The 57,671-nt window shown below is 58.9% G+C and carries 51 protein-coding genes, 7 tRNA genes and 2 pseudogenes (1 of these 60 only partly in view); 18 read left to right on the top strand and 42 right to left on the bottom strand.

The annotated features are described in order from the left end of the window. Both F4V58_RS05105 and aspS read right to left on the bottom strand, forming a co-directional pair. Positions 1-581 carry the start of a phosphotransferase gene (locus tag F4V58_RS05105; RefSeq protein WP_342743306.1) on the bottom strand. Its footprint begins 655 nt before the window's first position, so only the first 581 of its 1,236 coding nucleotides appear in the window; it begins with the start codon at positions 579-581; its stop codon lies off the left edge, out of view. Between the two features lie 57 nt (positions 582-638). Continuing rightward, on the bottom strand, positions 639-2,432 hold the full coding sequence (gene aspS / locus F4V58_RS05100; protein WP_075733915.1) for an aspartate--tRNA ligase: 1,794 nt from the start codon (positions 2,430-2,432) through the stop codon (positions 639-641). Between the two features lie 177 nt (positions 2,433-2,609). On the opposite strand from aspS, the gene ypfJ reads away from it, so the two are divergent. The 6 genes from ypfJ (at position 2,610) to F4V58_RS05070 (ending at position 9,551) form a co-directional block, all read left to right on the top strand. Continuing rightward, entirely contained in the window at positions 2,610-3,545 is a 936-nt protein-coding gene (ypfJ, locus tag F4V58_RS05095) for a KPN_02809 family neutral zinc metallopeptidase (RefSeq protein WP_075733914.1), read from the top strand. Positions 3,546-3,890: 345 nt separating this feature from the next. Further along, a complete protein-coding gene (locus F4V58_RS05090) occupies positions 3,891-5,483 on the top strand; it encodes an inorganic phosphate transporter (RefSeq protein ID WP_075733913.1) in 1,593 nt (530 codons plus the stop codon). 106 nt (positions 5,484-5,589) lie between these two features. After that, positions 5,590-6,306 (top strand): CBS domain-containing protein, encoded by a 717-nt coding sequence (locus F4V58_RS05085; RefSeq protein ID WP_075733911.1) that lies wholly within the window; start codon positions 5,590-5,592, stop codon positions 6,304-6,306. Continuing rightward, positions 6,307-7,407: an LLM class flavin-dependent oxidoreductase gene (locus F4V58_RS05080; protein WP_075733909.1), complete on the top strand. Its 1,101-nt coding sequence runs from the start codon at positions 6,307-6,309 to the stop codon at positions 7,405-7,407. Beyond that, positions 7,400-8,077 (top strand): CE1759 family FMN reductase, encoded by a 678-nt coding sequence (locus F4V58_RS05075; RefSeq protein WP_075733907.1) that lies wholly within the window; start codon positions 7,400-7,402, stop codon positions 8,075-8,077. The genes F4V58_RS05080 and F4V58_RS05075 overlap by 8 nt, the downstream gene beginning before the upstream one ends. Positions 8,078-8,135: 58 nt before the next feature. Next, entirely contained in the window at positions 8,136-9,551 is a 1,416-nt protein-coding gene (locus F4V58_RS05070) for an L-serine ammonia-lyase (RefSeq protein WP_075733905.1), read from the top strand. Here F4V58_RS05070 and F4V58_RS13050 read toward each other — a convergent pair. The 3 genes and pseudogenes from F4V58_RS13050 to F4V58_RS05060 all read right to left on the bottom strand — a co-directional run. Next, positions 9,548-10,168, bottom strand: a pseudogene (locus F4V58_RS13050) (YhgE/Pip family protein); the annotation flags it as partial. The gene F4V58_RS05070 and the pseudogene F4V58_RS13050 sit on opposite strands and share 4 nt — an antisense overlap. Positions 10,169-10,318: 150 nt before the next feature. Further along, a pseudogene (locus F4V58_RS13045) lies at positions 10,319-11,569 on the bottom strand (YhgE/Pip family protein); the annotation flags it as partial. Continuing rightward, positions 11,566-12,267 carry a hypothetical protein gene (locus tag F4V58_RS05060; protein ID WP_075733903.1) on the bottom strand — a complete coding sequence of 234 codons (702 nt, stop codon included), beginning with the start codon at positions 12,265-12,267 and terminating at the stop codon, positions 11,566-11,568. The gene F4V58_RS05060 and the pseudogene F4V58_RS13045, both read right to left, overlap by 4 nt. A 170-nt stretch (positions 12,268-12,437) precedes the next feature. Between F4V58_RS05060 and F4V58_RS05055 the strand changes: the two genes are divergently transcribed. After that, positions 12,438-13,004, top strand: coding sequence for a TetR/AcrR family transcriptional regulator (locus F4V58_RS05055; RefSeq protein WP_075733901.1), 567 nt, complete (start codon positions 12,438-12,440; stop codon positions 13,002-13,004). Positions 13,005-13,129: 125 nt separating this feature from the next. Here the strand turns inward: F4V58_RS05055 and hisS are convergent, their stop codons facing one another. The 3 genes from hisS to tpx are packed head-to-tail and all read right to left on the bottom strand — an operon-like array spanning position 13,130 to position 15,605. Continuing rightward, entirely contained in the window at positions 13,130-14,401 is a 1,272-nt protein-coding gene (gene hisS / locus F4V58_RS05050; protein ID WP_075736525.1) for a histidine--tRNA ligase, read from the bottom strand. A 6-nt stretch (positions 14,402-14,407) separates the two neighbouring features. After that, positions 14,408-15,052 carry an MBL fold metallo-hydrolase gene (locus F4V58_RS05045; protein WP_075733899.1) on the bottom strand — a complete coding sequence of 215 codons (645 nt, stop codon included), beginning with the start codon at positions 15,050-15,052 and terminating at the stop codon, positions 14,408-14,410. Positions 15,053-15,110: 58 nt separating this feature from the next. Continuing rightward, positions 15,111-15,605, bottom strand: coding sequence for a thiol peroxidase (tpx, locus tag F4V58_RS05040; RefSeq protein WP_075733897.1), 495 nt, complete (start codon positions 15,603-15,605; stop codon positions 15,111-15,113). A gap of 131 nt (positions 15,606-15,736) precedes the next feature. On the opposite strand from tpx, the gene F4V58_RS05035 reads away from it, so the two are divergent. The 3 genes from F4V58_RS05035 (at position 15,737) to F4V58_RS05025 (ending at position 17,504) form a co-directional block, all read left to right on the top strand. Further along, entirely contained in the window at positions 15,737-16,606 is an 870-nt protein-coding gene (locus F4V58_RS05035) for a peptidylprolyl isomerase (protein WP_075733895.1), read from the top strand. A 231-nt stretch (positions 16,607-16,837) separates the two neighbouring features. Further along, positions 16,838-17,149, top strand: coding sequence for a hypothetical protein (locus tag F4V58_RS05030; RefSeq protein ID WP_075733893.1), 312 nt, complete (start codon positions 16,838-16,840; stop codon positions 17,147-17,149). Positions 17,150-17,249: 100 nt separating this feature from the next. After that, positions 17,250-17,504, top strand: a complete 255-nt coding sequence (locus F4V58_RS05025; protein ID WP_075733891.1) for a hypothetical protein — start codon at positions 17,250-17,252, stop codon at positions 17,502-17,504. A gap of 88 nt (positions 17,505-17,592) precedes the next feature. On the opposite strand, the gene F4V58_RS05020 is transcribed toward F4V58_RS05025, so the two are convergent. From F4V58_RS05020 to F4V58_RS04960, 13 genes are all read right to left on the bottom strand, one after another. Beyond that, positions 17,593-18,192 carry a DUF421 domain-containing protein gene (locus F4V58_RS05020; protein WP_245803035.1) on the bottom strand — a complete coding sequence of 200 codons (600 nt, stop codon included), beginning with the start codon at positions 18,190-18,192 and terminating at the stop codon, positions 17,593-17,595. A gap of 115 nt (positions 18,193-18,307) precedes the next feature. Then, the gene (locus F4V58_RS05015; protein WP_075733889.1) at positions 18,308-20,401 is read right to left on the bottom strand and encodes a bifunctional metallophosphatase/5'-nucleotidase; all 2,094 of its coding nucleotides are present in this window, start codon (positions 20,399-20,401) and stop codon (positions 18,308-18,310) included. A 208-nt stretch (positions 20,402-20,609) separates the two neighbouring features. Then, positions 20,610-22,904, bottom strand: a complete 2,295-nt coding sequence (locus tag F4V58_RS05010; RefSeq protein ID WP_075733887.1) for a RelA/SpoT family protein — start codon at positions 22,902-22,904, stop codon at positions 20,610-20,612. A 48-nt stretch (positions 22,905-22,952) separates the two neighbouring features. After that, entirely contained in the window at positions 22,953-23,537 is a 585-nt protein-coding gene (locus F4V58_RS05005) for an adenine phosphoribosyltransferase (RefSeq protein WP_075733885.1), read from the bottom strand. Between the two features lie 13 nt (positions 23,538-23,550). Then, positions 23,551-25,257: an ABC transporter substrate-binding protein gene (locus tag F4V58_RS05000; protein WP_084559691.1), complete on the bottom strand. Its 1,707-nt coding sequence runs from the start codon at positions 25,255-25,257 to the stop codon at positions 23,551-23,553. Between the two features lie 3 nt (positions 25,258-25,260). Next, positions 25,261-26,394, bottom strand: coding sequence for a protein translocase subunit SecF (gene secF / locus F4V58_RS04995; protein ID WP_075733883.1), 1,134 nt, complete (start codon positions 26,392-26,394; stop codon positions 25,261-25,263). Positions 26,395-26,399: 5 nt separating this feature from the next. Further along, the gene (secD, locus tag F4V58_RS04990; RefSeq protein WP_084559690.1) at positions 26,400-28,334 is read right to left on the bottom strand and encodes a protein translocase subunit SecD; all 1,935 of its coding nucleotides are present in this window, start codon (positions 28,332-28,334) and stop codon (positions 26,400-26,402) included. A gap of 227 nt (positions 28,335-28,561) precedes the next feature. Then, a complete protein-coding gene (gene yajC, locus F4V58_RS04985; protein ID WP_075733881.1) occupies positions 28,562-29,011 on the bottom strand; it encodes a preprotein translocase subunit YajC in 450 nt (149 codons plus the stop codon). Between the two features lie 66 nt (positions 29,012-29,077). Continuing rightward, positions 29,078-30,199, bottom strand: coding sequence for a Holliday junction branch migration DNA helicase RuvB (ruvB, locus tag F4V58_RS04980; protein WP_075733879.1), 1,122 nt, complete (start codon positions 30,197-30,199; stop codon positions 29,078-29,080). 12 nt (positions 30,200-30,211) lie between these two features. After that, positions 30,212-30,820 carry a Holliday junction branch migration protein RuvA gene (gene ruvA, locus F4V58_RS04975; RefSeq protein ID WP_075733877.1) on the bottom strand — a complete coding sequence of 203 codons (609 nt, stop codon included), beginning with the start codon at positions 30,818-30,820 and terminating at the stop codon, positions 30,212-30,214. Continuing rightward, positions 30,817-31,332, bottom strand: coding sequence for a crossover junction endodeoxyribonuclease RuvC (gene ruvC / locus F4V58_RS04970; protein WP_075733875.1), 516 nt, complete (start codon positions 31,330-31,332; stop codon positions 30,817-30,819). Before ruvC ends, ruvA begins: the two co-directional genes overlap by 4 nt. A gap of 225 nt (positions 31,333-31,557) precedes the next feature. Further along, positions 31,558-32,313, bottom strand: coding sequence for a YebC/PmpR family DNA-binding transcriptional regulator (locus F4V58_RS04965; RefSeq protein ID WP_075733873.1), 756 nt, complete (start codon positions 32,311-32,313; stop codon positions 31,558-31,560). Between the two features lie 100 nt (positions 32,314-32,413). Continuing rightward, positions 32,414-33,163, bottom strand: a complete 750-nt coding sequence (locus F4V58_RS04960; protein ID WP_075733871.1) for a siderophore-interacting protein — start codon at positions 33,161-33,163, stop codon at positions 32,414-32,416. Between the two features lie 230 nt (positions 33,164-33,393). Between F4V58_RS04960 and F4V58_RS04955 the strand changes: the two genes are divergently transcribed. Then, the gene (locus F4V58_RS04955; protein ID WP_150385712.1) at positions 33,394-34,758 is read left to right on the top strand and encodes a DUF2029 domain-containing protein; all 1,365 of its coding nucleotides are present in this window, start codon (positions 33,394-33,396) and stop codon (positions 34,756-34,758) included. A 38-nt stretch (positions 34,759-34,796) separates the two neighbouring features. Here F4V58_RS04955 and F4V58_RS04950 read toward each other — a convergent pair whose 3' ends face one another. The 15 genes from F4V58_RS04950 to F4V58_RS04880 all read right to left on the bottom strand — a co-directional run bounded on the left by F4V58_RS04950 (position 34,797) and on the right by F4V58_RS04880 (position 44,468). Continuing rightward, the gene (locus F4V58_RS04950; protein WP_075733867.1) at positions 34,797-35,291 is read right to left on the bottom strand and encodes a hypothetical protein; all 495 of its coding nucleotides are present in this window, start codon (positions 35,289-35,291) and stop codon (positions 34,797-34,799) included. 9 nt (positions 35,292-35,300) lie between these two features. Continuing rightward, a complete protein-coding gene (locus F4V58_RS04945; RefSeq protein WP_075733865.1) occupies positions 35,301-36,383 on the bottom strand; it encodes a glycosyltransferase family 4 protein in 1,083 nt (360 codons plus the stop codon). An 8-nt stretch (positions 36,384-36,391) separates the two neighbouring features. Next, the gene (locus F4V58_RS04940; RefSeq protein WP_075733863.1) at positions 36,392-37,351 is read right to left on the bottom strand and encodes a phosphatidylinositol mannoside acyltransferase; all 960 of its coding nucleotides are present in this window, start codon (positions 37,349-37,351) and stop codon (positions 36,392-36,394) included. Then, positions 37,348-37,983 (bottom strand): phosphatidylinositol phosphate synthase, encoded by a 636-nt coding sequence (pgsA, locus tag F4V58_RS04935; protein ID WP_075733861.1) that lies wholly within the window; start codon positions 37,981-37,983, stop codon positions 37,348-37,350. The genes F4V58_RS04940 and pgsA overlap by 4 nt, the downstream gene beginning before the upstream one ends. Positions 37,984-38,020: 37 nt before the next feature. Further along, positions 38,021-38,662: an HIT family protein gene (locus tag F4V58_RS04930; RefSeq protein ID WP_084559689.1), complete on the bottom strand. Its 642-nt coding sequence runs from the start codon at positions 38,660-38,662 to the stop codon at positions 38,021-38,023. Then, complete coding sequence (gene thrS / locus F4V58_RS04925; RefSeq protein ID WP_075733859.1) at positions 38,655-40,718, bottom strand: threonine--tRNA ligase; 2,064 nt, start codon at positions 40,716-40,718, stop codon at positions 38,655-38,657. Before thrS ends, F4V58_RS04930 begins: the two co-directional genes overlap by 8 nt. Positions 40,719-40,802: 84 nt before the next feature. Further along, a complete protein-coding gene (locus tag F4V58_RS04920) occupies positions 40,803-42,035 on the bottom strand; it encodes a Dyp-type peroxidase (protein ID WP_075733857.1) in 1,233 nt (410 codons plus the stop codon). Positions 42,036-42,117: 82 nt separating this feature from the next. Further along, positions 42,118-42,825 carry a copper chaperone PCu(A)C gene (locus F4V58_RS04915; protein ID WP_084559688.1) on the bottom strand — a complete coding sequence of 236 codons (708 nt, stop codon included), beginning with the start codon at positions 42,823-42,825 and terminating at the stop codon, positions 42,118-42,120. Positions 42,826-42,829: 4 nt separating this feature from the next. Further along, positions 42,830-43,393, bottom strand: coding sequence for a copper resistance CopC family protein (locus tag F4V58_RS04910; protein ID WP_075733853.1), 564 nt, complete (start codon positions 43,391-43,393; stop codon positions 42,830-42,832). A gap of 369 nt (positions 43,394-43,762) precedes the next feature. Further along, positions 43,763-43,838 (bottom strand) — tRNA-Gly (locus F4V58_RS04905). 62 nt (positions 43,839-43,900) lie between these two features. Beyond that, a tRNA-Val gene (locus tag F4V58_RS04900) sits at positions 43,901-43,972 on the bottom strand. A 31-nt stretch (positions 43,973-44,003) separates the two neighbouring features. Then, positions 44,004-44,074: transfer RNA gene (locus F4V58_RS04895), tRNA-Cys, on the bottom strand. Between the two features lie 52 nt (positions 44,075-44,126). Then, positions 44,127-44,199: transfer RNA gene (locus F4V58_RS04890), tRNA-Gly, on the bottom strand. Positions 44,200-44,261: 62 nt separating this feature from the next. Continuing rightward, positions 44,262-44,333, bottom strand: a tRNA-Val gene (locus F4V58_RS04885). Positions 44,334-44,392: 59 nt separating this feature from the next. Further along, positions 44,393-44,468, bottom strand: a tRNA-Gly gene (locus F4V58_RS04880). A gap of 375 nt (positions 44,469-44,843) precedes the next feature. On the opposite strand from F4V58_RS04880, the gene F4V58_RS04875 reads away from it, so the two are divergent. The 4 genes from F4V58_RS04875 (at position 44,844) to msrB (ending at position 47,747) form a co-directional block, all read left to right on the top strand. After that, positions 44,844-44,918, top strand: a tRNA-Val gene (locus F4V58_RS04875). A 252-nt stretch (positions 44,919-45,170) separates the two neighbouring features. Then, positions 45,171-45,875, top strand: coding sequence for a pyrimidine reductase family protein (locus F4V58_RS04870; protein ID WP_075733851.1), 705 nt, complete (start codon positions 45,171-45,173; stop codon positions 45,873-45,875). 10 nt (positions 45,876-45,885) lie between these two features. Then, positions 45,886-47,298, top strand: a complete 1,413-nt coding sequence (locus F4V58_RS04865; protein WP_075733849.1) for a glycosyltransferase family 87 protein — start codon at positions 45,886-45,888, stop codon at positions 47,296-47,298. 35 nt (positions 47,299-47,333) lie between these two features. Next, the gene (msrB, locus tag F4V58_RS04860) at positions 47,334-47,747 is read left to right on the top strand and encodes a peptide-methionine (R)-S-oxide reductase MsrB (RefSeq protein WP_075733848.1); all 414 of its coding nucleotides are present in this window, start codon (positions 47,334-47,336) and stop codon (positions 47,745-47,747) included. Between the two features lie 168 nt (positions 47,748-47,915). On the opposite strand, the gene hemQ is transcribed toward msrB, so the two are convergent. Then, positions 47,916-48,617, bottom strand: coding sequence for a hydrogen peroxide-dependent heme synthase (hemQ, locus tag F4V58_RS04855; RefSeq protein WP_075733846.1), 702 nt, complete (start codon positions 48,615-48,617; stop codon positions 47,916-47,918). 138 nt (positions 48,618-48,755) lie between these two features. Here hemQ and F4V58_RS04850 point away from each other — a divergent pair, with 138 nt between their 5' ends. Both F4V58_RS04850 and F4V58_RS04845 read left to right on the top strand, forming a co-directional pair. Further along, entirely contained in the window at positions 48,756-49,442 is a 687-nt protein-coding gene (locus F4V58_RS04850; RefSeq protein ID WP_075733844.1) for a DUF3000 domain-containing protein, read from the top strand. 6 nt (positions 49,443-49,448) lie between these two features. Then, complete coding sequence (locus tag F4V58_RS04845; protein WP_075733842.1) at positions 49,449-50,693, top strand: HRDC domain-containing protein; 1,245 nt, start codon at positions 49,449-49,451, stop codon at positions 50,691-50,693. A 26-nt stretch (positions 50,694-50,719) separates the two neighbouring features. On the opposite strand, the gene dxs is transcribed toward F4V58_RS04845, so the two are convergent. The 5 genes from dxs to dut all read right to left on the bottom strand — a co-directional run bounded on the left by dxs (position 50,720) and on the right by dut (position 56,853). Further along, the gene (dxs, locus tag F4V58_RS04840; protein ID WP_075733840.1) at positions 50,720-52,636 is read right to left on the bottom strand and encodes a 1-deoxy-D-xylulose-5-phosphate synthase; all 1,917 of its coding nucleotides are present in this window, start codon (positions 52,634-52,636) and stop codon (positions 50,720-50,722) included. A gap of 390 nt (positions 52,637-53,026) precedes the next feature. Continuing rightward, on the bottom strand, positions 53,027-54,325 hold the full coding sequence (locus tag F4V58_RS04835; RefSeq protein ID WP_075733838.1) for a class I SAM-dependent RNA methyltransferase: 1,299 nt from the start codon (positions 54,323-54,325) through the stop codon (positions 53,027-53,029). Continuing rightward, entirely contained in the window at positions 54,326-55,216 is an 891-nt protein-coding gene (locus F4V58_RS13040; protein ID WP_425429752.1) for a DUF3159 domain-containing protein, read from the bottom strand. Beyond that, on the bottom strand, positions 55,217-56,128 hold the full coding sequence (locus F4V58_RS04825) for a DUF3710 domain-containing protein (protein ID WP_075733836.1): 912 nt from the start codon (positions 56,126-56,128) through the stop codon (positions 55,217-55,219). Between the two features lie 248 nt (positions 56,129-56,376). After that, complete coding sequence (dut, locus tag F4V58_RS04820) at positions 56,377-56,853, bottom strand: dUTP diphosphatase (RefSeq protein WP_075733834.1); 477 nt, start codon at positions 56,851-56,853, stop codon at positions 56,377-56,379. A gap of 58 nt (positions 56,854-56,911) precedes the next feature. Between dut and F4V58_RS04815 the strand changes: the two genes are divergently transcribed. Next, complete coding sequence (locus tag F4V58_RS04815; protein WP_075733833.1) at positions 56,912-57,424, top strand: DUF3093 domain-containing protein; 513 nt, start codon at positions 56,912-56,914, stop codon at positions 57,422-57,424. The last annotated feature ends 247 nt before the right edge of the window (positions 57,425-57,671 follow it).

The following is a 57,671-nucleotide window of genomic DNA, read 5'->3' as shown; positions in this document are numbered from 1 at the left end:
AGCAGGCCTTGGTCGCGCTCCGCCTGGCGTTCGGCAAAGTCAGGGTTTTTCTTCATCATCCGCGACAAAAGTGCGTCATAGTCGTTTTCACGCGAGGCCGTACCGGCGTGCATTCTTCCTAGCTGCTCCCCTAGCTGGCGCAAGATAGTGATTCGTTGCCTCTCATCTGCGTGGTCGAGGGCGTCAACCAGGGTCTGCGCGTCTCCGATGTCGGTTAACACCAGGACGCGGGACTCCACGTCGTGCGCCAGCAAAAGCGGCCCAGGGCGCACGTCGGACGGCAAGGAGGTGGTGAACTGATACGCCACTACCTCCCGCAGGAAAGCCACGTCATCTCCCTCACTATCGGTGTAAGGCATGTGCTTGACCACCACGGAGCGGTAAGGAAGGAAGGGCGAAGGCGCAAGACGGGCCCGGGCTACTATGCCATTGCCGGAACCTCCCAGATGCTCGACCTCGTCGAGCTCCGGGGAGCCTCCAAACCGCCGCACAAGCAGCTCCCGAGCCACCTCCACGGCAGCGGCAACGTCAAGGTTGTCGCGGTTAGTACTACTGTGCTGGTCTGATTGTTCAACGACCACGTCTTGCGCCTTCCTGACGCGCCCGCTGAGATACGGCGAGCGCGAATTTTTTAGGTGTTACTTGTCCTGCTGCTTCTTCTCCGGCTTGAAGTCCACGCCGGTTTCCTTACGCTGCTGCGCGGGGATCGGTGCGGGGGCATCGGTTAGCGGATCTACTCCGCCGCCGGACTTGGGGAACGCGATGACATCGCGAATGGAGTCAAAGCCACCCAACAGTGAGACAATGCGGTCCCAACCAAAGGCAATTCCGCCGTGAGGTGGTGCGCCGTACTGGAAAGCGTCCAGCAAGAAGCCGAACTTCTCCTGCGCCTCTTCCTCACCGATTCCCATGACGTCAAACACGCGCTTTTGCACGTCCTGGCGGTGGATACGGATGGAACCGCCACCAATTTCGTTTCCGTTGCACACCAGGTCATAGGCGTAGGCCAGGGCCTCACCGGGCGCGGAATCAAAGGAGTCCATATACTCCGCCTTGGGCGAGGTAAACGCGTGGTGGACGGCGGTCCACTTGGAGTTGCCCAAGGCCACGTCACCGGAAGCTGTGGCGTCCGCGGCGGGCTCAAACATAGGAGCGTCTACGACCCAAGTAAAGGCCCAGTCCCCTTCTTTGATGAGATCAAGTTTGCGGGCGATTTCACCACGGGCTGCGCCCAGCAGCGCGCGGGAGGACTTGGTGTCGCCTGCCGCGAAGAAGATGGCGTCCCCTGGCTTAGCGCCCACGTGCGCAGCAATGCCCGCGCGTTCCTCCTCGGTAATGTTTTTGGCCACGGGACCACCGAGCTCGCCGTCTTCACCAACGGTGATGTAGGCCAGGCCCTTGGCACCGCGCTGCTTTGCCCACTCCTGCCAGGCGTCAAACTGGCGGCGGGGCTGGGAAGCGCCACCTTCCATAACCACGGCACCGACGTATTCGTTTTGGAACACGCGGAAAGTGGTGTCCTTGAAAAACTCAGCGCATTCCACGATTTTGATGTCAAAGCGCAGGTCCGGCTTGTCAGAGCCGTAGAGTCGCATGGCTTCGGCGTAGGTCATGCGCGGAATTGGCGTCTTGAGATCATAGCCAATGAGCTTCCACAGCTCCCGCGCTATTTCTTCACCCAGTTCCATGACATCATCCTGGTCCACGAAAGACATCTCAATGTCTAGCTGCGTGAACTCCGGCTGACGGTCCGCACGGAAATCCTCATCGCGGTAGCAGCGCGCAATCTGGTAGTAACGCTCCATGCCGGCCACCATGAGCAGCTGCTTAAACAGCTGTGGGGACTGCGGCAGGGCGTACCAGGAACCGGGCTTCAACCGAGCCGGCACCAGGAAGTCACGCGCGCCCTCTGGGGTGGAGCGGGTGAGCGTTGGGGTCTCAATCTCGGTGAAGTCATGGGAATCAAGCACACGGCGGGCGGCTTTGTTAGCCTCCGAGCGCAGGCGCATAGCGCCGGCCTGGCTCTTGCGGCGCAGGTCCAGGTAGCGGTAGCGCAGGCGGGCTTCTTCTCCTACCTCACCGGAAGTAGAGGGGTCATCGATTTGGAAAGGCAGCGCGGCGGACTCGGATAGCACGTTGAGCTCAGTGACGTTGACCTCAATCTCACCCGAGGCCAGGTTGGGGTTCGCGGAACCCTCCGGACGCTTTTCCACGACGCCGGTGACCTGGACACAGAATTCCGAGCGAAGATCGTGAGCAGCCTCAGCTACCTCAGACTCGCGGAAGACAACCTGAGCGATACCGGAACGGTCACGCAAGTCAATGAAGATGACTCCGCCATGGTCGCGGCGGCGGGAGACCCATCCGGTTAGGGTGACGGTCTGACCGGCCATCTCCGCGCGCAGTTCGCCTGCAAGATTCGTACGCAGCACTGTAGTGATTCCTTTCAATCTTTTGTCGCACCTTAGACAGCACCCGCCACGCGTAGACAGCGCGCGCCGGTGCCAAGGCACATTAACGCCCACCGAGTCTACTCCCCGCACGCAACTTGTGAACTGTTGGGCTACTTCCCGGTGTTTGACCGCCAATATTGTGGAAAGATAAGCCCCATGACTTTTAGATCAGATGCAGACCTCAGCGGCAAGCGCGCCAGCTCGGGGCGCGGCGGCGGCCGCGGAAAGACACTGGCGGCCGGTGGCGGTCTGGGAACCCTGGTGATGGTGGGGCTATTCCTCCTCATGGGCGGCAACCCGGGCGACCTTGGGCAAATCCTGGGGCAACAACCCGGTCAGACCCAGGTGGAGCCGGCCCGCGACCCTGCCGCCGGGCGATCCTCCGGGGGTACGGGGGAAGGCGAAGACGCCTTCGCACACTGCCAAACCCCTGAGGACGGCAACAAATACGACGACTGCCGCGTGATGTACGCGGCCATTTCCGTGGATCGGATGTGGGCGGAGCTGCTCCCACAGCAGGCCGGCATTGACTACGTTGAGCCCGGGCGCGTCATCTTTGACGGTGCCGTCCAGACAGGTTGCGGCACCGCGTCCGCGTCCACCGGCCCTTTTTACTGCCCAGTGGACCAATCCGCGTACTTTGACACCAGCTTCTTTGACCAGCTACGCCGGTTTGGTGCGGACAACGCCCCGCTGGCGCAGATGTATATTGTGGCCCACGAGTTTGGCCACCATGTGCAAAACCTGGAGGGAACCCTGGGCTTGTCTAACTACAACGACCCGGGCGCGGACTCTAACGCTGTGAAAATTGAGCTGCAAGCGGACTGCTACGCCGAAATTTGGGCGCACTACGCCGACAAAGGTGACAACGCCATGCTCCAGACCATCACTAACGAACAGGCTCAAGACGCCATAGACGCCGCCCGCGCCGTGGGTGATGACAACATCCAGCAACGCTCCGGTGGTCAGGTCCGCCCAGATACCTGGACGCACGGCTCCTCCCAGCAGCGCGCGGAGGCCTTCCTGACCGGCTATGGTCACGGCACCATGTCCACATGCGATTTCCTTGAGCGCGGTGTGTACAACAACTAAAGGGGCTCAGTAGACCCCACGCACACTGCCCCGCGCACACTGCCCCGCGCGCGGTGCCGCCGCGCAGAGTTGTGCAGAGTTGTGCGTCCGGGCAACGGCAACCAACGGCCCTGTCCGGTGGCTGCAACGCCCGGCTGAGGCCACCCGCGTAGCGGGTGGCCTTTCCCATGCGTGGAGCGTATTCCCCGCGCCGCCATGAGGGCAGTGGCCCGGTGGCAGCGAGGTTTCCGGAGATACCGTGGTGCTCCCCCATTGCGGACACCCGCCGGTTTTATTTTTCGGGGGTATAGGTAATAGGCTAAAGGCATCACACGCCAGTAACCCACCTCTTTGCAAAGGTTAACGATGATCAATCAGAAGCAGTCCTCGGGAACACTTTCCAACTGGATTTGGCACATAACTTTCGGGCTGCTGTTGTCAGTAACCCTGATCTGGTTCATCTTCTGGTCCTTGGACTACACCTCCGGCAGGCCAGGCCACATCATCTTGGTTACCGCGATTATTTTTGCGGTATTCATGGCCTTCAACATTGGCGGCAATGACGTAGCTAACTCCTTTGGCACCTCGGTGGGTGCGGGGACGTTGACCATGAAGCAGGCGCTGGCCGTGGCCGCCATCTTTGAGGTATCCGGCGCGGTCCTAGCCGGAGGTGACGTTACTGATACCGTCCGCTCCGGAATCGTAGACCTCAACGCGATTGAGGGCCTTGACCCCCTAGAGTTCGTGTACATCATGATGTCCTCACTGCTGGGCGCGGCCATTTGGCTGCTCATTGCCACGCGTAAGGGCTGGCCGGTTTCCACTACGCACTCCATCATCGGCGGCATTGTTGGTGCCTCGCTCACCGTGGGCTTTCTCACGCATAAAGGTGGCCTGGAGATGGTGCAGTGGGGCGGGATTGGCACCATTGCCTTTTCCTGGGTGCTCTCCCCCGTTCTGGGCGGCCTGACCGCCTACCTATTATTCAAGTGGATTAAGACCTCCATCCTGGTTTATAACGAAAAAGCGGACCAGGAAATCCGGGAAATCAAAACCCGCAAGGCGGAGCTGAAAAAAGAACACCAGAACCACCTGCAGCGCCTGACCGAGCTGCAGCAGATCTCCTACACCAACGCCCTAGAACGTGACGCCCGGCGACTGAAGGCGGACGAGGATGTGGCACCGGAGGACTTGGAGTCCGACTACTACCGGCAGCTCCACTCCTTTAAGAAGAATCTAAAGGAGGTGGACTCCCACCGCGCGCTGGAGAATTGGGTGCCGCTGCTGGCAGCTCTGGGTTCGGTAGTAATTTCGGCCATGATGCTATTCAAGGGCCTCAAGCACACCGGCCTGGAGTTGACCCCGCTGCAGAACTTTGTGGTGATGGGCATGATTGGTGCGCTGGTGTGGATGGCGGTATTTATTTTTGCCAAGGCGCTGAAGAAAAAGTCTTTGGACCGCTCAACCTTCCTGCTGTTTAGCTGGATGCAGGTGTTCACCGCGTCCGCCTTCGCGTTCTCGCACGGCTCCAACGATATTGCCAACGCCATTGGCCCCTTCGCGGCCGTTCTCGATGTGTTGAAAAACGGCAGCATTAACTCGGAAGCGGAGGTCCCCTCCTTCGTGATGATTACCATGGGTATCGCGTTGGTCTCGGGCCTGTGGTTTATTGGCCGCTACGTCATCCAGACGGTGGGCACGGACATCACCAAGATGCACCCTTCATCCGGCTTCGCCGCTGAGCTAGCAGCTGCCGGTGTGGTCATGGCGGCCTCCATCATGGGACTTCCTGTCTCCTCCACCCACATTCTCATTGGAGCGGTTCTCGGAGTGGGTATGGTCAACAAGGCTGCCAACTGGTCTTTGATGAAGCCTATCGCCATGGCCTGGGTCATCACCCTTCCGGCCTCCGCTAGTATTGCGGCCGTCACGGTTAGTATCCTGCGCGTGGTCTTCTAAGCGCTCACACCTCACCCAATCAGAACTCCCCCGCTAGACCCCTGGTCTTGCGGAGTCCATTGGTGGCGGGGACCCCACTACCGGTGGGCTAAGTACACTAGGGTGCATGACTGAGCACCGCGCGCGCCCGTTTCTGGTCGCATTCAATGACATAGAAGGCTTCCTCCGCGAGGCCTTGCACGCAGACGCCAAGGACGGTTTTACCTGGATGGCCAAACAGGCCCGCCGCCAGGGGCTAGTAAGCGGTGCCCAGGAGGACATGCTCAAGGACTTCGCTTATTTAAGAAACGCCATTTCACACGGCGAATACTACGGAAACCAACCCATCGCGGAGCCCGCCCAGCAAGTAGTAGAAGACATCCAGTCCTTGCGGGACTTGCTGCTCAACCCGCCGGTGGCGCTGTCTGTCTTAAAGCCACAACACGTGGCTTTACTGGAACCCGGTTCCCCCATTTCAGAGGCTTTGGAGGTCATCGCGGAAAAAGATTATTCCCAGCTTCCTGTCTATTCGGCAGGGAAGTTCCAGCAGCTGCTGACCACCCACGTGATTGCCAAGTGGGTGGCCAGTGAGGCAAGAGGGGATGGCACGCTGGAATCCACTACGGTGGGAGAGGTCCTTAAATATGCCCGCCCGCCTGCACGTACAGTATTCTTACCCCGGCAGGCTAGTGCGCTGGAATTAATTGAAGCTTTAAGCGTTGTATCGGATGATGGCTCCCGTGCCTTCGCGGCAATCATTACTGAGGCGGGCCATCGCGACCAAAAACCCCTGCGGATAGTCACCGCAGCGGACCTATCGGAACTATTTAAGGCGGTTAGTTAGATGCAATTTGGCATATTTTCCATCGGCGACGTCACCCGCGACCCCGTCAACGGCACTATCCCCAGCGAGGGCCAGCGCATTGAGGCCATGACCCGCATAGCGCTCAAAGCCGAGGAAGTGGGGTTGGATGTTTTTGCCACGGGAGAGCACCATAATCCCCCCTTCGTACCTTCCTCCCCCACCACGCACCTAGCCTTCATCGCGGCCCAGACCCAGAACCTGTTGCTTTCTACGGCCACCACCCTCATCACTACCAATGATCCGGTTAAAATCGCGGAGGATTACGCCTTCCTGCAGCACCTTTCTGGGGGCCGCGTGGACCTTATGTTCGGGCGCGGCAACACCGGGCCGGTCTACCCATGGTTTGGGAAAGACATCAGGGAGGCAATCCCCCTAGCCGTGGAAAATTATCACCTGCTGCGCCGCCTGTGGCGCGAGCCTTCCGTTACCTGGCAAGGAAAGTACCGCACGCCCTTGGAGGGCTTTGTCACCACCCCAGCTCCACTCGATGACACCCCTCCCTTTGTCTGGCACGGATCCATCCGCTCCCCGCAAATAGCGGAACAAGCTGCGTACTACGGGGACGGGTTCTTCCACAACAACATTTTCTGGCCCCCCGAGCACACCGAGAAGATGGTTAGCATGTACCGCCGCCGCTATGAGGCCTACGGCCATGGACAGGCAGATCAAGCCATCGTGGGCCTCGGTGGCCAGGTCTTTATTGGGGACACTGAGCAGGGGGCCAAGGACTTTTTCCGCCCCTACTTTGACAACGCCCCGGTCTATGGCCATGGGCCCAGCCTGGAGGAATTTACCGCCCAGACTCCCTTGACGGTGGGCACGGTGGAACAGGTCATTGAACGAACCCTGGGCTTTGCGGACGTAGTGGGTGACTACCAGCGCCAGTTGTTCCTCATTGACCACGCGGGCTTGCCCCTGGAGGTGGTCCTGGATCAGATTGAGCGTCTGGGCACCCAGGTCGTGCCGGAGCTACGCCGCCGCTTTGAACAGCGCCGCCCGGACCACGTGCCCTCTGACCCACCGGTGCACGCCACGCTCCGCGATTACGCGCCACACTGGAAGGTGGAACACAGTGCGTAGTTTGGCTGTGGTTACCGCCGGTCTGTCCACTCCCTCTGCAACGCGCCGCCTGGCCGATGCCATCGCGGCGGCCACGCAGTCTGCCATCACCGCCCGGGGGGAGGCCGTGGAGATTCAGGTCATTGAGTTGCGCGAGCTTGCCCACGAAATGGCGGACGCGATGACGTCTTGGGACACCCCTACTCCGCACTTGGATAGCGCCCGGGCACGGGTGTTAGCCGCAGACGGGATGATTGCTGTCACGCCGGCTTTCCAGGGCAGCTTTTCGGGCATGTTCAAGATGTTTTTTGACACCTTCAAGCCCACGGCCTTGGAAAACAAGCCCACGCTCATTGCCGCTACCGGTGGTTCTACGCGTCACGCGATGATGTTGGACTACGCCATGCGGCCGTTGTTTAACTACCTTCACGCGGTGGTGGTGCCCACCGGGATTTTCCTGGTGGCTGCTGACTGCGACGGCTCCAATGACCCGGGGGAAAGCGAGCGCCGGATCCGCACTGCGGCTACGCAATTGGCCGACGCCATGGTCACTCCCACTGACCGTGTGGGCGGGCTTTCCGGGATAAACGACCGGGACTCCACCCGCACCGGGGAAAAAGCCCGTGGCACCCAGACGCCAAAATTTACCCCTTTGGGGGAAATGCTGAAGGTTACCGACCCCAGGGGCTAGTCTGGGAAACGCATTTGTACAAAGACCCCCATCATTTTGTAGAAAGGCAAAACACCCCATGGCTATTAGTGTTTGCGATATTTTCTCGGTCGGTATTGGCCCTTCTTCCTCCCACACCGTGGGCCCTATGCGCGCCGCCAAACGTTTCGTTGAATCCTTGGAGGAGTTTCCTGCCAAGGTACAAGCCGAATTGCGCGGCTCCCTGTCTGCAACGGGCAAGGGGCACGCTACTGACCGCGCTGTCATTCTGGGGTTGGTGGGCTGGGATCCGCTGACTGTTCCACTAGACGCCAAGCCGGCTGCCGGCCAGGTCATCCCGCCTCGGGGCAAGGCCACGGGGCCGTGGGGTGCCGTGGATTTTGAGATCCGTTTTGACAATACCCCGGTGCCGGAGCACCCCAACTGCGTTATCTTTAGCGCGTGGAATGCCAACGGGGACACGCTAGCGCACGGCGCGGAGTATTTCTCCGTGGGTGGCGGCTTCATTCTTTCCCGTGCGGAGTTTGACGCCCAATCGCGCGCTGGCGACACGGACGATATCCCCCACGGCCCGGCTGTAGCTGCGGTTACAGACGCTATGCCCTATGAGTTCGACTCTGCGGATGACTTGCTAGCTATCTGCGAAAACACCGGAAAACCCATCTGGGAAATCATTTTGTCCAATGAGGAAGCCTTGCACCGGGAGGAGGGCGGCGCAGACTACACGCTAAAACACCTGGACTTGGTGTGGGAAACCATGCAGGAGTGCGTGACCGAGAGCCTGGCTGCCACAGGTATCCTGCCTGGTGGACTCAATGTCACCCGGCGCGCCCCACAGCTGCATAAGAAGCTCCTGGAAAGGTCCCCTGCCGATGACGGGGGTTTGGCTGCCATGGAATGGCTCAACTTGTATGCGCTGGCGGTCAATGAACAAAATGCCGCCGGCGGGCGCGTGGTGACCGCTCCCACCAACGGGGCGTGTGGAATTATCCCCGCGGTCATGCACTATGCGCAGCAGTTTTTGGGCGGGTTCACGCCCGAGTCGGCCCGGCGCTTCCTCCTGACTGCGGGGGCCGTGGGCATTATCATCAAACAAAACGCGTCGATCTCCGGCGCGGAGGTGGGCTGCCAAGGTGAGGTGGGTTCCGCCTCCGCCATGGCCGCGGCAGGCATGGCGGAGCTTTTGGGTGCCAGCCCGGCGCAGGTAGAAAACGCGGCCGAGATCGCGCTTGAGCACAACCTGGGCCTTACGTGTGACCCGGTGGGCGGGCTGGTGCAAATTCCGTGCATTGAGCGCAACGCCATTGGCGCGGTGAAATCCATCAACGCGGCGCGCCTGGCGCGGCTTAGCGATGGCTATCACCACGTCTCCCTAGATCATGTGGTGGAGACCATGGCCGAAACCGGGCGCGACATGATGGATAAATACAAGGAGACTTCCCTGGGAGGCTTGGCTAAAACCATGGGCTTGGCCGTCTCCCAGGTTGCTTGCTAGACCGCTACCTCTGGGTGAAGGTCCTTTAACACCCAGCGCCGGGATTTCCTGGCACCGACTACGGCTAACAGTGCGAATAACGCCAGGACTGCCAGCAGGGCCAGCACTCCGGTTAGCAAACGGTGGTCTGCAGTAGTCCCCGGTGTTCCGATGTGAAAAATCATCTGCCGGATAATCTGCACGGAGTACGTCATGGGATCAAAGGTGTGGAACCAGCGCAGGAAGGCCGGCTGGGTTTCCGGCGGGTAAAGCCCTCCAGATGAGACTATTTGCAAGGACATCAGGCAGATGCAGATAACCCGGCCTACTGTAGCCCCCAGTGCGGAGTTAATCCCTAGGGTCATCATTTGGAACGTGGCGGCGGTAAGGCACATGGCCAGCCACATGCCTAGCTCATGGCTGGCGTGCAAACCGAGCGCCAGCTTTTGGACCAGGAACATGACCGTGGCCTGGGATAGGCCAATGGCCAACGCGGGAAGGTAGGAGGCTAGGACGACGCGCACTGGGGCGGTCCCGGAGTCAACGGCACGGCGCTGCACCGGGCGCAGCAGCATCCACGTCACCGTGGAGCCCATGAACAGGCCCAAGGAGATAAACACCGGTGCCAAACCCTCCCCGAACAACGATAGTGTGTCCGCCTGCTGCTCCTGGTTTACCGGAGTGGACATGACCTCTGCGTACCGGGAACGCTTAGCGTCAGCAAAGCGCGGGACTTTATTTGTTGCTTCGGTGAGTTTAAGCGCGAGTTCCCCGGAGCCTTCATCTAGCTCTACCAAGCCGTCCACCAGCGCGTTGGCCCCCACGGTTAACTGCTGCGCCCCGGCAGTGAGCTTGCTGGTTCCGTCTGCTAATGAGTTGGTGCCCACCACTAGGCGGGAAGTTCCATCTTCGAGCTGGTGTAAGCCTGCAGCCAGCTCTTGGGAGGCACGGGCGGCTCGGTCCACTCCGCCGGCATATTCAGCCGTGGGATCGGAAAGCTGGCGGGATATCTCCGCCGCGCCCTCGCGCAAGCGGGCTAAGTTAGTGGTTATCTCCGCCGCAGGGCCCAAGCCCTCGCGGCGCAGTTGCCAAATGGTGCCATCGACTTGGCGGGCTAGATCTAGCGCCACTGGGATGTTGGTGCGCTTGAGTTCCGTGGAGACGTTGACCAGTGGCACCAGCAGTTGTTCCTGGACGCGCGTGACCTCGTCTGCCAGCGCGCCGATCTGGTCCACGCCACCGGAGATTTGCCCAGCACCCTCACCTAAACGCGCGGTGGCGGCGTCGAGCTGTTCTAAACCTGCGGCCAGCTGGTCCGCGCCGTTGGCGGCGCGCTTGGTGCCGGCGTCGAGCTGCGCTGCGCCGTCGGCAAGTGTGGCCGCGCCGTGGTTGGCGGTGTCCAAGTTTTCCTGCAAACGCTGGGTCCCCGCGGCCACCTTCTTGGCACCGTCTAGCGCGCGATCGCCGCCTTCGCTGAGCCGGCCTGCGCCATCCGCGGCCTTATCCAGGCCGTCGCCAATGGTAGTGAACCCAACCAGGAGGTTGTCCGTGACTTTTTCCCCCAGCTTGGCGTTGACGGTGTCTAACACCACCGTGACCACCTGATTTCCCAGGGTGGTAGCAATGAGCCCGTTGTCATTGTTAAAAGTGGTGTGCACCGTGGCGTGGTGGGGGTTATCGCCCTTAACGCTGGCCACTGCTGCGGAGAAGTCTGAGGGGATTTCCACCGCGAAGTAGTAGGTTCCGTCTGCTACCCCGGCGCGGGCCTGCTCTGCGGTGACCTGGGTGAAGGTCACGCGGTTGGAGGCAAGAAGTTTTTGGGTTATCTGCTCCCCGGCGTTCATGCCTTCCGCGCCCTCATCAGAATTCACGTAGGCCACTGGCAGTTTGTGGATCCGGCCTACTGGATCCCAGTAAGACCACACGAATAGGCCGCCAAAGAGCAGCGGGAGCAAAATAATGACTAGCAGCGCGACCGGTGGCAGCTTTCCACGGCCAAAGCGGCGCAGCTCCGAGCCCACGTGGGTAAGGTTTATCATTTCTCCCCCGCAATCCGGATCACGTTGTCTACGTGGTTGTTTTCCTCGGCGTCGTTGGCAGAGATGGCCAAGACAGGTACCTGGGAACTCAAGTGTTTGAGCGCGTCTAGGAATTTATGGCGCAGGTGGTTTGAACGCAGCTGGTCAATATCATCGACAATAATGAGCGTCGGGTCTGGGCGAGCAATAAGCGCTAAGGCCGTGCGCAGCTTGAGGCGTGCGGAAACGTCAAGGTCGCCCACCTTGGTGGCGCGCAGCGCCGCGTCGTCGAGCTCAAGCCCGACGGCGTCAAATGCGCGGGCAACATCTTCCACGCAGTCCATGTTGCGCGGGGTGGGCTGGTACCAGGGCCGCGACCACGCCACCTGCTCGCGCACGACGGTCCAGGCTGGGACCAGCCGCTCTAGGCGGTCAATCTCCGCAGCTCCGGCCAGCGCGACGTCCCGGAATAGCTCCCGGTGGGTGACTAGCCGCTCATCTAGGGCCACGCCGCCGGAATTGGGCTTCATCCGCCCTGCCAGGGTGAGCGCCAGCACGGTCGCGGAAGTCTCGCGGCTGGCGTGGATAAGGTTTAGTCCGGTGATTACCCTGAAATCGGGGATCTGAAAGCCGGTAGCCAACACCAGGTCGCGGGTTGTAAGCACCACCTGCGCAGGTGGGGCCGCTGGGGCCGGTTCCTTATGCGCGTGGAGATTCATCTTGGTGCTCCTAATCGTCCTGAAGAGTCCCGAGCCGGTAAAGAAAACAAGACTCCCCAAAGGAAAGTGGAGGGTATACTATCACTTGATGGAACTCCCCTGGCGGCCAATTGTCAAGCGCCGCCCATTCGCCTAACACTAAAACCCCGCACTAACTGCGAAAGGATGCCATGCGACAAGACGCACTGCGCCGGCGTAAGGCCATCATCGCAGCCGCCACCACACTCATCCGCGCGCACGGCAGCGCGGTGGCCTTGGAAAAGGTGGCCGAACACGCCGGCGTGGGCATTGCCACCGTCTACCGGAACTTTCCCGACAAGCACTCTCTTATCATCGCGTGCAGCGCACACCTGGCCCACGAGTTCCTGGCATTCCAGGACGCCACCATTGCGGGCATGAACGCGGAAACGGCCGCAGCGAGCGTACGGGCGTATGCGGACAAGCTTCTGGACATGGGGCTGGGCGCACTTGTCCCGGCGCTGGCACCTACCAACCTAGATGATCTCAGTAAAGAACTCCGCGACACCCGCGACGCCCTTCTTGAGCGCGGCGAAGAATTCATCACGCTGGGAAAGAAGTACGGGCAGATAGCCCCCGGCGTAACCCACTGGCAGTTCATCGTGGGCCTTCTAGCCCTTACCCGCCCCCGCAAGGTCAACGTGGATGTCTACGAACCCGACTTGAGCTCCAGCATGGTAAAAATCTACCTCGCCGGCCTCAAAAGCGTGGCCCGCTAAGCAAACGCCCAATTTTAGCCCCGGCGCTGACCTGTGCGCTCCCGGTGGCGCTGAGACTTCGCCTAAAACAAAAGCAAAGACCGCAGCCGGTAAGAACTGCGGTCCTTCTCATATTTTTAAACGGGCTAACCCAAACGCGCTTTGAGGGAAGATACCAAGTCTCCTATAGCGACATCCGTCTGCTCGTGCGCAACCAGGTCCTTGACCGCCACGGTGCCGTTTTCTAGCTCCTGGTCACCCAGCACCAGTGCAAAGCTGGCGCCCGCGCGGTCAGCGCCCTTCATAGCGCCCTTCAGCCCCCGGTCCCCAAAGGACATGTCCGCAGAAATACCCGCCTGGCGCAGATCATTGATAAGCACGGCCATGGCAGACTTTGCGGCAGCACCCATAGCCACGCCGTAGACTGCCACGCGCTGATCCACGCCTTCTAGGGTAATCCCTTCGGCTTCCAGGGCCAGGATGGCGCGGTCCACTCCCAGACCGTAGCCAATACCGCTTAAGTCCTGGCCGCCCAGCTGGGCCATCAGGCCGTCATAGCGGCCACCGCCGCCAATACCGGACTGTGCGCCCAACAGCGGGTGAACAAACTCAAACGTGGTCTTGGTGTAGTAATCCAGCCCTCTGACCATGCGCGGGTTCAAGGTATATTCCACGCCCATGTCATCTAGCAAACCAGTAACGGTCTCAAAATGCTCCTGGCTCTCTGCGCTTAAGTGATCGATCATCAAGGGGGCATCAGCAAGTTGGGCGCGCACCTCCTCCCGCTTGTCATCAAGCACGCGCAAGGGGTTGATTTCCGCGCGCTTGCGGGTTTGCTCATCCAGATCGAGCTTGAACAAAAACTCCTGCAACTTCTCCCGGTAAGCCGGCCTACAGGTGTTATCCCCCAGGCTGGTTAACTCCAAGCGGAACTTGGAAAGGCCCAGGGAACGGAAGGAACGGTCAGCCAAAGCAATGACCTCAGCGTCTAGCGCCGGGTCATCAGAACCAATGGCCTCCACGCCCACCTGCTGCAGCTGGCGGTAGCGGCCGGCCTGCGGGCGCTCGTAGCGGAAGAAGGGACCAAAGTAATTAAGTTTCACCGGCAGCTGACCGCGGTCCAAGTTGTGCTCAATGACCGCGCGCATAACGCCAGCGGTGCCCTCCGGCCGCAGGGTCACAGAACGTCCACCTCGATCTTCGAAGGTGTACATCTCCTTGCTCACCACGTCTGTGGACTCACCCACACCACGGGCAAACAGGCCCGTTTCTTCAAAAATGGGCAGCTCAATGTGCTGGAAACCCGATAGATGAGCTTGGCGGATTAAGTTGTCCCGGACTTGAAAGAACGCGGCTGAAGCCGGAGGCGCGTAATCAGGAACACCCTTGGGCGCTGTGAACTGCTTTTTATCACTCATAGACATCTACATTACCTCCCCGATGCGGATAAGAAACGGATTGGTGGCCCGCTCTGCGCGCATGGTGGTAGTGGCGCCGTGACCCGGCAAAATGGCGGTGGCATCCGGAAGTGACCACACCGGCCCCCGCAGGCTGGCTTGCATAGCCGCGTCATCGGAGCCATAAAAGTCCGTGCGCCCAATGGTGCCCTTGAACAAAACGTCTCCGGTAAACGCGAAGCCTTCACCCACAATCAGCGTGGAGCCTGGGGTATGCCCGGGCGCGTGGAGCAACCCAAATTTCGCGCCAATGAGCTCAAGGCCGTCCCCGCTTAGCTCCCGCAGGTCAGCGATTGGCACCATGCCCTCAATATCGAAGAGGACCTTGGACTGATCCGAAATCCACTTGCCTCCATTCAGATAGGGCGCGTCCAGCGGGTGGATATAGACCGGAACGCTAAACATGGCGGCCAGGTCACCGGCCTCGCGGGTGTGGTCCACGTGACCGTGCGTCAGCACGATAGCCTCAAGGGTCAGCGAGTGCTCCTCCAGCATGGCCACCACCCGCTTAGCTGCGTGAATGCCCGGGTCCACCACAAAAGCGCGGCCCTCATTGGCAACGATATAGGTATTCGACTCATAAGGCCCGGCGGCAAATCCATAAAGTTCCATAGCTCATAGCGTAGCGAAAGGCCCGTACCCAACGTGGGTACGGGCCAAAAAGGCTGGTTTAGAGTGCGTTGATAGCCGCGTCGTAGTCTGGTTCCTCAGTAACCTCACCCACAAGCTGGGTGTAGACCACCTTGTGGTCTGCGTCGGTGACAATGACGCCACGGGCCAGCAGGCCCTCCAGCGGGGAGTCAGAAAGCTCCACACCAAAGTCCTTGCCAAAGCTGGAGCGGAAAGTCGAGCCGGCAACTACGTTGTCAATACCCTCAGCGGAGCAGAAACGCCCCTGCGCGAAGGGGAGGTCAGCGGAGATGACCAGGACAACGGTGTCTTCTTTGCCGGCGGCCTTTTCATTGAAGGTGCGCACCGACTGGGCACACACACCGGTGTCAACGGAAGGGAAGAAGGACAGGACCAGCTTCTTGCCTGCAAAGTCCTTTCCGGTGATGGTGGAGAGATCTCCGCCTACCAGCTCAAAGTGAGGCAGTGGCGCACCAACAGCAGGTAGCTCCCCACAGGTGTTGGCGGGTTCATTTTTAAAAGTGATTTGTGTCATGCGCCCGATTGTAAACCTCCTTGCCCCAACGCGCCACGGCCACCCCGCCAGCCACGCCTATCTAGGTAACAGCAACGCGATTGGTTAGGATGAGTTGGTCAATTTAACCTTCTAAAGAAAGCAGTACTTCAGTGGCTGATAATTCTGCACGTGGCAAAGAGGCGCGAGCAACGCTTGAACGTGAGCTCAAGAACCGCGACCGCAAGGAAAAATCCCGCCCCCTGGGCATAGCTGTCATCTCTCTCCTAGCAATCGTGGCGCTAGTTGGCGGGATTTGGTTCCTATCCACCCGGGACGGCTCCAAGGCTGAGAACTTGGCCGATCCAACTGACACCCCTACTACTTCTACGGAACAAGACGCACCCGAGGACCTGAAGGTCCTCAGTGGAGCCCGCGCTAAGGCTCTTCCAGCAACAGTAAGTTGTGAATACGAAGAAACCGGGCGTGACAACAACGGGGCCAAAGTCCCCGCAGCACAAGACATCCCGGCAGAGGGCACTGTGACCTTAAGCTTTACTACCGGCCAAGGTGACATTGAGATGGAGCTCGACCGCGCTCTAGCCCCTTGTACTGTCAACGCCATCAGCGACCTGGCAAGCCAAGGCTACTACGACGGTTCTGTCTGCCACCGTATGACCGCTGGCGGACTAAACGTCCTGCAGTGTGGCGACCCCACCGGCTCTGGTGCCGGCGGACCTGGTTTCCAGTTTGCCAACGAATACCCCACCGATGAGCTTGAGGAATCAGAATCAGGCAAGCCGGCCATCTACCCCGAAGGCTCCATCGCCATGGCCAACGCCGGCCCGGGCACAAACGGCTCTCAGTTCTTCATCAACTACGCTGATTCCACGTTGACGCCTGACTACACCTACTTTGGCAACCTAACATCTAAGGGCAAAGAGACGATTGCCAAGATTGCCAAAGCAGGCGTTGCAGACGGCGCACCGGATGGTGCTCCTGCCGAAGAAGTCAAGATCACGAAGGCCACCGTTGCCAAGTAGGGGCTCCGACATAGCGTAAAATGCTTAAAAATTCTTAGGCTGCGCCCGGCCGGGCGGACGAAAACCTGCCCGGTAAAACACACTCGAAGGCCCCTCTACGAGCACTCACGCCTAGAGAGATACAGATTAAATGCTCATAATTTCCGCGCGTACTGTTGCACGGGACAGAGTGACCGACTATCATGGTGTGAGTCTGAAACTTCCCAACTTCTAAGAATATTAAGGATCGATATGAAGTTCTTTACCCGCAAGGCTCTCCTTGCTTCTGCAACTGCTGTTACCGTTACCTTCGGTGGCGCCTCCGTTGCTTCCGCTGAGACCACCACCACCCCAGCAGCTACCACCACTCCAGCTGCTACCACCACTCCTATGAAGAAGGATGACTCCTCCACTTCCTCTGACAAGAAGGACAAGAAGGATGACTCTTCTTCCAGCGTTGAGCCTAAGGACATCAAGGACTGGATTGGCGTTGCTACCGCCATCATCTCCGGCCTAGGAATCCTCATGGGCTTCCTGTCCAAGTACTTCAAGCTTCCTTTCTAATCTTCCGGGATTAAAAGAAGCTAGGGTCGCCCCAATGTTCAGCGTTGGAGCGGCCCTTATTCAGCAACAGTCCCCAAAACCTTAAACTAAGGACCACACTATGAAGCTTTCCCTTCGCAAGACCCTGGTTGCCGGCGTAACCGCAACCGCGCTGACGTTCTCCAGCACCGCGTACGCACCGGCTGCAGACAACACCACCGTGACTGCCAACGAGGATGAATCCTCATCCGGATCCAGCAGTGATGATGATTCTGCGGAGATCACTCCAAAGATGATCAAGGAATACATCGAGATCGTTGTTTCCATCATCCGCACGATGGACAGCGTATTCCGTCTATTCCCGCAGCCTAAGTAAGCTAACTTAGACAAACGGAAAAGCCAAAGCCGGTCCCGCGCGATTAAACAATCGCGCGGGACCGGCATTTTGCTGCTCTGAAGAGCCGCTACCCCTCCGTGGGCTCTTCCTCCAGAGCCTGCTTGCGAGCCTCCAAAGCCTCTTTCGCGCCGCGAACGTCGCTGAGAATCTTGGGATCCACTGGCTGGCCGGCGCGGATGATGGATATTTGGCCCGTGGGCTCGAGGATCATTACCTGCACGTCAGAAAGGCGCCCGAGCCCGGCTTTGCGTACGGCCGAAGAAATATCATTTCGGCTAATATGCGCGTAGTTAATGTTTTTCTCAAAGACCTCCCCCGCGAACATCAGCAGAACCGGTGGCCGGTCGATGAAGCGGGACCACCCAATAAACCTCCGAACGGTTCCGAAAGTAGCTTCCAGAACCATCAAGGTGGTAAGCCCGATGATTCCGGCGGCTAGCGTGGGCGGGTTTCCAGCAATGACACGGCCGGATACGGCACCGAACATAATGATGATGACCGCGTCGGAGGCAGTGACGGACGTCAAAACCCGGGAACCAAAGATCTTCACCAGAACCATAAAAGCTAGATAGATGCCCAAGGTGGCAGCCACCACCACGATTATCCGGTGCGGTTGAATTCCAAGTTGGTAGACAAATTCCCTGCCTACAAGATTTAGCCATTCCACGCGTCTTAGCCTACCTGAACCCACCTATCGCGGAGGGGGATTACCCAAGGCTCGTGGCTCAGGCAATCCCCTCTACCCGGATTCTTCTGCGGCTATCCTGTGCTGTCTTAAAGTCCTAGAGACCCATCTTGTGGCACAGATCTTCCACCATCTTGCGTAGCGGCGCAGGAAGCAACTGCGGGGCAAAGTGCAGTAGCCCGGCAATTCCGGCTAGGACGCTGGCAACAACGCCAACGGCAATGCCCACCCCAGGCCCAACCTTATCGGAGCTTCCTTTATCAGTGTCGGGCTTTGTCTGCGTGCTCGAACCGCTGTCAGTGCTAGAACCAGTGTTATCTCCAGGCATGGTGTCAGCGGCAGGCAGGGGCAGCGTAGCTTTCGTGCCGGCGTCGGTAGTGACCTCCAAGACAGGATTTGAGGTATCAAAGTCCGCCGGCAAATCAAAGCTGACCCGCGCCCGGCCGCGCTCACCGAACTGGTCATCACCGTCTTGCTTGGTCATATCAATATCTGCGGTTTGCGAAAGGTCTCCGAGCTTGACGGTCACGGTCTTGGCCATGGGCTCGCCTTCGGTGGTGTAGTTCAGCGAGGAAAGATCGACGCTCACGGTTTCGCCCGGCTTGACCTCACCGGAAACGTGGATACCAATCTGGCCCTGGCCATCGCGGAACTCTTTGTTCTCATTCAAGATATAGGCTTTGAATGCGTCCAAATCGGGAAGACCCACGTTGCTAACCCGCTGGAGGGACCCCTCCTCGAAGTAGCCGTCCCCACCCGCAGCCAGGAACTCCGACAGCGCGATAGTGTAAGTCTGACCAGCTTCCACCGGCTTTCCGTCAATGGTCACGCGGGTGATGCGGCTACCCGGTTTGGCGGTGGGATCATAGATGACCTGTACGTTGTTGGACACACCCATGGCCAGACGAGGGCGGCCCTCAGCTCCGTCCTTCCACTGGTTTTCAAAGGCCTTGACTAGGTGTGCGCCACTAATCTCCGCGTAGGACAGGCCGTTTCCAAAGGGCTGTACGGTAAAGACATCCTGGTTGGTAATTTCTCCCTGCGGGAGGTCGGCGCGCACGCCACCGGCGTTCATCACTGCCAGATCGATGTCCTTGCCGCTGAACTGCTCCATCTGGACCAGCTGGGCTTGGGCGATGAAATTGTTGAGGGTTGACTCCACACCACGGTTAGTGCCGGAGCCCTTGCCTTCATCGGAGCCACGGAAAAGAGGTCGCGGCATCTCACCGATGACAACCTTGCCGGCTGCATCTGCGGAGGCCCGTGCCCTGGCCACGACCGCTTCAACCTGCGGGTTTGGAGAAAGATCTTTACCGTCCTCATAGGTGTACTGCTTGAGGTTCGCTGAGATAATCTTCTTCTCCGCTGTGTCATAGACAATGTCAACGTCATTGAGGATCTTGCCGTATTCGAAGCCCTGCGCCCACACCAGGCTGTGACCACTAGGCCGGTCATCACGGCCGCTAGTGCGCACGTGGGTGTCCCCGCCAAAGACAATATCGACGTCGTCGCTAAACCTAGGTGCCAGCTGGCCTGCGTCCTCGTGCATCAAGGCCACAATAATGTCCGCGGAGCCGGATTCTTTAAGTTTCTTGGCCTCAGCGTTCGTAGCCGCCACTGGGTCGGAGAATTCTACGCCCGGGATGAGCCCCGGGTTTACCTTTCCGGCGGTATTGGTGGTCACGGTCCCCACAAAGCCCACACGGACCCCGTTGACCTCTACTACCTTTGAGGACTCCAACAGGGGTGCTCCATTCTCCGTGACGTTAGCGCCCAGGATGGGATAGTTGGATTCCGGGATAATCCGGTTGATGAGGTCCTTGGTTCCTTTGTCGAACTCGTGGTTGCCTACTGCGGAGGCCTTGATATCAAAAAGATTGAGGGCCTCAAGTGTGTATTTGTCACCATCCACCGCAGAAACATACGCGGAGCCTCCCACGTTGTCCCCTGATGTGGTCATAACGTACTCCTGGCCCTGGTTTACCTGCTTGACCAAGGAGTAGAGCTTGGCTGCACCAAGCTCTTTGTTGTAGTCATCTTCTTCCAGGTGTCCGTGGAAATCGGTGATGTTGGTGACCGAGAATTCCACCTGGTCCGCCTCAGCTGCCATGGCTGACGGTGCCTGCGTGAGCGCGAGAGAGGTAACGGTGGTCGCGGCCAGAAAACGGCCGAAAAGGCGAGATAAACCCATTGGATACTCCTGAGTGTTGAGAAACGGTACGCCTTCGTTTGTAGCCTATTGCCGCAACTCGCGCAGGGTAAGATGAGAAAATTTATGGCTCAGCCACCTGGCGTTTGCCCGGCGTTAATAAGGGGAAAACCCGGGCGGGGAGGACTTCCAGTCCGCCACACCCGGGTTCGCGCCTGTAACCGTTGTGGCTACCCGCCGGAGTTGTTCCCTAGGCAGTCACGCGGTAGACGTCAAAGACGCCTGCGGTGTTGCGCAGGGTGGTCATCAGTTGACCTAGCTGCTTGAGGTCTGAGACGGAGAAGGTAAACCGCATGACGGAAATATTGTCCTCTCCCCTGTTTGAACTCATGTTGAGGACGTTGAGTTTTTGGTCGGAGAAAACCTTAGTGAGCTCGTACAGCAGCCCCTGGTGATCGAGCGCCTCAATTTGAACTGTGGCAGTAAAAGACCCAGACCTATCACTGCCGGTAGCCCAGGCGACGTCAACCATCTTGTCTAGTTCCTGCCGCAACCTCTCCGCATTCGTGCAGTCAGAACGGTGAACTGATATCCCCCCACCGCGGGTGATGAAGCCAAAAATCTCATCGCCGGGCACCGGCTGGCAGCACTTGGCTAATTTAGCCATGACGTCACTCTTGCCATCAACCAAGATTCCCGCCCCTGAGGCGGAATCTGAGGTGGCTGAACTACGGCTTCTCTCCAGCTCGGTCAGGCTGGTGCGCGACGCCAGTGCGTCCAAAGCATCATCTTGGTCACCGAACAAGGCCATGAGTTGATTGGCTACGTGCTTGGAGCTGACGTGTCCCGCACCGATTGCGGTATACATAGCGTCAACGTCGGCGAAATGCAGTTGGCGCGCGACCTGCTTCATGGATTCCGGCGAAAACAGCTTGTGCATGGGCAACCCACCCCGCTGGATTTCGGTTGCCAGGGCATCCCGGCCGCGTTCGAGGTGTTCTTCGCGGCGTTCCTTGGCAAACCACTGGCGGACCTTTGCCCTGGCACGTGGGGATACCAGAAATTCCATCCAGTCGCGGGACGGGCCTGCGCCGGCGTCTTTGGAGGTAAAAATCTCTAACTTATCCCCGGACTTCAGCTCGGTTTCCAGAGCAACAAGCTTGCCGTTGACCTTGGCACCAATGCACCTGTGTCCCACTTCAGTGTGGACCGCGTAGGCAAAGTCGACCGTAGTCGACCCGGCCGGAAGAGTGATCACGTCCCCCTTCGGAGTAAAGGCGAATATTTGCTGGTTCTTTAAGTCGTAGCGCAGGGAGTCAAGGAACTCGTTAGGATCAGCCGCTTCCTTTTGCCAATCCAAAAGTTGGCGCATCCACGACATCTGATCTACTTCCGCGTCACCGGCACCATTTTTACCCCGGGTCTCCTTGTAACGCCAGTGGGCGGCCACGCCGAACTCAGCGTTGTAGTGCATGTCATGCGTACGCACCTGCACTTCTAGTGTGCTGCCGGAGTCGGTCATCACGGTGGTGTGAAGCGATTGATAGACACCAAAGCGCGGAGAGGAAATATAGTCCTTGAACCGTCCGGGCAGGGCGGAGTACAACGAGTGGACGACTCCGATGGCGGCGTAGCAGCTGTTGATGTCGTCGACCAGAATGCGGATCCCCACTAGATCGAAGATCTCATTAAATTCGTGTCCCCGGACAATCATCTTTTGGTAGATAGACCAGTAGTGCTTTGGACGGCCCATAACCTCAGCGGTGATTCCGTTGTCCTTCAAAGCTGCGGAAGTATCACGGGTAATTTCTTTGAGCGCCTTGTCACGCGACGGCGCCCGGTCCGCGACCATGCGCACGATTTCGTCATACTTCTTGGCGTATAAGATGGCAAAGGACAGATCTTCTAGTTCCCACTTCACGCTTGCCATTCCCAAGCGATGAGCGAGCGGGGCGATCACGTCTAGGGTCTGCCGGGCCTTCAACTCCTGCTTCTCCGGGGGTAGGAAGCGCATGGTCCGCATGTTATGCAAGCGGTCAGCCACTTTAATAACCAGGACGCGGGGGTCGGTGGCCATAGCCACAACCATCTTGCGAATGGTCTCCGCCTCTGCGGCCGCACCGAGGGCCACCTTGTCCAACTTGGTGACCCCGTCAACCAGGCGGGCGACCTCCGGGCCGAAGTCATTGGTGAGGTCTTCCAAAGAGTAATCCGTGTCCTCTACCGTGTCATGCAACAGCGAGGAGACAATGGTGGTGGTGTCCATGCCTATCTCTGCGGCGATGGTGGCCACCGCTAGCGGGTGGGTGATATACGGCTCCCCGGACTTGCGGAACACTCCTTCGTGAAGCTTTTCCGCAGTGGTATAAGCACGGTCTAGCAGTTCCACGTCCGCACGCGGGTGAAACTGTTTGTGGATGGACAGAAGTGGATCCAAAACCGGGTTATTCTTGGCCCTGTTACCGGTCAGTGACCTGGCCAGGCGCGCGGACATACTGCGCATGCCTCCACGGTTGGGGCGTTTTACGGGACGTTGGTTACTCATAGGACACCCTCTTTTTCAAAGCCGCAGATTCAGTAGGTTACAAGGATACTAGTCCTTGTTTCCCAGTACTACGAGTGGGGCATCCGAAACGCGCTCGCGCCCGCCTAGGCCGGGTACCTCAATTATGACAACGCTGCCGGCCACGTTCGCTCCTGCCGCTTCCAGCAAAAGCTTGGCACCGTAGAGGGTCCCACCGGTGGCCAGGACGTCATCAACCAGCACGACGTTGGTTCCCTTGATATCGGCGCCGTTCCGGGGGATTTCCAACGCTGCGCTGCCGTATTCCAGTTCATATTCCTGGTGAAAGACCGGTGGAGGCAGTTTCCCCGCCTTGCGGATAGCCAGGATACCCAGCCCCAACTTGTAAGCCACGGCGGAACCCAGGAGGAAACCACGGGCGTCCAACCCGCCGATCATTTCCGCGCCTAGTTTTTCACAAGCCTCCGCCAGACCGTCAACAACGGTAGCGAAAGCCTCCGCATCAGCTAGTACGGGCGTGAGGTCCTCAAACAGGACTCCCTTTTCAGGAAAGTCTTGAACGAGGCGGACCTTGTCTTCTAGAGCTTCTTGGGCGGATGCGTAGCTTTTTTTCACAGCAGGTGCCTTCCTTGAGAGTGAATGTGAAGTATTCATGGGGGTGAGAAAATTATTCTTTAACCGTTTCCTCACGGTCAGAAGAAACGGACAATGTAGCGGGCGTGGAAGCTGTGGCGCGACCGGAATCTCTGTTTCCGGAAACCGTAGGGGCCGGATTCAGGGCCCACCGGTCCATATTCCAGCCTATGCCCACCAGTCCAGTGTATGGAACCACGTTTGCTACGTCTTTGTCGATAACAAAAGTTCGAGGTTGAGCGGCCACCGGGATGGTTGGGACCGTTCGCCACAGTTCCTCCTCTGCGCGTTTTAGGTCTTCCACCCGGCGGATTTGGGAGTCCACGGTGGAGTATTCCGTCATCGGATCCACGGCACCTAAGAAGGCGTCGATGGTGGGCAGCCCGGTTTCCGGATCTACTTCTAAATAGGTGGCGGACATTGATTCGGTAGCGGAATCCACCACGTTAATTCCGGCGGGCTCGCAAGACAATCGGAGCGCCTCTACCATGGCGGCAAAGCGCGGATCAGGCCCAAGATATCCCACCTTCACGGTGGTGCCGGTTAGGGCGCTGGCCGCCGGGATATCCACCCCACGGTGAGGCTCTGCCACGGGTGCGAGCTGTTTGGAGATGGGATCGTTGTGCCGCAAGGAATGGAGGAACACCGGGGTTACCGCCATTCCAGACTTTTCCGAGCTAATAGCGGCCAGCCGGTCTTGATCTACGCAGGCGGCGAAAGCCTGGCGGGCAGCTTCATCACTAAATAGCCCGGAATCGGAAAGAATTAACGTCTCTGTAAGCTCGCCTACTTCGGAAACCACCTCGAAGTTGGCTTCCACGGGTGGCTGAGTTGCCCAGTCAGGGACACCGCCCGTAGTGTCAGCAATCCGCAACGCGCCGTTGGAAATTAGCTCTGCGGTATCCGCGTAGCTGGGCCAAACAACCAGCTTTTCTATGTGCGGTTGGTCGCCGTAATAAGACTTGTTTGGTACCAGGATGACCTCGCCTCCAGGTCCTACATGGTCAATTACGAAGGGACCGTAGGATACCTGCATCTGGGGATCAAATTCTCCGAGCATAAAGCCCCAGCGCCATAGGTGAGCAATGTCTCCGATCTGCGCGGGATCCCACGAAACCAGGCGAGCTACCAGGTCTTCCTGTGACATACCCAAATTGTCCGCAATGACGTGTGAGGGAAGCACACTTCCCGGTCCGAACAGGTAACGCCACCTGTCCCCAAGCCCGGGTTTCAACACAACGTTGAAATCTTTGGCCCCGGCGGCGCAATCGAGATGGTCAATGTCATGTGCGAGAGGAAGATGGGCCCCGAAAAGCGAGGGCATAGACCCGGCCGTGTAGGCCAGCAGGAAGTCTTCGCACGTCACCGGGACGCCGTCTGAGAAGTCGGCGTGAGGCGAAATAGAATAATGGATTTGGCGCAAACCCTCCGGGGTTGGCGGGGTTTCCTCCGCTGTCACCAAGTCGGTGTTGGGAATCAGCTGGCCGTCGGGGCCGGGGAGGAAGGCTGCGGGGTACAGCCTCCCGGAAAGGAACTGGGCATTCGAGGCAGCACCGAAAGCTGAACCAGCATTGGTGGTCACCAGTCCAGAGGGCACCTGGTAGCCGAAGTAGTCGGTCGACTTGGGAGGCGCAGGGGTAGCGGGGATTTCCTCCTCTAAGCCCTGCGTGCCACAGGAGGCAAGTGCTACCGCGCAGCCAACGGCGGCGATAACACCACGTAGACGCCACTCAAATACCATGGTTTACTTTCCCGGCCTCCACGTAGCGCCACCGGTAAATGGATTTTCTGACTCGCCCGTTGTAACGGTTTCAGAAAGCACCGGAGACTCTACGACACGGCGAGCCATTGCGCCCTTCGTGTCCTCCACGGATTCGCCCTCTGTGCGGTAACGTTCCACCTCTGCATTATGCACCTTGATATCCTTCCGGCGCTTGGCGAAGGTTACCAGCAACGGAGTAGCCAGGAAGAGGGAGGAGAAGATACCTTCCACCACGCCAACGAACTGGATAAGCGCCAGGTCGCGAAGAGTACCAATACCCAGTAGCCAGACGGCTACGACCAACAAGGAGATGATGGGCAGCGCGGAGATAATCGTGGTAGATACCGAGCGCATGATGGTTTGGTTGACTGCCACGTTGGCGGCCTCAGCGTAGGTGCGGTGCCGCTGCCCAAGTATTCCTTCAGTGTTTTCGTTGACCTTGTCAAAAACAATCACCGTGTCATAGATGGAGAACGTCAAGGTGGTCAGCAGGCCGATAATAACCGCTGGGGATACTTCAAAACCGAACAGCGCGTAGAAACCGGAGATGACAATACCGTCAACGATAAGTGCCAGGATGCCGGCGAAGGCCATGTTGCGTTGCAGGCGCAGCGCCACGTAAATCAAGGCCGCCACCAGGAATACCAGCATGGCCAAGAGCATGCGTTGGGTGATCGCGGAACCCCAGGACTCAGAAACGGTGGAAGAACCAATAGCGTCCGGGGAAGGCTCCCCTTCTGCGTTGAGGGGTTTGAACTCCTCGTAGATAGCAGACCGCGCCTCGGTGACCTGGTCTTCGCTTAGACGCTCCGAGGTTATTTCCAAAGTTGCGGAGTCACCGCTACCAACAATCTGGACTAACTCCGGGGTAATCCCGGTGGCCTCAACGAAGGTCTCCTCCACCTGCTCTTCCACGAGGGAAGCTGCTGGCATGTTGATTTTGGTGCCTCCCTCAAAATCCAGCGAGAGGTTAAACCCACGCAGAGCGATAGCCAGGAAAGACACAACAATGAGCGCGACCGTAATGGTGTACCACAGCTTGGTGCGGCCAACTACGTCAATTCCGCCTTCGTCTGAATACAGGCGGTCAAAGCGGGAAATTCTATTCTTTGCCATAATTTTTACTTCTTCTCGCCGTCGTTGTTTGCGGTCAGGGAGTCGGATGGTACGGACTGGCTAGCAGCGGCTTGCTCCTCGTAACGGGGTGCTGCAACAGCGGATCCGGCGGGTTCCACCGCGTCAAGCTCAGTGGTGGTGGTAGCGTTGCGCTGCTTATTGGCGTAAAAGCCTTTGGCGCGACGCTCTTCCACCAGGTTGAGGATTCCACCCAGGCCGTTCATGGCGGGCTTGGCCCACGCCGGGTTGCGGGTGGCCAGCTGCATCAGCGGTGCTGTAATAAGGAAGGAAACAACCAGGTCGAACACGGTCGTAAGACCCAGGGTAAAGGCGAATCCCTTGACTTCGCCGATGGCCAGGATATAGATCACAACGGAGCCAATCAGAGTAACTGCGTTACCGGTGACGATGGTCGAGCGCGCACGCTCCCACGCCTTGGCGGTTGCGGAGCGGAAGGTCCTTCCTTCCAAGAGCTCATCTTTGATGCGCTCGTAGTAGACCACAAAGGAGTCAGCAGTTGCGCCCACACCAATGACCAGGCCGGCGATACCGGAAAGGTCAAGGGAGTAGTTGATCCAACGGCCCAGGAGGACCAAGGTTCCGTAGGTCAAGACCAGGGCGCCAGCCAGGGTGATGAGCGAGATAACGCCCATCGCACGGAAGTAGAACAACGAGTACAGGGCAATGAGCAGGAAGCCAACAATACCCGCGATGATTCCGGCCTCCAGAGCGGCGTGACCAAGGGACGGCGGTACCGTCTCACTGGTGCCGCCGCGCTCACCGTCTTCACCAACGAAGGAAAGCGGAAGCGCACCGTACTTAAGGTTATTTGCCAGGCTGCTGGCCTCTTCCTGGGAAAAATCACCAGTGATAGAAGTAGCGGAGCCGTAAGGAGTTTGACCCTGAATGACCGGGGCGGAAATGATGGCTGAGTCGAGCGTGATGGCAATGCGCTTTTGCAAGTTATTGCCAGTCAGGTCCGCCCAGGTTTGGGAGCCAGAAGCACCGTCACCAGTTTTGAACGCGAAGGAGATCTCCATCTGCCCGGTCTGGGAGTTCAGACCACCGGTGATGGGGGAATCTGTATCAATCTCGTTGCCGGTCAGGCGGGTCCCGTCCTCATCGGTAATTCCATTGAGCAGCGGTGCCGGCTCCAGCACGAAGGACACGCCGTTGGCGTAGTCACAGGCCACCAATGGCTTTGCCGGGTCGTCGGCACCAGATAGCAGGTCGGTATCACCGGTGCACTGCAGGAGCGCGGAGGCGGCAACCAGGTCCGTATTGTCCGTGGATTGACGGTCCGCTAGCAACATTTCAGTTACTTCCTCGCGGCGCTTGGCTTCCTCGATGGAGTTGGATGGCTCCGGCTTGGGCTTCGCGGTGATCTTAATTTCCTTGGCCTCAGTACCGCTTTGGGCGAAGGCGTCGTTAACCTGGGTGACCGATGCCTTGGCCTCTTCCGGAGTGATGACGCCGTATTCGACCCAGCGGTTAGCCATATCCTCGATCGCGCCAGGAAGCTTTTCTGTATCGGGGATCGGGGCCTCATTAACCTTACGGAAGAGCAGCTTGGAGGTCTGCCCCACGGCCTGGGCTTGGGCGGTGTCTTCGCCCGGCACGGTAATAACCAGGGTGTCACCGTTGGCCACTACCTCAGCTCCGGATACGCCCATGCCGTTGACACGGCGTTCCAGGATAGCCCGGGCTTGCTTGAGCTGGTCTGGCGTGGGATCTTCACCCAGAGGAACCAGTGTGACTCGCGTTCCGCCTTGTAGGTCAATGCCCAGCTTTGGGGTTGCGGATTGTGAACCGGTGAAAAATACTAGCGCGTAAACGGCAGCCAGGATGAGGACGAACAAGGCTATTGCCTTCTTCGGCCACGTACGACTGCGGTTATCGACCGCACCGCGAGTTTTAGTACTCAAGGAATTGCTCCTCATGGACGTTGATTAAATTGATGTTGACGCTTCTAGGATCCCGTACCGCCGCGCCACGGCGCGGCCCAGGCAAGCCAGAAGTTGAAGAGACAAAAAGTCTCAGGCACGGTCTATCATCGTACCGCCTACTACCACTAAAGCACTAAGCACCCCCAAGCAAACCTAAGAGATTGTGATAATTCCTACCCTTAGGCATGTAGGTTTTTACCGGCGCCGGCCGTGGAAAATGGCTATTTTTGATGCGGGCCGGGGTTGCCGCCCCGGTGGTCTTCTGGGTAGGTCTCTGGGTAGGCATCTGCCTCGGTTTCGGGCAGCGCGTCATTGTGGCCGCCAAAGTCCTCAGCCTTCACCGCGCCACGTGGTTCCTGGTGGGAGGAAGAACCTTGGACCGGAGCAGAAGTGGCCTCCCCGGGGGTGAGTCCGGAGACGGGCTCTGCGCGCATGATAGCCGACTTCTCCAGGGTAACAACGGTGCCGGGGGTTAACTCAGCCTCAATGGTGTCCTCCCCCACGCCTGTCACCGTGACGTGGAAACCGCCGGCGGTAACAACCCGCTGGCCGGGCTCCAAGGACGCCTGGAACTGCAGGATTTGTTGCTGCGCGGCCTTTTGCTTGCGCATCAACAGGAACTGCGGGACAAAGATGATCAGAATAACTGCAAGAAGAAAAATGATTTCCATAGTTGCTTAGTCTGCCAGAAGTTACCCCAAAGGATAATTCCGCCGCCCGGACGCGTGGGCCCGGGGCTAGAAAAGCGTTGCGCCGATGGTGCCTTCCGGGGCCTGCAGGCCAAGGTGTTCCCAGGCCACGGCGGTAGCAACCCGGCCGCGCCCGGTGCGCGCTATCATTCCGGCCCGCACTAGGTAGGGCTCACACACCTCCTCTACCGTGGCGGATTCCTCCCCCACCGCTACGGCCAGCGTTCCCACGCCCACCGGACCACCGCCGTGGCCTTTGACCAGCGCTGATAGCACCGCACGGTCCAGCCGGTCGAGCCCCATGTGGTCAACGTCAAAAACATCCAACGCCCCCCGTGCCGCCGCCAGGTCAATATGGCCGTCCCCGTGGACTTCCGCAAAGTCCCGCACGCGGCGAAGCAAACGGTTGGCAATACGCGGGGTACCGCGGGACCGGGAACCAATCTCCACCGCCGCGTCAGGGTCAATTTCTACTCCCAAAATACGAGCGGCGCGGGTAATCACCCGGGTGAGATCTTCCGTGTCATAGAACTCCATCTGTGCTGTGAAACCGAAGCGGTCGCGCAACGGGCCCGTCAACATACCGGCCCTGGTGGTAGCGCCCACCAGGGTGAAAGGGGGGATCTCCAGCGGGATGGAGGTAGCACCGGGGCCTTTGCCCACAATGACGTCAATCCGGAAGTCCTCCATAGCCATGTAGAGCATTTCCTCCGCCGGGCGGGCTATCCGGTGGATTTCATCAATGAAAAGCACGTCACCTTCCATCAGGTTGGACAGCATGGCGGCAAGGTCACCGGCGCGTTCTAATGCCGGGCCGGAGGTCATGCGCAAAGAGGCCCCCAATTCCTGAGCCACGATCATGGCCATGGTGGTCTTGCCCAGCCCGGGAGGGCCGGAGAGCAGCACATGGTCCGGGGTGACGCCCCGGTTTTTGGCACCGGTAAGAACCAAGGAAAGTTGTTCGCGGACCTTGGGCTGGCCAATAAATTCCTCGATCGACTTTGGCCGCAAGGAGCGGTCAAAATCCTGCTCCCCCTCAAGGGCCTGGCCATCAACATCTTCGTTTCGCTGGGTGACCTTGCTATCGCCTGTGGTGCTTGCGGTAACGCCGGTCCCACCGGCGGTCATGCCCGGGGGCAACGTGAATTCGGTACGTTCTACATCACTCATGGTCTATCAACCCTATTTCTTTGCGCCCAGTTGGCTAAGAGCGCCACGCAGGATTGCGGCGGTGGAGGTGTCTGTGGCCGCAGCTACAGTGCTTTCCACCACGGGGCGGGCCGCCTTTTCGGTAAATCCCAGTCCCACTAGCGCCTCCACCACTTGCTCCACCACGGGGCCCGCGGCCTGCGCGGGGGCGGGTGCCACGCTACCGGCAGTAGCGCTGCTAAAGTTCTGCACCTTGTCCTTGAGTTCGAGGACCATGCGGTCAGCCATCCGCTTTCCCACGCCGGGGATCTTCTGAAGCGATTTAGGATCTTGCCCGGTGATGGAATTAGCAATCTCTTCCGGCCCCATGACCGACAACGCGGCCATGGCCAACTTAGCCCCCATGCCAGAGACTTTCTGCAGGGTGTGGAACATCTGCCTATCATCATCACTGCCAAAGCCGTAGAGGGTCATGGAATCTTCCTTGACCACCATGGCGGTGAGCACCCGCGTTTCACCGCCACGTACCAAAGTTCCCAGCGTGGCTGGTGTGGCTAGGAACTTGTACCCCACCCCGGCGCATTCGATGACCGCGTGATCTAACGCAATGGAAATTACCTCACCGCGAAGGGAAGCTATCATGGTTTTCCTTTCTGCAGGGCAACGTGTGCCTGTTCAGTTCGTGCAATAAGAGGCGCGCGCCAGCAATGGCACACAGCAATGGCTAGCGCGTCCGCCGCGTCTGCGGGTTTGGGCGCTTCACTTAGTCCTAGGATACGAGTAATCATGGAAGTCATCTGCTTCTTGTCCGCGCGGCCGTTGCCAGAAATGGCCTTTTTCACCTCAGAGGGGGTGTACATAAAAACGGGGAGGTCCCTTTCCGCCGCGGCTAAGACCAAGACACCCACCGCGTGCGCGGTATGGATAACAGTGGAGACGTTTCCCCGCTCGAATACCCGCTCCATAGCTACCACATCCGGCCGGTAGTCATCCATCCACTCGCCCACCGCCACGGAGATACGGCGCAGCCGCTGGGGCAACTCCACATCAGGCGGGGTGCGGATAATACCCACGGACACTGGGAGCACCGCCCGGCCCCGGCCAGCCTGCACCACGGAGAGGCCACACCTGGTCAAGCCTGGGTCTATCCCCATGACCCGCAGGCCTTCAAGTGAATGTGGATTGGTCAACGGCTTTCCCCTTTGCGCATGTATGTTCTATTCCACAATAGTACAAAAGGGAGACGCGCTCTAAGCACGCCTCCCGTAAAGGTCACTTCTTTCCGGATAGAACCGGTGTACTAAGGATGTTATGGAAGTGATTACCCGGCCACTACGCCGGGCCCGGCCTGGGGCTTAACCCGGCAGCTAGCCTTAGCCTTAGTCTTGCTCTAGCTCCGCCAGGACTTCCTCGGAAAGATCCATGTTGGTGTAGACGTTTTGGACGTCATCGGATTCCTCGAGTGCGTCGATGAGACGGAAGATCTTCCGGGCATCGGCAGCTTCCAGCGCGACCTCCATAGACGCGCGGAACGCGGACTCGGAGTCCTCTACCTCAATGCCGGCTTCCTCTAGCGCTGAACGCACAGCGGGCAGGTCGGTGGGAGGGCAGATGACCTCAAAACGCTCACCCAGGTCCTCCACCTCTTCTGCGCCCGCGTCTAGCACGGCCATCAAAACGTCATCCTCGGTGAGTTCCCCCTTGGGGACCCACACCAGGCCAGTACGGGAGAACATGTAGGACACGGAGCCGGACTCCCCTAGGTTGCCGCCGTTTTTAGACATTGCGGTGCGCACATCAGTGGCCGCGCGGTTACGGTTATCCGTGAGGCATTCGATGAGCATGGCCACGCCGTTGGGGCCGTAGCCCTCATACATGATGGTCTCCCAATCCGCGCCGCCGGCTTCCTCACCGGAGCCGCGCTTGCGGGCGCGCTCAATGTTGTCGTTAGGAACGGAGGCTTTCTTGGCCTTCTTAATCATGTCATCGAGGGTGGGGTTAGCGGCCGGGTCACCGCCGCCGGTGCGGGCTGCCACCTCAATGTTTTTAATCAGCTTGGCAAATTCCTTACCACGCTTGGCGTCGTTTGCTGCCTTCTTGTGCTTGGTAGTTGCCCATTTAGAGTGGCCGGACATAGTCCCCGTCCCTTCGGTAGATTTTACGTTTGTCTTTACTCAGCTCGCCCTATTATACGGGTTAGCACCGGCACGCCCTGCAACGCGCCCGTAGACAAGGTCACCTTCTCTTCCCAAATGCCCGGCCTTCGTACCAGTATGCCCGCATATGCACGGCCGGCTTGGGCAGGTGAAAATCTTTTTTCAGCAGTGCCCGGAGATGTCCGATAGTTCCGGACTCACAGGCGGCCCAGGCGTGCCAGCCGGACCAGTCTTTCCTCTCGATTGCCGCGGCCAGCGAGCCCTCCCCCGCCCGAGGCACCCAGTGGAGGTTACAGTTGGGAGCAAGGGCCAGGGGGATTTCCCGGTCATCCTCCGAGTGCTGCTCAAGGTACAGCTCAACAGGCATGTCCCCGGGAAGCTGGGTGAGGATAGCGTTGATAGCGGGAATGGACGCGGAATCACCGATGAGCAGATACCCCTTTGGGGCTACTTCCGGGGCGGCGAAGGCCTCCTTGCCGCCTAGGGAACTGACCGTAACTACAGCACCCTCCACCGCCTGGCGTGCCCAGAAGGACCCGGGGCCGGAAGGCTCATGGAGGACCACATCAATGGCAAACGTCCCCTCCTTCTTATTAGCTTCCACGAAAGTATAGGCGCGCTGGTGCTCCACCTCCGGTTCCTTCGGGTCGGGGAACCAAAAACGCACAAACGCCCCCGGATCGGGTGTGGCACACTCCATAAACTCCGGGGCACTAAAATGCAGCCGCACAAAATGCGGTGCCAGATATTCGGTCTTTGTCACCGTGGCTTCAAAGTCCTTGCCCCCATAGACCTTGGTCAAGACACCGTTTAAACCTCTTTTTGCCATGAGTCGACTTCCTTTCTTCCTCGCCGCGCACTAGGACGCGCGGACGGCTAATTATTGACTTAAGCAAGATCCGCACGTGGACTTGGAATGTTCCCGCCGTGGCAGACTCCAGGTGCAGATGCAGGTTACTTTAGTATGGCTAGGCTACCCTAGCCTTCGCTGCCAGGTGAGTCAGGTCTCTACGGCCAGTCGCGTTCGTACCGGGCCTGGGTTTTAGATAGTCTTAGCTGGTGAGCAATTCCCCTTCATTCCCCCACACCCCTCCTCCCACCGCAGGGGGTAGTTCCCCGCACCCAGGGGCACCCACGGTTCCGGGCCCGAACCCCACCGGCCGCCGGCGCAGCCGGGCCCGGCGGACGCCCCTGGGTGCGCTGCGCTCGGTCCCCGCAGTATGGACCGGCTGGGTGATAGCCCGGCTTATCACCGCCTACCTCATCTTCCTAGAGCCCAACCCGTTGGGTGACGTGTACTACTACCACTTTGGTGTCTTTGGAGATGACCCCAGCGCCATGACTGAGTACCCCCACGCGGGCACGTGGCCGGCCTTTATCCTGGCACATTTCATCGGAGAAGACGTCAAGGCCTACTTCTTTGCTTTCCCGCTTATGGTGCTGGTATTCGACGCCCTATTCATGGCGTTGGTTTTGCGCCGGCACCCCACCACCCGCGCGGCCATTGACGCGGCGTGGTTATGGGTTTTCTTTGGCACCGCCGTGGGCCACGTATTCGTCTTGCGCCTGGACATCTTCCCCGCCTTGGCGGTAGCTGCGGCGGCCAGCCTGCTATTCAAGCATCCAGGTTTTTCCGGCGCTCTGCTGGCCTTTGCTACCGCGATGAAACTCTGGCCGGCAGTCCTTGGCGCCGGCCTGGTAGGGGGCTGGAACAAGGCCAAGACGTGGGCCTCGTTGGCGGTATTCGTGGCCACCCTGCTGAGCCTTGGCGCCTTTACCTACGTCACGGAGGGCAAAGACCGGCTGTTTAGCCCCCTTGACTACCAGCAGGTGCGGGGGTTACAGATTGAGTCCGTAGCTGCCACCCCGTTGATGTGGAAATACTTCTTCTATCCCGAAAGGTGGGAGGTGTTCTACGCGCCCTCCAAGAGCTTCGAGATAACAGGCCCCGGCGTGGACACCGCCATAGCCGTGGCCAACGTATTGATGCTATCGACCTTGGCCGTGGCCATCCTGTTCGCCCTCTACCGCTTTGTCCTGGGGGCGTGGACGCCCGAGTCTGCGCTGGCACTTTTTGTCACGCTGATTCTCTTGCTCATCATCTCCAACAAGGTCTTCTCCCCGCAGTACGTCACGTGGCTGGGCCCCACCCTGGTGGTTGCGCTCAGCCGGGGAAATTTGCCGCGCGCGCAACAGGGTTTGGTGTGGGCTTTGGCGGTCATAGCCGTGATATGCGGGGCGCTAGGCGTGGAGGTATTCCCCTTCGGTTATTCGAGTATCTGGAAGTACCCGGGAGAAAACATCCTTCCCACCCTGGCGCTGGTGAGCCGCAACATCCTGGTGGTACTGATGGTGCCCCTGGCCCTGACGTGGCTGGGCTTAAGCTGCCGGCGCCCCCGCATAACGCGAGCCTACCTGGACTAGCTCACCGCGCCTTGGCGGGCGTGCCACCGCCCGCCGGCTCATTCGCCGAGTGTTGGCGTTGAGGTTGACGATGGCGCAAGATCGAAGAACTCCGGCATCCGGGCGGTGCCGCCCAGGCGGCAGGCCTTGACCATGGGGCGCAGCCTCAGCGCCCGGGTGTCTGCCACCGCCTCATTGTAGAACCGGTGGGCAAGCTGCACCCGGGCGTTGGCGTCAACGAGCAGGCCAGGGGTGTCCGCACCGGCAGCTGCTATGGCTAAAGATAGCTCTTGCTCTGCGGCGCGGCGCGCAGCGAAGTTCTCCGGGTCCAGACCGGTTGCCTCAGCTGCCGATGCCGCGGTGGCCAAGCCCGGAACCACCGCCGCGACTACCGCCGCGCGGCGGTCCAACGCGGCGCGCAGCTGCAGCAGCGAAGAGTCCAAGCGGATGTGTAGACGGTGGAGGCGCTGCGCGGTCAACAGCGCCCACATAGCAAAAGCCACGATGATAGCTACCGCCAGTGACGCCAGCGCGGCCGCGAGAAAAGGATCCATGTCTCTAGCTTAGGCCGTCACCCGCGTGCCGTCGCACACCGTCTCGTAGACTTGCATGACCTGGCTGGCCACATGGTCCCAGTCATATAGTTCGGCGCGCGCGGTGCCGTTTCTCACCAGCTCCGCGCGCGAGTCCGGATTATCAATCAAATGCCGCAGCTTCACCGCCAGGTCCGCAGCGTTTCCGGTGGCAAAAAGCAGACCAGCGGGGTCGGGGGAATCAACGTTGCACACCGCCGCGAAGGCTTCCAGATCACTAGCTACCACCGCGCAGCCGGCAGCCATTGCCTCTACTAGGACGATCCCAAAGGACTCCCCGCCCAGGTTTGGGGCCACATAGATATCAGCGCGGCCCAAAACCTCAGCCTTGTGGGCGTCTGTGACCCGCCCCAAAAACTCCACTCCCGGAACTTCCCGGGGTTGGCCACCGCCCATGACCGTGACCTTCACATCACGCTCCAGCACCGCCAAGGCCTGCAAGAGGATGTCCAGGCCCTTGCGGGATTCATCCAGCCTGCCCAAAAACACAATCTCCACCGGGGGTGTGGGGTTTGTGCGGGCGGATTGGTAGACGGAGGTGTCCACCCCGTTGGGGATCAAGACGGGGTCCCCGCCCAGTTGTTCGACTTGCCACCGGCGGGCCATCTCAGACACTGCTATCCCGCCCCGGACTTTTTCCAACATGGGGGTGAGGAACACCTTGGCAACCTTTAGCGCCCGCGAGGAGGCCGCGGAGGCGTGGTAGGTGGCCACAATAGGGCCGTGGGCTAGCAGCAACGCCGCCATGGAAAAAGACGGTGAGTTGGGCTCGTGGATATGAAGGACATCAAAGTTGCCTTCGTTAATAAAATCCCGGGTCTTAGCCAGCACGCCTGGGCGAAGGGACAGGCGCGCGACCGAGCCGTTGTAAGGAACTGGTAGTGAACGCCCGCCTTTGACCACAAAGTCGGGTACGGAAGTCTCCGGCGACGCCGGGCCCAGCACCTGTACGTGGTGACCGCGTTCAATAAAGACCGTGGCCAAATCAATAATGTGGGCCTGCACGCCGCCCGGCTCATCAAAAGAATAAGGGCACACTATTCCAATTCGCATACTAAGAACTACGCCTTCCGTTGTTTAAGGCTGCGGGCTGCCTGCTGGGACCGCAACCGCTTGCGGCGCAAAACGTCACTGTTCCATACCGGCTGCAGCATGTGCCAATCCTGCGGATGCTGCGCGATATTGCGGGCAAAGATATCAGCCATGGCCTGCGTGGTGGTCTGCGGGTCTTCCACCTCCAGTGGCGGGCTGCAAGATAGCCCCCAGCCGTCTTCTGTAAACCACGAGTGGACCACGTGCAGAGCCGCTCCGGTTTCCCGCGCTAATACTGCGGGCCCGGCTGCCATGTTGGCTTCCTCACCGAAGAAATCCACAGTGATACCGGTGCGGGAAAGATCCCGCTCTGCCAGCAGGCAGACCACGCCGCCGTCTTCGAGAGTTTGCTTGAGCACCGCAAAGGGCGCGGTGGCGCCAGATTCTTTAGAAACGTGCGGAATGACGTTGAACCCCAGGCTGTGGCGGTAGTCCACGAACGCGTCGAATAAAGCTTCCGGGCGCAGCCGCTCCGCCACCGTGGTGAACGGTCCCCAGTGATTGACCAGGAAGGTTCCCGCCATGTCCCAATTGCCGGAGTGGGTAAGCGCCAAAATAACGCCTTTGCCGCGCGCGGTGGAGGCATTGAAGTACTCCTCCCCCTCTACCCCGTCCATGAGACGAGCGAAAAGTGCCGGATCCGCGCTCATGGTTGGAAGGCGAAAGGCCTCCTTCCAGTAGCGCATGTATGAGCGCATGGAGCCGCGCACCAACTCGCGGGAGACGTTTTCTGGGCCCACCACCCGGGATAGGTTGCGGCGCAGCTGATCCAGCCCCCGGCCGTGGTCGCTGGCTATATCCGCGATGACATCAAAGAGCCGGGTTGCAAGGCGTTCGGGCAAAAACCGCATGATTTTCCACCCAGCGATATACCCTGCAGCGGCCAGCCGGTCTTTTAGCTTGGCTCTTACCGCCGGCTGACTTGTCACTGCCGCAGCTCCTTTTTAAACCGGGCGTTGCTATCACGCTTTTTGACCAGGGCTATCCTTTGAAGCACGGTGAAAATGGAGCCTATAACCAGCAGCCACAGCGCAACTTCCAGGGCATAGGGCACGCCTAGGCCCTCAAATCCCACGCCCACTAAGCCGATGATAAGGCGCTCGGGGCGCTCTACCAGCCCGCCGCTTACGGAAAAGCCAGTGGCCTCCGCACGAGCCTTGACGTAGGAAGTCACCTGGGAGGAAATCAAAACGATAAGGCACGCGGCCACGGTGGCTGGTCCGGCATGGTCAACGTAGACCAGCCACATGCAGATAGCGGCAAACAGCGCGCCGTCGGTGATCCGGTCGCACGAGGCGTCCAATACCGCGCCAAACTTGGACCCACCCGTGGTCATCCGGGCCATGGCCCCGTCGAGCATGTCAAAAGCAGAAAAGACCCCGGAAAGCACTGCGGCAAGGAAGAGGTGATCCAAGGGAATCAGGATAACCGCAATAGCCACGGTAACCACCGTTCCCAACACGGTAACTCCGTTGGGGGTAAGTCCTAGGGACAGGAAAAACCTGGCTACGGGTTCTACAATGCCGGCGGCTGCCCTGCGCCCCTTCGCACCACTGAGCATGACGTTCCTTCTTCCACTAACAATCTATTCCTACAGGTTAACCTTTATCAATGCCCTCCCAGGCATCAGCAAGCAATTCACGAGTGTCCTCCAGCAACTGCGGAAGCACCTTCGTGTTACCAAACAAGGTCATGAAGTTGCTATCTCCCGCCCAGCGCGGCACCACGTGTAGGTGCAAGTGATCCGCTACCGAACCTCCGGAGGCTTTTCCCAAGTTTAGCCCCACATTGATGGCCTCTGGGCGCGACACAGACTTCAGTACCCTCACCGCCTTCTGGGCAAAGGACATCAGCTCCGCTGACTCCTCCGGGGTGAGATCCTCCAGATTGGATTCCTTCCGGTAGGGAACAATCATCAGGTGCCCGGAATTGTACGGAAAGAGGTTAAGCAACGCGTAGACATACCGGCCGCGCGCGATGATTAACCCGTCTTTGTCGCTACCCTTGGGCGCTTCAACGAAGGGGTCCTTCGAGCGTTTGGTGATATACGACATGCGGTACGGCGCCCACAGGCGCGCGAGCCGGTCTGGCTCACCCGCCCCGGAGTCAACGTAATCACCCGGGCCATCGTATTTTTCTGGGTCACCATGATAACCCGGGCCCGCGCCGGCACCGGGAGCACCCGGGCCCGCGCTGGCACTAGGATCCCGGTGCCCTCCGGGACCGTTGTGATTAGACACGGCCGGCGATATTTTCTTGGTTAGGCTGGGCGTTGTTGCGCTCCCGGATCCATCCCTCGATGATATCGGCAGCCTTGTCCACCGGCACGCCGTTGACCTGGCTACCGTCTAAGAAACGGAAGGAAACGGCGTCAGCCTCCACGTCGCGGGCTCCGGCCAACAGCATGAATGGGACCTTGCCGGTGGTGTGCGTGCGGATCTTCTTTTGCATACGGTCATCCGAGGTATCCACGTCCGCGCGGATACCCCTAGCACGCAGTTGCTTGGCTAGCTTCTCCAAATGCGGCGAAAACTCGTCAGCAACTGGGATGCCTACCACCTGGTGCGGAGCCAACCAGGCCGGGAATGCACCCGCATAGTGCTCGGTCAGCACGCCGAAGAAACGCTCAATGGAGCCAAAGAGTGCGCGGTGGATCATGATGGGTTGCTGCTTAGTGCCGTCGGACGCCGTGTACTCAAGCCCAAAGCGCTCAGGCAAGTTGAAGTCCAGCTGCACCGTGGACATCTGCCAAGTACGCCCAATTGCGTCCCGAGCTTGCACCGAGATCTTGGGGCCATAGAAGGCCGCGCCTTCCGGATCCGGGACCAACTCTAGGCCGGACTTCTGGGCCACTGACTGCAAGATGGTGGTGGAGCGCTCCCAAATCTCATCACTTCCCACATACTTATTGGGGTCTTTGGTAGAAAGCTCCAGGTAGAAGTCATCCAAACCGTAGTCCTGCAGCAAAGAGATGATGAAGTCTAGAACCTTGGTCAGTTCCTCTTCCAGCTGCTCCGGGGTGCAGTAGATGTGGGAGTCGTCCTGGGTAAAGCCACGCGCACGGGTAAGTCCGTGGATAACGCCTGATTTCTCGTAGCGGTAAACGGTACCAAATTCGAACAGTCGCAGCGGCAGCTCGCGGTAGGAGCGCCCGCGGGATGCGAAGATCAAGTTGTGCATGGGGCAGTTCATGGGTTTGGCGTAGTAATCCTGCGGCTGCTTAGTGCAATTGCCGTTCTCGTCATACTCGCCGTCTAGCTGCATGGGTGGGAACATACCGTCAGCGTAGAAGTCCAGGTGCCCGGACTTTTTAAACAAATCACCCTTGGTCAGGTGCGGAGTGGAGACAAAGGAGTAACCATCCTGAATGTGGCGGCGGCGGGAGTGCTCCTCCATCTCCATACGGATGGTGGCGCCGTTGGGGTGGAATACCGGGAAACCGGAACCAATCTCATCGGGGAAAGAGAAAAGGTCAAGCTCCGCGCCTAGACGGCGGTGGTCCCGCTTTTCTGCTTCTTCCAAGATGGTCTGATAGGCCTCCAGCTTCTCCTTTGACTCGAACGCGGTGCCGTAAATACGCTGCAGCCCGGCCTTGGACTGATCCCCGCGCCAGTAGGCAGCAGATGACCGCGTGATCGCAAAAGCTGGAATGTACTTGGTGGTGGGCAGGTGCGGGCCGCGGCAGAGGTCAAACCACTCGACCTCGCCACTGCGGGGATTGACATTGTCGTAATAGGTCAGCTCCCCCGCACCAACTTCAGTTGCTTCATCGGAGTTGGGATCCACGTTGCCCTTATCTTGGATGAGTTCAAGTTTGAAAGGCTCCTGCGCCAAAGCCGCCTCAGCCTCTTCGGTGGAGTTGTAGACGCCGCGGACAAATTTCTGCCCCGTTTTGATGATCTTCTTCATCCGCTTCTCAATAGCTTTGAGCGCTTCCGGGGTAAAAGGCTCATCCGTCTGGAAGTCGTAGTAAAAGCCGTTGTCGATTGCGGGTCCAATGCCTAGCTTGGTGCCCGGAAATTCCGCCTGCACAGCCTGGGCCAGAACGTGAGCTGCCGAGTGGCGAATAACCGCACGGCCATCTTCTTCGCTGGCCGCCACAGGGGTGAAGAAGCTATCCGTATCCGGGGTGTGAGAAAGATCGAATAGGGTGCCATCCTCACCGCGGACTACCACCACAGCGTCCTCACCTTTATTGGGAAGACCAAGTTCGAAAAGCGCCTTTCCCACTGGGGTCCCAGCGGTGACCTTTACTGGTTCATAATTTACTGGGACTGCTGGAATCATTTCCGCCATGCTGCGCTCCTTGTGCGCTCACGCTTTAAGCCGACATACCTGGCCGGCCAAGCTTGTTGTCAAATAGAGTTACAGCGCAACAGTCTACCCCCGGAGCAGCTCTTGACCCCAATAAGCGTCCCCTTTCCCACCGGAGGTTGTCCCCCGGGGAATGAAGTACATTGCCGAACCGATGTGGGTTATCCACGTATTGAGCTGATCTGCCTCATCCAGCCGCGCCTGGATTGGCTCAAACTGCTTCCGCGGATCTTTCTGGAAACAGATAAACACCAGTCCAGAGTCTGCGATAGTTGACGCCGGGTCGTGCGGCGGGACATCGTAATTGTAGGCCCGGCGGAGCAGCTTCTGTTCTGGATGGTGGGACCGCGCGACGTGCGAAGTTGGTGCGATTTTGCGCAACCCGTATTTATCCCGGGCCTCCAAATCGATGGGATCATGCTCTGACCCGCCACTAAGCGGCGCACCCGTGGCCAGATCACGCCCAATCGCAGTTTCCCGTGACGCTCTATCCACCTCATCCCAGGTGTCCATGTTCATAGCAATTCGGCGCACCACCATGGCGCTTCCATCCGCGAAATTCCCACCGTCAATCCAAACTTGGTTGTCATACTCTTTTTCGGTACGAGGATTGACAGTTCCGTCTACCTGACCAAACAGATTGCGGGGCGTCGCACCTTTTTCCAAAGTCCCGTTCGCGTTGACAAACCCCTGCTGCAGCCAGACGAACTCGGTGTAGTCACTGCCCGCGCGGGCTAGGTGGCGCAAGGTGTGCGCTGCCGTGGTGGGATCATCGCAGCAAATCTGCAGAACGATATCGGTTTGCCCCCAACGAGGGTCAAGCTCATCTCGCTCGAAAGGCCGGACATCGCCCAGCCATTCTGGGGCGGTTATGCCCGCTTTATCGAAAAAGCTTTTGCCCCAACCACACGTGATGGTGAGGTTGGCGGGGTTGGTTTCCAGCTCTGGCTCTAGGCTGCCTGCTGGGGCCTCACCTGTACACAGCCGCCGGGAATCTTCGGTCCACAGGCGCATTAAGTTCTGCACGCCTTGGCGGCTGACGCCATCTTTGACGTTGAAAGCCACCAGGTTGAGATGCGCCTGGTGCGGGCTATCGATTCCGGCTTGGTGCTTGCCGTCGAAGGCAATGATCGCAGTGCCCAGGCGTTCGTTTCCGGCAACCTGGGCACCGCCGGGTTTAGCCGGGGGATCCGTGTCAGCGTTCCCTTCCTTAGCCAGGGCATAACCGCTAAAAGCTAGCGATCCTGCGGCGGCTGCCCCACCGGCTAGAAGGCTACGGCGACCAAAGCTGTCCGACACGGATTACTCCTCGAATGTAGGTTGTCCCATTGCGACAATAGGCTGGCGTGGGCGGCGCTGTTAAGCCACCCCTAGCTAGAGTCTAGTTCTTGTCGTCGTGGTCGTGGTCATGATCATCGTGGTCATGATCGTCGTGGTCATGATCGTCATGGTCATGTCCATCATGGTCATCGTGGTCATGGCCATGCATGTCCTCGTAGCCCTCAGCTCCAGCGCCCATGGTACGTACCGGAATGCCCTTCACGTCGATAGTGCTGCCGTCCTTGAGCTCCAGGGTCAGGTCAACGGTCTCACCAGCCATGATCGGCTTAGCAACGCCCATGAGCATGAAGTGGTAGCCGCCTGGCTCAAGGTCAATGTCCTCACCAGCGGCTAGAGTAATCCCGCCTTCTTTTTCTTTCATTACGCCGTCGGTGACCTCGTGGATCTGATTCATCTTCGCGTCAACGCTGGACTTGAAGCCAACAATGGTGACCTCTTTATCGGTGCTGTTGTGGATTTCGCCGAAGATAGCGGTCATGTCGGAGGTCTCATCCATGGCGCGAACAACAGCGTCATGCATATGCAGACCAGAGTGTGCCTCCCCGTCTTCTTTGTCCATGTCATCATGGTCGTGGTCTTTGTCCTTCATTGCCTTGGAAACCTCCGAAGTTGCGGACGCGGCGACGGAGCCGGCAGCTGAGGTGGCGTCAGAAACCGAGTCAGCGGCCTCATCGGTGGAGCAGGCACTAAGTGCTAGTGCGCCAATGGCCAGGGTGGAAATGAAAGTCGTGCGAGTAAAAATCTTCAAAAGATTATCCCTTCTTGTTGGTGCCGCGCATTTTTGCAACGAGCATTATGATCACAGCAAGAGCCGCCAAAATGGCGCCAATGCTGATAACCGTCTTGAGTCCGCCGGACAATTCCGCCGTAGACCCACTGGAAGACCCAGCTTCAGAATTGCTGGTTTCTGTTGGAACAGTAGCCCCCTGTGCACCTGCGACGCTAAAAGGAACCGACCCCATAGTGGAGTGACCGTCCGAGGAAGTAATCCGGAACCCAACCTGGTAGTTGCCAGGACCTGGATTAACGTCTTCGGGGACCTCAATTGTTAAATCGCGGCCGGTAATGTCCGGTTCCGCATCAAATAGAACTTCTTCCGTGTCCGTGTCAGTTACCGCGAAGGTGTTGTAGCCCTCCTGCGGTATGCCGGAGAATTCAAGCGTGATCTCACGCGGGAACTCTTGTAAAACCTCACCACTAGTGACGGAACCACCAATGACAGAATCATGTGCCAACGCCACTGGAGAGGCAAGTACAACACAGGCCGAGGCCAACGGGACCGCCGCAAGGCGGGTAATCCGGTTCCTAAACTTCATTGGGCTCCTTTGCGAACTCTTTATTCTACGGACTACCTATCGTAGTCCCGCGCCGCCGCAGTGTAGAAAACCAGCGACGCCTACAACAGCAGTCGCACCGAAGTGCTTCCAAGTTCCATGAAGTAGAAACAACTTTCATTAAGAAAGATCACACAACTGAAAACAATCCACTTATTACGTCGGGGCGCGGTAGAGTTGGCCGGACTTCGCGATGTGAAGGGCTACCAGCTAGACGGTACGGCCACTGAACCGCCACTAGGTGGGCGCGAAAGCTGCGGCTCGCCGCTTGACGCGAGCCACGCCTTGGCATGCAAAATAACCCCGAGTTAATAAACCAGGGGTTATTTCACAAAGCTCCAAAGGAGAAAATGGAGCGGATGACGAGACTCGAACTCGCGACCCTCACCTTGGCAAGGTGATGCGCTACCAACTGCGCTACATCCGCATCGTGGTACCTAAACCACCGAAACCCTTAAGAAGGGTTTCCCGGAGCAACAAGTACTCCTGTGCGCAATACTGGGATTGAACCAGTGACCTCTTCCGTGTCAGGGAAGCGCTCTCCCGCTGAGCTAATCGCGCAAACTTAGTGCGCCGGATAACCGGCGCATTGAGGTGGAAACGGGAATCGAACCCGTGTGCACGGTTTTGCAGACCGTTGCCTCACCACTCGGCCATTCCACCGTGGCAATGTTCCGCCTCACAGTACAAAAGTACCAGCGGTACAAAGTACCAGAGCGGATGACGAGACTCGAACTCGCGACCCTCACCTTGGCAAGGTGATGCGCTACCAACTGCGCTACATCCGCATTATGAAAACCAGGCCCGGTTTTCAGGGTTCTAGAAAGAACCCAGGACCCGAAGGTCCACGTGCGCAATACTGGGATTGAACCAGTGACCTCTTCCGTGTCAGGGAAGCGCTCTCCCGCTGAGCTAATCGCGCTTGCTACTACTTCACTATTTTGTTCTTTACATATCACTGCCAACTGGCACCGATATGCGTGGAGCGGATGACGAGACTCGAACTCGCGACCCTCACCTTGGCAAGGTGATGCGCTACCAACTGCGCTACATCCGCATGCTACTGTTCCAAGCTTTAAGCCTTGGCTTAAAGTTCTTTCCTGTTGCGTCTAGAAACTCTATAACCTCAAGCCATAGAAACACAAATCGCCAGCTAACAGCGCAGAATCCGGCAACACCCGCCGGGCTGATAGCCGCAGGAAAATTACGCTAGTGTAATCCACCCCCAAGCCCGTTGTAAGGTCAGAGCAACCACCCCAACTCCCCACTCCAACCTCGACCATGGAACCTCGTGGAACCTTTAGCCGCCAAAGCGTACCCAACCCCAGCTGGCAAATTATGGCACGATTGCCAGATCGTGCTAACTTCGAGTCACGGAAAGTTGCGGCAACGTGGCCACCGCTACAACGCAATAGAGATTCCAAATCATAGAGGTTCCATAGCTCAGTGGGAGAGCGTTCCGTTCACACCGGAAAGGTCGCTGGTTCAATCCCAGTTGGAACCACCATCCACCCCGTCTACCGGCTTGATTGCTGGTAGGCGGGGTTTGTCGTCGACGATCACCACAGGGTGGTGCCAAGGGGGGCGTGGCACGAGGGTTCCCACACCACATTTTTGCGCGGAGGCCCTGAAGTGGTTTCGCGCGGAGGGCCTGTAGTGGAGACCCCGTCTTCTGCCTTCCCGGCGCGGGGTCGGGTATCTTCGCAACAGTAGCGGCAATAACGCACTGGCCCTGCTCCCAAGGAGACAAGATACTGACATGAAAACCCATTCTTCGCCTACACCGGAGTTGCTGCTTGGCCCCAAGTCCGGCCCGGGAATACGCGCCATCATGGTCAGCTCCCTCACTGGGTCCGCTGCAATGTCCGGTAATTCCCAAGAATTAGGCAATCAGGCTGACACCGGTTTACTCATGGCTCTACGCCAGTGGGCGGACGTGGTCCTGGTTGGGTCCGCTACCGTGAAAAAAGAAAACTACGGCGGTGTGCAGCCCACCCCGGCGCGTCCCGTACCCCCGCCCATCGCCGTAGCCACCCGCTCACTGGACTTCAACGTAAATTCCCGGTTCTTCCGTGACTGCACTACTCCCCCGCTGTTTTTGTGCCCGGAAAAGTCCCTAAGCCGGGAAGATATTCGCAGCCGTGCAAAGGCAATTGAAAAGGCCGGCGGGAAAGTCCTTACTGCGGGCACGGGAACCATCGAAGACTACCTTCGGGTACTTCAAACCCACGGAATGACGCGCGTGTCCTGCGAAGGGGGCCCGGGAATTCTGGGGCAATGTATCCGCGCTGACCGCCTGGACAAGCTCTACCTCACCTTATCCCCGCACCTGGGCTCTGGGGTAGAACTGCCGCTGTCTTACGACGCGGAGAAACCGGTTTACCGGCGGATGGTTTTGGAAAGCGTCATACCGGATGTGGATGGCACGGTGTTTCTCCGCTATTCACGCACGGCTGGGGAATAAGATTCTAGGGGTGAACTCTCCTCACCAACACTCGCCCCGCTTTTCTTTCCCACCTGCAAAGTCTGGGGATAGCCCGGATTTGGCTACCGCATCTTCGCGGCGTGATGCGCGGGCAGGTAAACCCGGGACCTCCCGGCTAGCTTCATTCTTTGCCACCAATTCCCTGTGCGAGGCTAAACCCCTTGATTGCTCCCCCACTGTTGCAGGCCGGGCGGTTCGTAACGCTGCGTGGCCGGTGGCACTAGTGTTGGTGATACATCGGGTTCTGGTGGTGGCTCTAAACGGCACACCTACCGATGATTTCACTACGGTCTACAGTGCAGTCCGGCGGATGCTGGACGGCCAAGCGGTCTACGAGCAGGCATACAACCACGTGGACCCCCTGTACCTCTACAACCCCGGCGCCACCGCCTTGCTTTCACCGATGGGGCTGATTGATGACTTTGCCACCGCTCGCACCTTGTTTATCGTGTGCAACGCCCTGGCGGTAGTTCTGGCCATGGCTGTGATGACGCGCACGGTGGGTCACAAGCTCGACGGTTGGTTGTGGCCGGCCTCACTGGCAGTGGCTTTTTCTACTGAGTCCGTCACCAACACCCTGGCATTTACCAACATCAACGGACTGCTGCTGCTGGCGCTGTCATTGTTCCTGTGGGCCTTCATCCGCGGCAACGAGGAAAAGTCCACCTCCCTCAGGCTTCTTGCCGGGGTGGTCATTGGCCTGGCGATTGTCATCAAACCTCAGTTCGCACCCCTGCTTGCCCTTGCCGCTGTGAGACTTGACTGGCGCGCATTCTTGGGTGGCTTGGGCATCCCGGTGGGGCTAAACCTACTGGCCGTGGCCTTTATCCCCGCCACAGACGGATATATGGAAAAGTTGGTTCCCTACCTGGCTATCACCCGGGACTACGCCAACTCTTCCTGGGCGGGCGTCCACGCCTACTTTGAGTTTGGGGACGCCTTTTACTGGACGGTGTGGCTTAGTGCGGCCTTCCTGGTGGGTGCCACACTGCTGGGGCTAATCCGCTTTTCCCGCAGTGACTTTAGACTCTGGGCACTGAGCACAAGCGGCGTCATCTTTGTAGGGATCTTCTTCCTGTCCTCGCTGGGCCAGCAGTACTACTCAATGTGGCTATTTCCGCTGATGTTTACCGCAGTGTTTAGCGCTAGCATCTTCAGATCGTGGCCCGCCTGGCTGGCAGCCGTTTTGTACTTGGCCCCTTTGAGCTGGTTTAGCAACCTCCACCCGGATGCCGGGCGGTGGATGTCCTTTTTCGGGGGAACGGTTGGATGGCTGCTTCTCATTGTGGTCGCAGCGGCTACAACGGCCGGCTGGTGGCGCCGGAGCGTCCAACAAGACCGGGCAGCGTCAGCTGGCGGTACGGTTTCCTCATGCGGTGCCGCGCGGAACGACGATGTTTGACCGGGCTCTACCTTGTTGAAGTAAACTCCTAGGGCATGACTGATTTCAAGCTTATTGCAGACACCGAGTGGAAAAAGCGGCTAAGTCCTGAGGAGTACCGTGTACTGCGCGAAGCCGGTACTGAAGCGCCATTTGTGGGGGAATACACCGACACCAAGGCTGAGGGTGTTTATTCCTGCCGCGCCTGCGGGCAAGAACTGTTCCGCTCCACAGAGAAGTTTGATTCCCATTGTGGTTGGCCCTCCTTCTTCTCTCCTTTGGCTGGTGACAAGGTTATTGAGCGCTCCGACAACTCTCACGGGATGGTACGCACTGAGGTTATTTGCGCCAACTGCGAGTCCCATCTTGGCCACGTGTTTACCGGTGAGGGCTATGACACCCCTACTGACCAGCGCTATTGCATCAACTCAATTTCGCTGACGTTGGAAGAAAAGCCGGTCGAAGACTAAGGCCGCAGAACGCGCGGGCCTTTATCAAACCCACCCGCGCAGCCGGCGTTTCTCCTACCCGGATAAGAAAAATCCACACCAGCAAGTAGCAGCCAGAGGCCGGAAGAAACAGGTGTGGATTCGCCAGTATTCGCCGTTAAAGGGTCGTGCTAGTCCGGGCTGGGCGTCCTAGGGAAGGATTGCTAGCAGCTCGCTTACATCCTTGACCCGACGGCCGGTGTGGAAGGGGACCTCCTCGCGGATGAAGTGGCGGGCCTCGGTATAGCGCATGAGGTACATGAGATCCACGATCCGGCCAAGATCTGGGCCCTCGAAGGCCAGGATCCACTCATAGTCGGTCAGCGCGAAGGCCGGTACGGTGTTAGCGCGCACATCCGGGTAGTCGCGAGCCTTCATGCCGTGCTCGGCCAAAATTTTGCGCCGGCGCTTCTCATCCATGGTGTACCAGTCGAAGGAGCGCACGAAGGGGTATACGGCAATCCAGTCACCGGGCTCTTCTCCCATGATGAACGAAGGTAGGTGAGACTTGTTGAACTCAGCGGGCCGGTGTAGGGCGGTGCCTACCCAGGTGACCTCGGATACTTGGCCTAGCGTGGTTTCACGGCGGAAAGCAGCAAAGGCTGCCTGGATATGGGCGAAGTCTTCAGCGTGCCACCAGATCATAAAATCGGCGCTGGCGCGCATGCCAGATAGGTCGTAGATTCCGCGAACGGTGACTTTTTCTTCGGATTCCAGGCCTTGGAAGAATTGCTGGGCCTGCTCCGTTGCCTCCGCACGGTCAACCCCCAAGGCTCCTGGAATTATCCGGAAAACTGCGTGTTGCGAGTACTGCTGGATGCTGTTGAGTTTCTCGAAATCGAGCTTGGCCATGGATCTCAAACCTCCGTATAGGAAAAGTAGTCATTATGTACCATCCATCATAGACCTGTTCTCTAGACGGTATCCACGGCCGCGGCCCACGGCGCGCCTTACTGGCGGAGGGGCAGTTTGCTATTAGGTTTACATGGCGTGAGCACAAACGACTCTTTCTCTCAAACTGCAGGAAAACCGGCAGACCTTCGCGCACATGCCGCGAAGAAGGTTGCTCGGGACAATCCCACCACAGCAGACGAAAAGGCGGCACAGACACCGCCGGCATTTTCCTTTGCGGTGGAATCAATGCATTCTGCACACCTGCGCTCTGATATCTCTCTGGGAACCATCAGGCCTCCACAGCGCCTAGCCCCCTTTAGTCACGCCGTTGGCTTGGAGGTTGACCGCTACCACGACATCGAGGATCTGGAATCTGTCCCTGCCGAGTCCGAGGGTGATGCTTTTGGGCGCCTCATCTTGCTCCACGATCCAGGCGCAGAAGAAGCCTGGGAAGGCAGTATGCGGCTGGTGGCCTATATCCAGGCAGATATGGACTCCGAATTAGCTGGTGATCCCCTACTGCCCGATGTCGCGTGGGAGTGGCTCAAGGAGTCCATGCAACACTGCAACGCTGGTCACACCAATCTGGGCGGAACGGTGACCGCAACGGCGTCGGTTCGTTTTGGCGAAATAGGCGGCCCGCCGCGCTCCCACCAGCTGGAAATGCGCGCCTCGTGGACCGCCGAAGGCACGGACCTGGCCCCGCACGTAGAAGCTTTTGGAAAAGTTCTTGCCAACGTGGCCGGTCTACCGCCCGAGGGCGTTACTAATATCAGAAACTAGTTTTTAATGTCTTCCCTTCATTCCTCGCCATCTGACGGTATCCCCTCAGTGGCAGATTCTCCCTCGGACTTTCTCCAGGTTGCCAAGCAGTTGGCAGCAGGAACCGGCCCTTTTGCCATTGATACTGAACGCGCGTCTGCTTTCCGCTACGACGACCGCGCCTTCTTGCTGCAAATCCGGCGCAACGGTGCCGGTACCTTCCTCATTGACCCGGAGGGCGGGCGAGCTGAGCTTTCGAAGGCCCTTGGCCCAGTCCTCAACGGGGCGAAATGGGTCATCCACGCGGCCCCTAGTGATTTGCCCTGCCTGGCATGGTTGGGCCTTTATCCGGGCACCATTTTTGATACCGAACTTGCAGCCCGCATAGCCGGGTACGACCACCCGAACCTCTCGGCCATGACGGAACTGCTCTTGGGCGTGGAGCTGGAGAAGGGTTACGGAGACGCCGATTGGTCAGCCCGGCCTATTCCCCGCAAGCAACTGGCCTACGCCGCGCTTGATGTGGAGTTCCTGCTCGAGTTGGCGGAAGAATTAGCTGAGATTTTAGCGGAAGATGACAAAACCGAGTGGGCTGAGGCCGAGTTCGCCGAAATTGTCAGACGCCACGCCGATGTAACGGAGCCCCAGCCCGCGAACTGGCGCGACTTGAAGGGCATCTATACGCTAACTAGCCCCGCTCAGCTTAACGTCGCTAAAGCATTGTGGACCAGGCGCGACACCTTGGCTAGAGCCAAAGACCTGGCCCCGGGAAGACTACTTTCCAACCGGACCCTTATTGAGATCGCTCGCGCAGTGCCCACTTCCGAGGCTGGTTTGCGCCGGGTACGGGGATTCCCCAGCCGCCGTAGAGGTGCATCCTCCATGTGGATAAAGGTCTTAGAGGCCGCTTCCCGCACCAAAAAAGGTGAGTGGCCCCGCCTGCCCAAGCCTTCCGCTGGCGTTCCTGCCAAGAGCTCCTGGTCACGGGAATATCCCGAGCTGTGGAGCATGTACCAGACCATTCGCGACGATATCGAGGTCCTCGGGGAAGATCTCTCCATGAATTCTGACACTATAATCCGCACGGCGGAACTACGGGCGGTACTGTGGGCAATTCACGGTGATACCAGCAGCCGCCGGCCGGGAGATAGGGCGGGCTCCGTCGCCCATCCTGGCAAGGTGAAGACGCAACTCATCGAGGAGGGCGCCCGGGAGTGGCAAGCTGATTTGGTCGCCCCAATTATCGTTCGGCACGCCTTCCCTGAAAACTAGCGGATGGCACCCCGTACCACTCCCGCCTAGTCGTTTAGCTCGTTGTGGGCGTTGACAATAGTGCTAACCCACTGGTTGATTTGCTCCGCCATACCATCAGGTGCCAGGCCGACATCTTCCAATAGCTGCCCACGCGAGGCGTGCTTCGGATAGAAGCTAGGGAAGGCCAGACGGCGGTGTGGCGTATCTACCTCGGCAGAACCCAGGGCCTCGCTGATGAGGGATCCCACGCCGCCCCGGATGGTTCCATCTTCGACCGTGACCACCAGGTCATGGTCAGCGGCCAGTGCAACGACCGACTGGGCAACAGGTGCCACCCAACGGGGGTCGATTACAGTGACGTTGAGACCGTCTTCCTCAAGCATCTGCGCCGCCGCAAGGCTGCGTGCAGACATCGCACCAACGGAAACTATGAGGACATCAGCACTGGAGTCATCTTTGTTATCCGAATAATGCAAGATATCTACGCCATCAGCAAGGGTATCCAGGGGTTCCTGATCTTCAAGCAGATCACCTTTAGGGAAGCGCACCACCGTAGGGCCGTGGTCAATAGCAATGGCCTCGCGGAATAGCTCCCGCAGGCGCGTTCCGTCACGCGGCGCGGCCACCTGAATGCCGGGGACGATGGTGGAGATAGCCATATCCCACACACCGTTGTGGCTAGGACCATCAGAGCCAGTAACCCCAGAGCGGTCAAGCACTAGCGTAACCGGAAGGCGCAGGAGCCCAATGTCCATCAGAAGCTGGTCAAACCCACGGTTGAGGAAGGTCGAATAGAGCGCTACCACCGGGTGTAGACCTGCCATGGCCAGACCGGAAGCGGAAGTCAAGGCGTGTTGTTCGGCAATGCCCACGTCAAAGAAGCGGTCCGGGAATCTTTGCGCAAACGGAGTTAAGCCGGTAGGTCCCGCCATGGCGGCTGTAATAGCCACGATGTCTTCCCGGGCTTCGCCCGCTGCAATTATTTCCTCGGAAAAAGCTGCGGTCCAACCGGGTTGGTCCACACCAATGGGCACGCCGGTGACGGGATCGATTGCCCCGGTGGAGTGCATCTGGTCATTGGGCTCGTTAACGGCCGGTTCAAATCCGTGCCCCTTCTCAGTGACCACGTGGACCATAATGGGTCCCTCATAGTCCCGGGCATAGGTCAGAGCGTGGTCAAGGGCCTCCAGGTCGTGTCCGTTGACCGGCCCCACGTACTTCATTCCCAAATCGGGGAACATCTCGGTAGGGATAACGGTGGACTTCACTCCCTCCTTGACTGCGTGGAGGGCGTCGAACGCACGCTCCCCTACCCAGCCCAAGGACTTGAGGCGCTTTTTCCCCTGTTCCATGAGTTCGTCGTAACCATGCTGGGTGCGGATTTTGGAAAGGTTCTCGCTAAAACCACCAATGGTGGGTGAATAGGAACGTCCGTTGTCATTAACAATGACCACGGCGTTTCTTTCCTTATCAGCTGAAAGGTTGTTCAGCGCTTCCCAACACATACCTCCGGTCAACGCGCCGTCACCAACTACCGCAACGGCGTTACGGTGGGATTGACCCTTGAGCGCGAAGGCCTTAGCCAAGCCGTCGACGACCGAGATCGAGGCGGATGCGTGGGAGGACTCAGTCCAGTCATGCTCAGACTCGCCCCGATCGGTGTAACCGGACAAGCCGCCCTTCTGGCGCAGGGTGCCAAACTGGGAGGCGCGTCCGGTCAAAATCTTATGGACATACGATTGGTGCGAGGTATCAAAGACAATCGCATCCCGCGGGGAGTCGAAAACCCGGTGCAGCGCTATGGTTAACTCCACCACGCCCAGGTTGGGCCCCAGGTGGCCACCGGTCACGGAAACCTGGTCAATGAGGAACTGCCGGATCTCCCCTGCCAGTTGCTCTAATTGCTGCTCAGAGAGTTTTTTCAGATCGCTTGGTGACGACACCGTATCTAGAATTGCCATAAAGACCGTTTGAACCTCATCTCACAACGAACGCTGACCGCGATAGTTTTTCTCTGCACCCCGCCAGGGGGGCGCTTTGTAGTATTACCCTACGATACTCGCACGGGAACGTAAATGAGTAAACGTCCCGCGCATGAAATTAATAGTAGTAGCCGTGCCAAATCCACCGCCCGAAAGCCCCAAGCAGCGGCGGCTTTTCAGGCTTTCCGGGGCTTTGTCCCCGGAACCGGGAACACTTGGAACAAGAAACGCTCCAGCAGCCCCAAGCCCGGGCACAATCCCCAGCTCCGCACCCGCTTTTTCCCTAACCCTAGTTAGAGCCCGGTACAACAAGGGAGTTCTGCCAGCTGCGCCAACCCCTTGGAAAGAGGTCAACCCCATGGGGAGAAACTAGGCTTTGTTACTGCGCTCTAGCAGTGCGACCGCCTCAACGTGGTGGGTACCGGGGAAGGCATTGATCACCGCGAGATTGGTGGGAAAGAAACCTGATTCTTGCCAGTATTGGAGGTCCCGGGCGAAGGTAGCCGGGTCACAGCCCACGTGGATGACCTGCTGAGGCGCTGCTGCGGCCACGGTGGCAACCACCTTTGCGCCCGCACCCGTGCGCGGGGGATCTAAGACCACTGCTGCGGGGCTAGGTAGTTGATCCGCTACCTTTTCCACCTTGTCACTGACCACGTGGACATCAAATTCTTCCAAGGAAGGCTGGGAGGCCACTGTTGCCGCCGGGGAGAAATCAACGGAATACACCGCCGCCTGGGCACCGTTAGCACCCAGTGACTGCGCGATAGCGGGTACGAACACGCCTACGCCGCCGTAGAGGTCCCATCCCACTGCTTGCCCGTCTTCTTCCTCGGCCGGCCGCAGCCACTCGCGAACCAGCTGTGCGTAGCGGTCTGGTGCCCCCGCGTGCGCCTGCCAGAAGGCGGCCACCGGAAAGCGGAATTCATAGCCGTCAGCGCGCTCCACTACCTGTTTGTTGCCCTCGATGATGTCGGTGATTTTCTCCACCCGCTTGCCCCGCGGGGCCTTGCGCGTTTGAGCAACATGCCGGTTGCCCTCAGCATCAATGACAGCAATGACCTCAGCGCCGGGGCTAAACCGGCGAACATCATCAGAGGCTCCCACCAGACCATCGACCAAGCCGGGCGCCAGCTGGGTACACACCTGGTCAGTGACCAGCTCGTGGGAGCCACGCTTGCGCAGGCCAGCGCGGCCCTTGTCATCTACTCCCAGGCGAACGCGGGTGCGCCACCCGCGGCGCGGCGTCAACTCGATGAGCTCTGGAACCGGGAGGTCGGAGAGTTTGCCAATACGGCGCAGCTGCCCAAGAAGGACCTCCGACTTTATATCCAGCTCCTTATCCGGGTCCAGGGTGTCAAAGTCACAGCAGCCCGCACCAGCCTCAGCGGCCGGGCAATAACTATCCACGCGCAGCGGGCCTTTTTCCTCCACGGATTGAAGTTCCGCGCGGCCAAAGTTCTTCTTCACCTTAGTCACTTTTGCTTTCACCACGTCCCCGGGGAAAGCGCCGGCTACGAAAAATACCCGGCCGTCACCGTCTAGCTCCGCAATTCCTTCACCGCCGTGGGCCATGCGTTTTACGCTCAGCGTTACTTCATCGCCTACACGGATAACGTTTCCGGAAGCAGAGGTATCAGGTGAAGCAGAGGTATCAGATGCAGTCATTTAGGAGTCTTTCTTTGGATTTTCATCGGTTGTGCCCGGCGCAGATGACCGAGGCGTGCTTGGCTGGGGGTTGGTTGACTGGGCCGTGGTTGACCGGGGCGCAGCCGGGTGGTGATTATCTAGCGGTTGCTCTACACCCTTGGATTCCTGGGCGGCAACAGACCGTGCGGATGAGGGGGCATCGGTAGTCTCTGCAGGCAAGCTAACCTTTCCCTGCGCTACTGCCTCATCTACCGCGGCGTTGGCGCGCTTGACCATCAACACAGTCAGTACCATGACCAGGCCGGTCAAAGGCCAGCCCATCAGCACCCGCGTGAGCCCCAGCGAGGTAGTACCCTCCGCAGAATTATAGATGTGGTTTTGCACCAAGAAGCGAGCCAAGAAAATGGTGGCCCACCCCGCGGTAGCAAAGGTATAAGACCACAAGGCCTTGGGTACCTGCCGCCAGATCATTGACTCACCGTTAACGCCCTTCCACACCACGCCCACAGCCGGCCAGCGCACAAGCATAGAAATAGTGGTGAGAACAAACAATACAAAGGAGGCCCAGATCCCGTAAAGGAAATACCCCTTAGCGTCACCGGTCAACCAAGCAATACCGGCGCAGATAGCAACACCAATGAGCCCAGATACGGCCGGTTGTAGAGTTTCTTTGCGGGCTAGCCGCCAGGCCATAATCGCCGCAGCTACTAAAAGTGCGGAGATAAGCGCGGGCCCCATTCCCCACTGGGAATTCACAGGTATTAAGACCAGGACTGGCAAGGTTGCGGACACTAACCCGGTCACCCCACCCATCTGCTCCAGTAACGTCTGGTCCTCGATGGGCTTTTTGACTTTCTTGGTCGCCTTAGTCGGTGAAGCTTGGCGCTTGCCGAGCGGTGATACGGACAACTACTTTTCCCCTTGGGCGTCAGCGGAGCCGTTAGGGGCAGCGGAGTCGTCAGTCCGCAGGCTGCGCATGTGGTTAATGGCGTCTTGTTCGGCGGCGTTTTCCGGGGTGTTTTGTTGCTGGGCGGCGCGTTCATTCATGGCTTTTTGCACCTGCTCCACCAGCGGTTGCGGCATGGATATAGGAAGGGAGTTTCCTGCCAGGATGGGTTCTTCCCCGCGGTAGACGAAGGTGCGGGCCGCGACCTCGCGGGCGAGGGTTGCTAGATCATCTTCTTTGCCTGTGGGCGCGGCGGTAGTCAGCCGCAGTAGCCAGCGAGGGCCTTCAATGCCGATGATGCGGATGGTGCCGTTTTCATTGACACCCACGATTTCACTTCCCCACGGGCCTTGCTCAACGTGCGTTGCCAGGCCGTCGTTGGCCACACCTTTGATCAGGTCCTTGCCGGATTCCGCCCACTGCCCAGGGGAACGCGGTGCGGCGAAGGCAACCGGCGTAATGCGCCCATAGTGGGTGACAATGTGGAGCATCCGTGGCCCGGAGGCCCCCATCTCCACCTGCACCTGGGAATTTTTGGGCAGGGGAATCCGCAGTGAGCCAAGCTCTAGCAAACCTAGGGAAAAATCGGAGAAGTCAAAGTCCTCGATTTTGACCTTATCCCCGTCGAACGGCCCCATGGTACCGCCCACAGGATCGTGGGGGATCGAGGTAATCTCCACGTCTGGGCGCTCCGGAGAGGTGCTGCCGGTAGCGTCTTCGGAAGGATCCGGCTGGCCACTGCCAGCGGCCGCACCACTGCTATCCACGCCAGCTACATCTTGCTGGGCGGCCCCGGGTTTAGCGCCGGGTGCACCAGCAGGAGCATCCTTTAGACTATCTTCTTCTTTATTTTTTCCAAACGGCCACAAAGCCATAATAGGTATTCCTCTCAGCGGTAAAAATCCGCTCATCTAATCAGGTTAAACACTTGCTCTCCCGGCGGGCCTTGCACTGCGCCTTACTGGCACTGCGAAAACCAACGAAGGGTCTAAACAGGGAAAGAAGTAGTAATTGCCCTCCAGAGTACGGGTTTTCACCAAGATTCTAAATTTTTACTTAAGAATTGATGCCACCTTCACACTCAAACCCCTGGTCACCGGGGATGCCCGCACGTGGCCCAAGGCTAATTCACTCCGGTAGATCCGTACCCGCCCTCTCCCCTAGCGGTGTCCTCCAGGCCATCTACCTCAACGAAGTCCACAAGCTCGACTCTCTGCACTACCAACTGAGCAATCCGCGTCCCCCGCTCAACCGTGTAGGCCTTCTCCGGGTCCAGGTTAATAAGGCACACCTTGATTTCACCGCGGTATTCCGCGTCGATGGTGCCGGGGGTATTGACAATGGACAGCCCGTGCTTGGCAGCTAGTCCTGAGCGCGGATGGATAAGCCCCACCGTCCCTAGCGGAAGCGCGATGGCTATACCCGTACCCACTAAAGCCCGCTGGCCGGGGTCAATGGTCACCGTCTCAGCGGAATAGAGGTCCGCGCCGGCGTCCCCGTGATGGGCGCGACGGGGCAGGGGAAGTTCCTTGTCTAGTCTCTTGACCCTGATTGCTCCTGGGGTTTCGGCAGATTCTTGGTCACTACTGAATTTACTCACGCGGCCTAGCTTACCGTGGACCCAATAACTAGTACTAGGCAGCGTAGAATACTAACTCGTGACTACTCATCGGAATAACTCTGCCTCTGTTCGCTATTCGGAACGCCAGTGGGTGCCGTGGTACTTCTGGTTCAACGGTGCGGTGGTGATTGTGATTGCTGCGGCCACCTTCGGACTAAACCGCGGTCTTACTGCAGGCCTCATAGCCGCCGCCATCCTGGCAGCACTGGGTACGTGGATTCTGATTTCCTGGTCTTCGACGGTACTTACCGTGGAGCAAGACCAAGAGGGCACGCGCTGGTTGACGGTGGCAGGTGCCCAACTGCCCGATGACGTAGTCTCACGCAGCCTAGCCGTCCCGAAATCCGCGCGGCGAAACGCCCTGGGCCCCCAGCTGGACCCGGCGGCCTTCCTAGTCACCCATCCCTGGATTGAGACTCATGCCATGTTTATCCTTGATGACCCGGAGGATCCCACCCCTTACTGGATGGTAGCCACCAAAGACCCGCAGAAGCTCATTGCCGCCTTTGTTCCCGACCAGGCCGCACAAGCAACTAAGGGACTTAAATAACCCCGACCTGGTTCCAAGGCCCGCCGCCAGGGCCTCTACCTACCGCTTTAACCCCCGTGCCGGCCGCGGTAGCCCCCGTGTACCAACCGCTACGATCCCGCGGCCCGGCACCTGCCGGCACCTGCTGGCAGCGCTTGCAGCGCCAATTTTCCACTCCAGCCGCTGGTGCTCGCCATTACCCCTGGAAACCGCCGCAAGCGGGTAAAACGCCAAAAGCCCGCGCCCTGTGCACAGGTGGCAGAGGTCG

It is taken from the genome of Corynebacterium phocae (genome assembly GCF_008693075.1).
Taxonomy (GTDB): Bacteria; Actinomycetota; Actinomycetes; order Mycobacteriales; family Mycobacteriaceae; genus Corynebacterium; species Corynebacterium phocae.
The sequence above is the reverse complement of the archived record's forward strand: the minus strand, read 5'-3'. Positions and strand labels throughout refer to the sequence as shown.

Bases quoted from the DNA above. Each gene is read 5' to 3' on its own strand.
- ypfJ (WP_075733914.1), top strand. From the start codon at position 2,610: ATGACTTTTAGATCAGATGCAGACCTCAGCGGCAAGCGCGCCAGCTCG.
- F4V58_RS05090 (WP_075733913.1), top strand. From the start codon at position 3,891: ATGATCAATCAGAAGCAGTCCTCGGGAACACTTTCCAACTGGATTTGG.
- F4V58_RS05085 (WP_075733911.1), top strand. From the start codon at position 5,590: ATGACTGAGCACCGCGCGCGCCCGTTTCTGGTCGCATTCAATGACATA.
- F4V58_RS05080 (WP_075733909.1), top strand. From the start codon at position 6,307: ATGCAATTTGGCATATTTTCCATCGGCGACGTCACCCGCGACCCCGTC.
- F4V58_RS05070 (WP_075733905.1), top strand. From the start codon at position 8,136: ATGGCTATTAGTGTTTGCGATATTTTCTCGGTCGGTATTGGCCCTTCT.
- F4V58_RS05060 (WP_075733903.1), bottom strand. From the start codon at position 12,267: ATGAATCTCCACGCGCATAAGGAACCGGCCCCAGCGGCCCCACCTGCG.
- F4V58_RS05055 (WP_075733901.1), top strand. From the start codon at position 12,438: ATGCGACAAGACGCACTGCGCCGGCGTAAGGCCATCATCGCAGCCGCC.
- hisS (WP_075736525.1), bottom strand. From the start codon at position 14,401: ATGAGTGATAAAAAGCAGTTCACAGCGCCCAAGGGTGTTCCTGATTAC.
- F4V58_RS05045 (WP_075733899.1), bottom strand. From the start codon at position 15,052: ATGGAACTTTATGGATTTGCCGCCGGGCCTTATGAGTCGAATACCTAT.
- tpx (WP_075733897.1), bottom strand. From the start codon at position 15,605: ATGACACAAATCACTTTTAAAAATGAACCCGCCAACACCTGTGGGGAG.
- F4V58_RS05030 (WP_075733893.1), top strand. From the start codon at position 16,838: ATGAAGTTCTTTACCCGCAAGGCTCTCCTTGCTTCTGCAACTGCTGTT.
- F4V58_RS05025 (WP_075733891.1), top strand. From the start codon at position 17,250: ATGAAGCTTTCCCTTCGCAAGACCCTGGTTGCCGGCGTAACCGCAACC.
- F4V58_RS05015 (WP_075733889.1), bottom strand. From the start codon at position 20,401: ATGGGTTTATCTCGCCTTTTCGGCCGTTTTCTGGCCGCGACCACCGTT.
- F4V58_RS05010 (WP_075733887.1), bottom strand. From the start codon at position 22,904: ATGAGTAACCAACGTCCCGTAAAACGCCCCAACCGTGGAGGCATGCGC.
- F4V58_RS05005 (WP_075733885.1), bottom strand. From the start codon at position 23,537: ATGAATACTTCACATTCACTCTCAAGGAAGGCACCTGCTGTGAAAAAA.
- F4V58_RS05000 (WP_084559691.1), bottom strand. From the start codon at position 25,257: ATGGTATTTGAGTGGCGTCTACGTGGTGTTATCGCCGCCGTTGGCTGC.
- secF (WP_075733883.1), bottom strand. From the start codon at position 26,394: ATGGCAAAGAATAGAATTTCCCGCTTTGACCGCCTGTATTCAGACGAA.
- secD (WP_084559690.1), bottom strand. From the start codon at position 28,334: ATGAGGAGCAATTCCTTGAGTACTAAAACTCGCGGTGCGGTCGATAAC.
- yajC (WP_075733881.1), bottom strand. From the start codon at position 29,011: ATGGAAATCATTTTTCTTCTTGCAGTTATTCTGATCATCTTTGTCCCG.
- ruvB (WP_075733879.1), bottom strand. From the start codon at position 30,199: ATGAGTGATGTAGAACGTACCGAATTCACGTTGCCCCCGGGCATGACC.
- ruvA (WP_075733877.1), bottom strand. From the start codon at position 30,820: ATGATAGCTTCCCTTCGCGGTGAGGTAATTTCCATTGCGTTAGATCAC.
- ruvC (WP_075733875.1), bottom strand. From the start codon at position 31,332: ATGGGGATAGACCCAGGCTTGACCAGGTGTGGCCTCTCCGTGGTGCAG.
- F4V58_RS04965 (WP_075733873.1), bottom strand. From the start codon at position 32,313: ATGTCCGGCCACTCTAAATGGGCAACTACCAAGCACAAGAAGGCAGCA.
- F4V58_RS04960 (WP_075733871.1), bottom strand. From the start codon at position 33,163: ATGGCAAAAAGAGGTTTAAACGGTGTCTTGACCAAGGTCTATGGGGGC.
- F4V58_RS04950 (WP_075733867.1), bottom strand. From the start codon at position 35,291: ATGGATCCTTTTCTCGCGGCCGCGCTGGCGTCACTGGCGGTAGCTATC.
- F4V58_RS04945 (WP_075733865.1), bottom strand. From the start codon at position 36,383: ATGCGAATTGGAATAGTGTGCCCTTATTCTTTTGATGAGCCGGGCGGC.
- pgsA (WP_075733861.1), bottom strand. From the start codon at position 37,983: ATGCTCAGTGGTGCGAAGGGGCGCAGGGCAGCCGCCGGCATTGTAGAA.
- thrS (WP_075733859.1), bottom strand. From the start codon at position 40,718: ATGGCGGAAATGATTCCAGCAGTCCCAGTAAATTATGAACCAGTAAAG.
- F4V58_RS04910 (WP_075733853.1), bottom strand. From the start codon at position 43,393: ATGAAGTTTAGGAACCGGATTACCCGCCTTGCGGCGGTCCCGTTGGCC.
- F4V58_RS04870 (WP_075733851.1), top strand. From the start codon at position 45,171: ATGAAAACCCATTCTTCGCCTACACCGGAGTTGCTGCTTGGCCCCAAG.
- msrB (WP_075733848.1), top strand. From the start codon at position 47,334: ATGACTGATTTCAAGCTTATTGCAGACACCGAGTGGAAAAAGCGGCTA.
- hemQ (WP_075733846.1), bottom strand. From the start codon at position 48,617: ATGGCCAAGCTCGATTTCGAGAAACTCAACAGCATCCAGCAGTACTCG.
- F4V58_RS04845 (WP_075733842.1), top strand. From the start codon at position 49,449: ATGTCTTCCCTTCATTCCTCGCCATCTGACGGTATCCCCTCAGTGGCA.
- dxs (WP_075733840.1), bottom strand. From the start codon at position 52,636: ATGGCAATTCTAGATACGGTGTCGTCACCAAGCGATCTGAAAAAACTC.
- F4V58_RS04835 (WP_075733838.1), bottom strand. From the start codon at position 54,325: ATGACTGCATCTGATACCTCTGCTTCACCTGATACCTCTGCTTCCGGA.
- F4V58_RS04825 (WP_075733836.1), bottom strand. From the start codon at position 56,128: ATGGCTTTGTGGCCGTTTGGAAAAAATAAAGAAGAAGATAGTCTAAAG.